43 protein-coding genes and 2 tRNA genes (2 of these 45 cut by a window edge) are annotated in these 57,671 nt (G+C 72.4%); 27 read left to right on the top strand and 18 right to left on the bottom strand.

Features of this window, described 5'->3' with window-relative positions:
• Positions 1–886, top strand: the 3' portion of a protein-coding gene (locus HNR21_RS02190) for an ArnT family glycosyltransferase (protein ID WP_220500009.1). Its footprint begins 1,205 nt before the window's first position; the window shows 886 of its 2,091 coding nt (coding positions 1,206–2,091); its start codon lies beyond the left edge, outside the window; its stop codon occupies positions 884–886.
• 130 nt (positions 887–1,016) lie between these two features.
• Here HNR21_RS02190 and HNR21_RS02185 read toward each other — a convergent pair whose 3' ends face one another.
• Positions 1,017–1,856 (bottom strand): poly(ethylene terephthalate) hydrolase family protein, encoded by an 840-nt coding sequence (locus HNR21_RS02185; RefSeq protein WP_182703816.1) that lies wholly within the window; start codon positions 1,854–1,856, stop codon positions 1,017–1,019.
• Between the two features lie 358 nt (positions 1,857–2,214).
• On the opposite strand from HNR21_RS02185, the gene HNR21_RS02180 reads away from it, so the two are divergent.
• A complete protein-coding gene (locus tag HNR21_RS02180; RefSeq protein WP_182703815.1) occupies positions 2,215–3,138 on the top strand; it encodes a PaaX family transcriptional regulator in 924 nt (307 codons plus the stop codon).
• Positions 3,139–3,147: 9 nt separating this feature from the next.
• Here the strand turns inward: HNR21_RS02180 and HNR21_RS02175 are convergent, their stop codons facing one another.
• From HNR21_RS02175 to HNR21_RS02165, 3 genes are all read right to left on the bottom strand, one after another.
• Positions 3,148–4,665 (bottom strand): AAA family ATPase, encoded by a 1,518-nt coding sequence (locus HNR21_RS02175; RefSeq protein ID WP_182703814.1) that lies wholly within the window; start codon positions 4,663–4,665, stop codon positions 3,148–3,150.
• A gap of 11 nt (positions 4,666–4,676) precedes the next feature.
• The gene (locus HNR21_RS36270; protein ID WP_220500008.1) at positions 4,677–8,984 is read right to left on the bottom strand and encodes an AAA family ATPase; all 4,308 of its coding nucleotides are present in this window, start codon (positions 8,982–8,984) and stop codon (positions 4,677–4,679) included.
• 195 nt (positions 8,985–9,179) lie between these two features.
• The gene (locus tag HNR21_RS02165; RefSeq protein ID WP_182703813.1) at positions 9,180–9,947 is read right to left on the bottom strand and encodes a tetratricopeptide repeat protein; all 768 of its coding nucleotides are present in this window, start codon (positions 9,945–9,947) and stop codon (positions 9,180–9,182) included.
• A gap of 125 nt (positions 9,948–10,072) precedes the next feature.
• On the opposite strand from HNR21_RS02165, the gene HNR21_RS02160 reads away from it, so the two are divergent.
• Complete coding sequence (locus tag HNR21_RS02160) at positions 10,073–11,224, top strand: acyl-CoA dehydrogenase family protein (RefSeq protein ID WP_182703812.1); 1,152 nt, start codon at positions 10,073–10,075, stop codon at positions 11,222–11,224.
• 46 nt (positions 11,225–11,270) lie between these two features.
• On the opposite strand, the gene HNR21_RS02155 is transcribed toward HNR21_RS02160, so the two are convergent.
• Complete coding sequence (locus HNR21_RS02155) at positions 11,271–12,212, bottom strand: DUF5996 family protein (protein WP_182703811.1); 942 nt, start codon at positions 12,210–12,212, stop codon at positions 11,271–11,273.
• 191 nt (positions 12,213–12,403) lie between these two features.
• On the opposite strand from HNR21_RS02155, the gene HNR21_RS02150 reads away from it, so the two are divergent.
• The gene (locus HNR21_RS02150) at positions 12,404–13,810 is read left to right on the top strand and encodes a tetratricopeptide repeat protein (protein ID WP_182703810.1); all 1,407 of its coding nucleotides are present in this window, start codon (positions 12,404–12,406) and stop codon (positions 13,808–13,810) included.
• A gap of 9 nt (positions 13,811–13,819) precedes the next feature.
• Positions 13,820–14,713, top strand: coding sequence for a DUF72 domain-containing protein (locus tag HNR21_RS02145; RefSeq protein WP_182703809.1), 894 nt, complete (start codon positions 13,820–13,822; stop codon positions 14,711–14,713).
• Between the two features lie 121 nt (positions 14,714–14,834).
• Here the strand turns inward: HNR21_RS02145 and HNR21_RS02140 are convergent, their stop codons facing one another.
• From HNR21_RS02140 to HNR21_RS02115, 6 genes are all read right to left on the bottom strand, one after another.
• Positions 14,835–17,639, bottom strand: coding sequence for a DUF5682 family protein (locus HNR21_RS02140; RefSeq protein WP_182703808.1), 2,805 nt, complete (start codon positions 17,637–17,639; stop codon positions 14,835–14,837).
• Positions 17,636–18,748: an ATP-binding protein gene (locus HNR21_RS02135; protein WP_182703807.1), complete on the bottom strand. Its 1,113-nt coding sequence runs from the start codon at positions 18,746–18,748 to the stop codon at positions 17,636–17,638. The genes HNR21_RS02140 and HNR21_RS02135 overlap by 4 nt, the downstream gene beginning before the upstream one ends.
• A 36-nt stretch (positions 18,749–18,784) precedes the next feature.
• Entirely contained in the window at positions 18,785–20,212 is a 1,428-nt protein-coding gene (locus HNR21_RS02130; protein WP_182703806.1) for a VWA domain-containing protein, read from the bottom strand.
• The gene (locus HNR21_RS02125; RefSeq protein WP_182703805.1) at positions 20,209–21,612 is read right to left on the bottom strand and encodes a hypothetical protein; all 1,404 of its coding nucleotides are present in this window, start codon (positions 21,610–21,612) and stop codon (positions 20,209–20,211) included. Before HNR21_RS02125 ends, HNR21_RS02130 begins: the two co-directional genes overlap by 4 nt.
• Positions 21,612–22,106: a hypothetical protein gene (locus HNR21_RS02120; protein WP_182703804.1), complete on the bottom strand. Its 495-nt coding sequence runs from the start codon at positions 22,104–22,106 to the stop codon at positions 21,612–21,614. Before HNR21_RS02120 ends, HNR21_RS02125 begins: the two co-directional genes overlap by 1 nt.
• Before the next feature lie 204 nt (positions 22,107–22,310).
• Positions 22,311–23,348: a saccharopine dehydrogenase family protein gene (locus HNR21_RS02115; RefSeq protein WP_182703803.1), complete on the bottom strand. Its 1,038-nt coding sequence runs from the start codon at positions 23,346–23,348 to the stop codon at positions 22,311–22,313.
• 72 nt (positions 23,349–23,420) lie between these two features.
• Between HNR21_RS02115 and HNR21_RS02110 the strand changes: the two genes are divergently transcribed.
• Positions 23,421–24,362: a GlxA family transcriptional regulator gene (locus HNR21_RS02110; RefSeq protein WP_182703802.1), complete on the top strand. Its 942-nt coding sequence runs from the start codon at positions 23,421–23,423 to the stop codon at positions 24,360–24,362.
• A gap of 141 nt (positions 24,363–24,503) precedes the next feature.
• On the opposite strand, the gene HNR21_RS02105 is transcribed toward HNR21_RS02110, so the two are convergent.
• Positions 24,504–25,496, bottom strand: a complete 993-nt coding sequence (locus tag HNR21_RS02105; RefSeq protein ID WP_182703801.1) for an acyl-CoA desaturase — start codon at positions 25,494–25,496, stop codon at positions 24,504–24,506.
• A 714-nt stretch (positions 25,497–26,210) separates the two neighbouring features.
• On the opposite strand from HNR21_RS02105, the gene HNR21_RS02100 reads away from it, so the two are divergent.
• Both HNR21_RS02100 and HNR21_RS02095 read left to right on the top strand, forming a co-directional pair.
• Entirely contained in the window at positions 26,211–26,462 is a 252-nt protein-coding gene (locus HNR21_RS02100; protein WP_182703800.1) for a hypothetical protein, read from the top strand.
• 60 nt (positions 26,463–26,522) lie between these two features.
• The gene (locus HNR21_RS02095) at positions 26,523–27,077 is read left to right on the top strand and encodes a DUF5994 family protein (protein ID WP_182703799.1); all 555 of its coding nucleotides are present in this window, start codon (positions 26,523–26,525) and stop codon (positions 27,075–27,077) included.
• Between the two features lie 380 nt (positions 27,078–27,457).
• On the opposite strand, the gene HNR21_RS02090 is transcribed toward HNR21_RS02095, so the two are convergent.
• Positions 27,458–27,543: transfer RNA gene (locus HNR21_RS02090), tRNA-Leu, on the bottom strand.
• Positions 27,544–27,663: 120 nt separating this feature from the next.
• Here HNR21_RS02090 and HNR21_RS02085 point away from each other — a divergent pair.
• The 3 genes from HNR21_RS02085 (at position 27,664) to HNR21_RS02075 (ending at position 31,373) form a co-directional block, all read left to right on the top strand.
• Complete coding sequence (locus HNR21_RS02085) at positions 27,664–28,974, top strand: M20/M25/M40 family metallo-hydrolase (RefSeq protein WP_182703798.1); 1,311 nt, start codon at positions 27,664–27,666, stop codon at positions 28,972–28,974.
• 110 nt (positions 28,975–29,084) lie between these two features.
• Positions 29,085–29,864 (top strand): hypothetical protein, encoded by a 780-nt coding sequence (locus HNR21_RS02080; protein ID WP_182703797.1) that lies wholly within the window; start codon positions 29,085–29,087, stop codon positions 29,862–29,864.
• A gap of 231 nt (positions 29,865–30,095) precedes the next feature.
• Complete coding sequence (locus HNR21_RS02075; RefSeq protein ID WP_182703796.1) at positions 30,096–31,373, top strand: hypothetical protein; 1,278 nt, start codon at positions 30,096–30,098, stop codon at positions 31,371–31,373.
• A 136-nt stretch (positions 31,374–31,509) separates the two neighbouring features.
• Here the strand turns inward: HNR21_RS02075 and HNR21_RS02070 are convergent, their stop codons facing one another.
• Positions 31,510–31,695: a DUF5703 family protein gene (locus HNR21_RS02070; protein WP_119728175.1), complete on the bottom strand. Its 186-nt coding sequence runs from the start codon at positions 31,693–31,695 to the stop codon at positions 31,510–31,512.
• A gap of 287 nt (positions 31,696–31,982) precedes the next feature.
• Here HNR21_RS02070 and topA point away from each other — a divergent pair, with 287 nt between their 5' ends.
• From topA to HNR21_RS02035, 7 genes are all read left to right on the top strand, one after another.
• Complete coding sequence (gene topA, locus HNR21_RS02065; protein ID WP_182703795.1) at positions 31,983–34,769, top strand: type I DNA topoisomerase; 2,787 nt, start codon at positions 31,983–31,985, stop codon at positions 34,767–34,769.
• 53 nt (positions 34,770–34,822) lie between these two features.
• Positions 34,823–36,844: a dTMP kinase gene (gene tmk, locus HNR21_RS02060; protein WP_182703794.1), complete on the top strand. Its 2,022-nt coding sequence runs from the start codon at positions 34,823–34,825 to the stop codon at positions 36,842–36,844.
• A 230-nt stretch (positions 36,845–37,074) separates the two neighbouring features.
• Complete coding sequence (locus HNR21_RS02055; RefSeq protein ID WP_182703793.1) at positions 37,075–38,247, top strand: DNA polymerase III subunit delta'; 1,173 nt, start codon at positions 37,075–37,077, stop codon at positions 38,245–38,247.
• A gap of 27 nt (positions 38,248–38,274) precedes the next feature.
• Positions 38,275–38,754, top strand: coding sequence for a low molecular weight protein-tyrosine-phosphatase (locus HNR21_RS02050; protein WP_182703792.1), 480 nt, complete (start codon positions 38,275–38,277; stop codon positions 38,752–38,754).
• 3 nt (positions 38,755–38,757) lie between these two features.
• Positions 38,758–39,597, top strand: a complete 840-nt coding sequence (locus HNR21_RS02045) for a fructosamine kinase family protein (RefSeq protein WP_182703791.1) — start codon at positions 38,758–38,760, stop codon at positions 39,595–39,597.
• A gap of 83 nt (positions 39,598–39,680) precedes the next feature.
• On the top strand, positions 39,681–40,865 hold the full coding sequence (locus tag HNR21_RS02040; RefSeq protein WP_182703790.1) for a TolB-like translocation protein: 1,185 nt from the start codon (positions 39,681–39,683) through the stop codon (positions 40,863–40,865).
• Between the two features lie 72 nt (positions 40,866–40,937).
• The gene (locus tag HNR21_RS02035) at positions 40,938–41,786 is read left to right on the top strand and encodes a PSP1 domain-containing protein (protein ID WP_220500007.1); all 849 of its coding nucleotides are present in this window, start codon (positions 40,938–40,940) and stop codon (positions 41,784–41,786) included.
• Positions 41,787–41,802: 16 nt separating this feature from the next.
• Here HNR21_RS02035 and HNR21_RS02030 read toward each other — a convergent pair whose 3' ends face one another.
• Positions 41,803–42,552: a DUF427 domain-containing protein gene (locus HNR21_RS02030; protein WP_182703789.1), complete on the bottom strand. Its 750-nt coding sequence runs from the start codon at positions 42,550–42,552 to the stop codon at positions 41,803–41,805.
• Positions 42,553–42,881: 329 nt separating this feature from the next.
• Between HNR21_RS02030 and HNR21_RS02025 the strand changes: the two genes are divergently transcribed.
• The 5 genes from HNR21_RS02025 (at position 42,882) to HNR21_RS02005 (ending at position 48,905) form a co-directional block, all read left to right on the top strand.
• The gene (locus HNR21_RS02025) at positions 42,882–44,405 is read left to right on the top strand and encodes an alpha/beta hydrolase (RefSeq protein WP_246441921.1); all 1,524 of its coding nucleotides are present in this window, start codon (positions 42,882–42,884) and stop codon (positions 44,403–44,405) included.
• 53 nt (positions 44,406–44,458) lie between these two features.
• Positions 44,459–44,534 (top strand) — tRNA-Thr (locus tag HNR21_RS02020).
• 468 nt (positions 44,535–45,002) lie between these two features.
• Positions 45,003–45,425 carry a gamma-glutamylcyclotransferase family protein gene (locus tag HNR21_RS02015; RefSeq protein ID WP_312880781.1) on the top strand — a complete coding sequence of 141 codons (423 nt, stop codon included), beginning with the start codon at positions 45,003–45,005 and terminating at the stop codon, positions 45,423–45,425.
• Positions 45,426–46,134: 709 nt separating this feature from the next.
• A complete protein-coding gene (locus HNR21_RS02010) occupies positions 46,135–46,758 on the top strand; it encodes an NYN domain-containing protein (protein WP_220500006.1) in 624 nt (207 codons plus the stop codon).
• 1,247 nt (positions 46,759–48,005) lie between these two features.
• Positions 48,006–48,905, top strand: a complete 900-nt coding sequence (locus tag HNR21_RS02005) for a transposase (RefSeq protein WP_182703785.1) — start codon at positions 48,006–48,008, stop codon at positions 48,903–48,905.
• A gap of 30 nt (positions 48,906–48,935) precedes the next feature.
• Here the strand turns inward: HNR21_RS02005 and HNR21_RS02000 are convergent, their stop codons facing one another.
• Together HNR21_RS02000 and HNR21_RS34880 are read right to left on the bottom strand one after the other, a co-directional pair.
• Positions 48,936–51,449, bottom strand: a complete 2,514-nt coding sequence (locus tag HNR21_RS02000) for a VIT domain-containing protein (protein ID WP_182703784.1) — start codon at positions 51,447–51,449, stop codon at positions 48,936–48,938.
• Positions 51,446–52,291 (bottom strand): MerR family transcriptional regulator, encoded by an 846-nt coding sequence (locus HNR21_RS34880; protein WP_246441919.1) that lies wholly within the window; start codon positions 52,289–52,291, stop codon positions 51,446–51,448. Before HNR21_RS34880 ends, HNR21_RS02000 begins: the two co-directional genes overlap by 4 nt.
• Positions 52,292–52,415: 124 nt before the next feature.
• Between HNR21_RS34880 and HNR21_RS34875 the strand changes: the two genes are divergently transcribed.
• The 3 genes from HNR21_RS34875 to HNR21_RS01980 all read left to right on the top strand — a co-directional run bounded on the left by HNR21_RS34875 (position 52,416) and on the right by HNR21_RS01980 (position 56,338).
• Positions 52,416–53,189 carry a nuclease-related domain-containing protein gene (locus HNR21_RS34875; protein ID WP_182703783.1) on the top strand — a complete coding sequence of 258 codons (774 nt, stop codon included), beginning with the start codon at positions 52,416–52,418 and terminating at the stop codon, positions 53,187–53,189.
• A 185-nt stretch (positions 53,190–53,374) separates the two neighbouring features.
• Entirely contained in the window at positions 53,375–55,024 is a 1,650-nt protein-coding gene (locus HNR21_RS01985) for an RNA polymerase sigma factor (RefSeq protein ID WP_182703782.1), read from the top strand.
• A gap of 165 nt (positions 55,025–55,189) precedes the next feature.
• Positions 55,190–56,338: an NlpC/P60 family protein gene (locus HNR21_RS01980; protein ID WP_246441917.1), complete on the top strand. Its 1,149-nt coding sequence runs from the start codon at positions 55,190–55,192 to the stop codon at positions 56,336–56,338.
• Between the two features lie 67 nt (positions 56,339–56,405).
• Here HNR21_RS01980 and HNR21_RS01975 read toward each other — a convergent pair whose 3' ends face one another.
• Positions 56,406–56,936, bottom strand: coding sequence for an inorganic diphosphatase (locus HNR21_RS01975; RefSeq protein ID WP_182703781.1), 531 nt, complete (start codon positions 56,934–56,936; stop codon positions 56,406–56,408).
• A 143-nt stretch (positions 56,937–57,079) separates the two neighbouring features.
• On the opposite strand from HNR21_RS01975, the gene dacB reads away from it, so the two are divergent.
• Positions 57,080–57,671: the 5' end (the start) of a D-alanyl-D-alanine carboxypeptidase/D-alanyl-D-alanine endopeptidase gene (gene dacB, locus HNR21_RS01970; RefSeq protein WP_182703780.1), read on the top strand. Its footprint extends 770 nt past the window's final position; only the first 592 of its 1,362 coding nucleotides appear in the window; its start codon is at positions 57,080–57,082; its stop codon lies beyond the right edge, outside the window.

Here is a 57,671-nt window from a genome sequence, read left to right as displayed (position 1 = left end):
GGCGCCCTGGGCCGGGGCGTTCGCGGTGGCCGTGACCGCCGGGTGGGCCGTCGTGGTGATCCGGCGCGTTCCGGACTGGCACGGGTGGCTGGTGTGGCCGGTGCTGGGGCTGGGGGCCGTGGCGGTGGCGCTGCTGGTCGCCGGGTTCTGGCGGCCGGGCCGGTTGCTGCGGGTAGGGGCCGTGGTGGGCCTGGCGGCGGTGCTGACGGCACCGGGCACCTGGTCGGTCCTGGAGTCGGCGAGTTCTGAGGGCGCCGGGGGCGCGGCCATCCCCACCGCCGGCCCCTCGGAAGGCGGTGGCGGACCGGTGATCCGGCGCCTGCCCGGCAACGGCGTTCCGGGAGGCATGCGTCAGGGGCCTGTGAGGGTGATCCGGCCCGGTGGACCTGCGCCCCAGGGGGCGAACGGCGGTGCTCCCCAGCCCGGGGCGCCCCCGCGGATCCGCGTCGGAGGTCCCGGCGGCGACGGCGGTGCGCTGTCCGCCGAGTCCCGCAGGATCCTCGACTACGCGGTGCGCAACTCCGGCTCGGCGCGGATCAAGCTCGCCGTCGAGGGCGGTGCGCGGGGGGTCTCGTCGTTCATCCTGAACACCGACCACACCGTGATCGGCATGGGCGGTTTCTCGGGCGGCGACGACGCGCCGTCCGTTCGGCAGCTCCGGCAGTGGGTCGCCGACGGCGAGCTGCGCTACGTCCTCGGAGGCGGGATGGGCGTGATGCGGGGGCCGTTCGATGACGGTGACAACCCCGCCGCCCAGCGTTCCGCCTGGATCAGGCAGAACTGCAAGCAGGTCCCCGCCTCCGCCTACGGCGGCACGGCCGCGCAGTCGGACGCGGACGGCCCCGGGGGCGCCGGGACGCTGTACGACTGCCGCGGCGGAGCGTGACGGAGTCCGGCACGAGGCCCGCCCCCGATGGGCCTCCGCGCCGGGCCCGCGAACCGGCGCAAAGGGAAAGGGTGGGGCGGGCACAGGCCCGCCCCACCGCTTCCCCCTGGTGCGCCAGGTCATCGGTGCGTCAGGACAGGTTCTTCTGCCGGACGTCCCACTCGGTGCCGCACAGGCCGCAGTTCGATCCGACGAACAGCTGCCCGGCGGCGGTGTCGCCCTTGAGCCGCCACTTCAGCCAGGCGGAGCCGACCCGGCCGAACTCGCCGCCGTTCGGCTGGCTGAACGTCCCGAAGTGGCCGACGTCCAGGTTGCCCATGAAGGCGGGCAGACCGGAGGGCAGCCGGTTCCAGTCGTCCATCGCGTTCTCGTAGGCGATGTCCGTCGGGCCGCCGATGAAGTACGCGATCGGGGCGTGCAGCCGGGACAGCCGCCAGTTCTCCGCGTCGCTCAGCATGCCGCTGTTGTAGAGGACGGTGGTGGTCACCCGCGGGTCCGCGGACGCCTCGTAGGCCTCGATCCCGCCGCAGGACTGGCCCATCACCGCGATCTTGGTGGTGTCGATCCTGCCGCGGTACTTGCTGCCGATCCGGGTGTTCTCGGCGATCGCCCAGTCGATGGCGTCGGTCAGCATCTCGGCGTCGGTCTGCCCGGTGCCGCCCGGCCGGCCGTTGGCGATCACCAGGAAGCCGTGCGAGGCGAACTCCTTGAGGATGTTCTCGAACCACGTCCCGTCGGCCCGGCACGCGCCGTTGCCCCAGGCCACGATCGGCATCCGGATGTTGGTCGGAATGTTCTCGGGCCGGTAGACGGTGTGGTTCCGCAGCCGGAGGGTGGTCTCGTAGTCGGCCGGGTAGGGACCGGAGCCGCCGGGGGCGGCGTACGCCGCCGGGGCGTTCAGCAGCGTGCCGATCAGCGTGAACGCGGCGGCCACCGTGATCACGCGCCGGACGAACCGTCCGAGGTTCATGCGGGGGACCTCCTCGATGTCGGGATGGGGACCGGCCCGGGCTCGGGGACCACAGGGGGGCGCCGGTCCCGTCGCCCGCCGGCGCGGCCGTCTGACATATGACATCTGCCGTGACGATCGCTGAGTGAACTGTCACCCAATGGCGGGGGCGGGGCAACGGTTCGCCCGCAGGACTGGTGAAACGAACAGCGCCGTTCCGGGCGGCCTGTGGGGCGCGCACAGATCCCCGCGCACGGCTCTGCGGGCACGGGTCTGCGGGCCGTGGGGAGCGCCCGGCCGGTGCGGCGTCGCGGCGTCACGGTGTACGCTGCGCGCCCATCGAGGAGGGCGCACGGGGCGTGCGCGAGCTGGGGTGAGCATGACGAGCGGGCAGACCGGCCGGGCCGGTCAGGAGATCACGCTTCCGCGCAGGCGGCACGGCCTGCAGCCGCAGCGGCTGCTGATCACCCTGTTCGGCGACTACTGGTTCGGCCGGACCGAGCACCTGCCGTCGGCCGCCCTGGTCGAACTGCTCGGCGAGTTCGGCGTCACCCCGGCGGCCGCCCGCGCCGCCCTCAGCAGGCTCGCCCGCCGAGGTGTGCTGGAGTCCTCCAGGAACGGCCGCCGCACCGGCTACGGCATCAGCGCCGAGGCCTTCGCCACGCCCACCCTCCGCCGGGGCGCCAAGCGCATCCTGTCGTTCGCCACCGGCCCCCGCCCCTGGGACGGCCTGTGGCGGATGGTGATCTTCTCCGTTCCCGAGGAGCAGCGCGACGCCCGGCACGCCGCCCGCGCCAGGCTCCGCTGGCTGGGCTTCGCCCCCCTGTACGACGGCGTGTGGATCTGCCCCCACGACAAGGCCGCCGACGCCGCCCAGTCCCTCACCGAGCTCGGCATCCGCGCCCACACCGTCATGACCGCCCGGACGGTGCCGGACATCCCCCAGGGAGTCCCCCCGATCAACGCCTGGAACCTGGACGACCTGAGGGCCCGCTACGACGCCTTCATCGGCGCCTGGGAACCCGTCCTCCGCCAGGCCCGCGACGGCGCCGTCCCCGCCGACGAGGCCCTCCGCGCCCGCACCGAGCTCATGTACGCCTGGCTGCACTTCCCCAGCCTCGACCCGGAGCTCCCCGCCGAGCTCCTGCCGCCCGACTGGCCCCGCGCCCGCGCGTACGAGATCTTCGCCGAGCTCTACGACTCCCTGGGCCCCCCGGCCGAGACCCGGGTCCGCCGGATCGTGGCCGCCCACGCCCCCGAACTGGCCCCCCTGGTCCGCCACCACGCCCACCGCGGACCCTGACCGGCCCGATCAGGGGGAGGCGGCGCCCAGGACCTCCCGGATCTCGTCGCAGTAGAGCTGGAACTTGCGCTGCTCCATGGGGGTGACCACCGACATCCTGTTGTGCACCATGGGGTTGCGGACCTTGGCCAGCAGCGAGAACCGCTCGTTCCAGTAGTTGCGGTCCCTCTTGAGGACCCGGCCGAAGATGTCCCAGTGCGAGGCCATCAGGTCGTACAGGTCGCGCGGGTAGGTGAAGTCCAGCAGGCGGGTCGAGGCGCGTGAGCCGAACGAGTTCGTCTCGCGGGCCATCTTCTCCTCGCACTGGTCCAGCATCGTGACGAGCTTGGGACGCGTCCGGCGCAACTCCTGCGGCCAGTCGGGGCCGTAGCGGTCCTCGAAGCCCCGCTCGATCAGGTCGCGCAGGCCGCGTTCCACGGTCATCCAGTTGTCCCAGTCGGCCACGTCCCGGCTCAGCAGGGCGAGGTACTCGTGGAAGTGGTCGGAGAAGGCCCGGTAGGAGTCGTCCCGCACCCGGAGCAGGCCGCGTTGCAGCAGGTGCAGCGCGTCGTTGGGGGTCACCGTCAGCTGGGGGCCGAGGACGATCTCCAGCAGGGCGCGCAGCCGGCCGTCCGCGCGCAGCAGTTCCTCCAGGTCGCGGTAGTAGTACTGGAACTCCGGGGGCATCGGGCCGGTCAGCGTCTCGATCTCCTCCGGCGGAGGGGGGACGCCGTCCCGGCAGGTCGCGCAGATCCGCTCCAGCAGCACGCTCGCCAGGTAGGGGTGGCCGCCGGTGAGCTCGCCCAGCCTGCCGGCCAGCGTCTCGTGCGGCCCGTCCGCCGGCAGCCGGTCGATCAGCGCCGCCAGCTCGGCGGAGTCGAAGCAGGTCAGGAAGATGGAGCGGAAGATGCCGGGGAAGGTCGACTCGGCCGGGTCGGCCATGTCCACGATCTCGCGCAGCTCCCGGCGGGAGGTGGTGACCAGGCCGATGTTGCAGTCCACGTTGTAGGCGATCTCGCGGAGCGCCTGGAAGGCGCCGGGCTGCGACTTGAAGGCCTCGCGCGCGGCGTCGAACTCGTCGAGCACCAGCACGACCCGCCAGTCCCGCCGCCGCACCAGCCGCAGGAACTCCTGGGCCTCGCCCTGCAACTCGGCCCAGTCCAGGTCCGCGGCGACCGCCCGTTCGTAGGCCCGGCCGAGCCGCGCGTCGACCTCGGGCGAACGTTCGCACAGCAGGTCCCAGACGTCCTCGACCAGCTGGCGGAACAGCCGGTGCGCCGAGCCCCGGACCCGGACGTTGATCCAGACGGGCAGCAGCCGGGGATGGTCCCGGCGGGTCTCGGGCCGCATGAACAGGTGGTAGGCCAGGCTGGACTTGCCGATCCGCGGCGGCCCGATGATGGCGGTGGCCCCGGCGGTCTGCTGCGCCAGCACCCGCTCCCGCAGCACCTCCAGCGGCCCGGTCCGGCCGACGTGCGCCTCGCCGTGCACGATGTGACCGACCGTGGCGAACGGGTTCCGCACGGGCGTGGACTGGGTGTCGGTCATGCCTGCTCCCGTCACGCCTTGCGGTGCCACAGCCACTCGGCGAACAACCCGACCTTGATCCGGTAGCGGTCCTCGGCCTCCCGCACGATCACGTTGCGGCGCATCAGGTCCTCCAGGACCCGGGGCCCGTCGGGCAGGTCGCGCGCCTTGCGGCCGTCCAGGTGCAGGTCGCGGCGGCGGCCGGTCAGGCAGACGTTCAGCACCTCCAGCACGGTGCCCGCGGGCAGGTCGCTGACGTCGGCGTCGCCGGGGGTGAGCAGGTTGTCGAACTGCTCCAGCGGGAGCGCCTGGTCGCCGCTGACCAGCGCGGTGGCGACCCTGTCGACGTCGGCCGGGCCGATCAGCATCTGCCGCTCGGCGTTCATGTGCTGGATGAGCCGGTTGCAGAACAGCTGGATGTAGTACGGGCTGCGGGCGGTCAGCTCCAGGATGCGCTGCACCGAGTCGCCCCGGTGGCGGTTCTCCCCGTTGTCCAGCCGCACCGGCACGGTGATCAGCTCCTCGGCCGGGCCGGGGTCCAGGTAGGACACCGGTTCCTGGCGGGCCACCTGGAACTCGTTCGGGAACGCCTTCAGGAAGCGGGGCATCAGGTCGTTGCCGGCGACTACGCTGCTGAACAGCTCGCTCTCCAGCATCGCCTTCCACGCCTTCATGAACTCGCGGGGCAGGTCGCCGCGCTCGATGACCGAGTACAGCACGGTGAACTCGTCCAGCAGCAGCACCAGCCGCCAGTTCCGGTAGTCCTGGCTGCGCCTCATCTGCCGCAGCATCCCGTGCATGTAGTCGTCGAAGAAGATCTGCGCGTCGCCGCTGTCCCGGAAGTCGCGGAGCGCGGGGCGCGGCAGGTCCAGGGCGGGCCAGCCCTCCTCCTCCAGGTCCTCCAGCTTCCGGAAGAACGCCCCGGCGATCATGTACAGCAGCCGGGCGTGGTCGAGGTTGGTGGCCAGCTTGCCCAGGTTGAGCTCGGCGGCGAGCACCGGCGGCTTGAGGGCCCGCCGCAGGTGGTGCAGCACCGACGACTTGCCCACCCGCTTCTGGCCGTAGATCACCACGCACTTGGCGTCGGGCCGCTCCAGCGCGTCCACCAGGGTCTGCAGCAGCTCCCCCCGGCCGTAGAACATGTTCTCGTCCTTGACCGGGGCGCCCTCGGAGTAGGGGTTGGGGATGGGCTTCCAGTCCTGCAGGTCGTCCAGCCGCAGGGACAGCGTGTCCGGCTCGGTGACGATGCGCTCGTCGGAGCGGACGGTGAACTCCAGCCGGTAGCGCAGCGTCACCAGCCGCTCCGCGATCGCGTGCGGCGTCACCACCAGCGGCACCGTGCAGCTCTCGCTCTGCTCGTCGCGCAGGCTGTGCGCGACCTGGATGGGCTCGGGCACCGGCCGGTAGTCGTCGGAGTTGTCCAGCACGCGCAGCATCACGTCCACGGCCGGGCTGCGCCGGGGCGGGTTCTTGACGCTGAGCTGCACCTGGATCGCCGAGGAGGCGTCGGGGACGTAGCTGGGCAGCACCTCGGTGACCTCCAGCCCGCTGGGCTCGGCCGCCCGCTGCACCTCGCCGAAGTGCGCGGTGATCGCCGCGTCCAGCTTGGCCAGCAGCGGCACCAGGTACTCCAGCGAGAGCCGGGTCGGATACCCCTCGATCTCCGTCACCAGCTGCCGCACCGCCGTGCGGATCTTGGACTCCAGCCGCTCCTGCTCCAGGTAGGAGGTCTGCTCCAGATAGCCGCGGACCTCGCCCAGGATCGTGGCCACGGCCTTGAGCCGGTCGATGTCGAGCTGCGTGGTGGGGGCGAGCTGGCGGGCCTGCTCCAGTTGCTGCTGGTCCTCGGCGAGCGTGCCGAGCGGGTCGCTGCGGTTCAGCGGCAGTTGCAGCGACTTGCGCTGCTCGTCCAGCTCCTGGCGCAGCCTGTGCAGCGCCTCCTGCCAGAAGGCGACGTACACGTCCTGGGTGCAGGCCGGGTTGGGCCGGCCGAGGTAGCCGCACAGCTCGTCGAACAGCAGGTTGCGGATCTCGGCGACCCGGAACGTGCGCGACACCAGCTCCTTGCGCACCGGGTCGGACTCGCTGGCCAGGTTCAGCAGCCCGAACAGCAGCGGCCGGCGCAGGCTCTCGATCTCCAGCACCCATTCCAGGCACTTCTCGAACGGCGGCTTGTCCTGCGGCTGCTGCCAGTTCGGGTCCAGGTAGGACAGCACGAACTGCTTGACCTTCAGCTCGCCCATCTCGTCCCAGGGGCCGAGGGCCACGGCCTGGGTGTAGTAGGTGCGCGTCACGTCGCCGTGCCGCCGTTCGGCGGCGCACAGGTCGCCCATGGCCGCGCCGAAGGCGCGCAGCGACCGGCGGAACAGGTCGTCGTCGGTCTGGTTGAGGTCGCGCAGGATGCGGGCCACCGAGAGGTTGTAGGCCGCCCGGTCGGCCGAGCGGCGCGCGCCCAGCTTGCGGATCAGCGCCTCCAGCTCCTGGACGTCCTTCTCGCTGAGCGTGCCCTCCTGCACCCGCAGCGGGTTCACCCCGGCGTACTCGCACCGGTCCAGGTGCAGCAGCAGCACGGGGCTGATCGAGCCCGGCTGCTCGGGGCTCCAGTCGGTCTTGGCCAGCAGCTTGTCGATGTTGTCCCAGATGCCGGTGCGCTCGGCCTTCTCCAGCTCCGCCCAGATGTCGCGGAACTCGGGGTTGCGCGGCCCGTGCCGCAGCAGCCGCTCGGCCGCGTTCCGGGCGCTGCGCGCGTCCCGCAGCTTGCGGTACGCCACGATCAGCCGTTTGAGCAGCCCGGTCCGCACCTGGCGGGAGTGGTCCTCCTCCAGCATCTGCTCCAGCAGCGCGGCCGCCTCCTCCCAGCGGCCCAGCGACCCGACGATCGTGATGATCATGTTCCGGTGCTGCAGCGTCTCCTTGACCTCGACGTTCGGGTCGCGCAGCAGCTCCAGCGCCTCCTCGCTGCGCTTGCGGCGGTGCAGCAGCCAGGCCAGGCTGCGCACCGCGCGCTCGATGTCGCCGCCCCGGGCGATCGTCTGGCGGTAGAGCTCCTCGGCCTTGTCCAGGTCCTTCTCCTGGGTCTCGGCCCGCTGCGCCTGCGCGTACAGGGACGCCCGGTTCTGGCCGGCCGGGGCTTTGACCGGGCGGCGCGGCGCGGGGGAGGAGCCGCCGGCCGGAGCCTTCTCCCGGCGCGCGACCTCGACGATCTCCAGCAGCTCGGGATGGCCCGGATGGTCGGCGAGCGCCCGCTGCGCGATCTTCAGCGCGTCGTCGAACCGGCCGAGATTGAGCTTGTTGCGCGCGGCGAGCACGTGCAGCCGGGGGTCGCCGGGACTGATCGTCTCGGCCGCCGGGCCCGGCGGGGCGGCCGCGGGAGCGGGCCGGGCCTGCGGCACGGCGGCGGGCGCGCCCGGATGGGGGGCCGCGGCGGCGGGCTGCGCCGGAGCGGACGACGTCGCGGCCGGGCGGTGCCGTTCCGCCGCTCCGGGCTCGAGGGCGTCGAGGACCTGGGCGAGGTCGTCCCACCGGGCGGTGGTCAGGGACAGCAGCGGCTCCAGGGCCGGCATCCGCTCGCGGGCCAGTTCCGCCACCAGGTACAGCCCGGCCCGCACCGCCACCGTCCGCTGCACGGCGCCAGCGTGCGCCGCGGCGAGCACCGGGACCGGCAGACGGGTGTCCCCGCTCCGCAGGACGAGGGCGAGGAAGGCGCACAACAGCCGGTCGTCGGTCTGCTCGGCGGGCGTCGTGCGGAGCCCCTCCCCGAGCGTGGCCGCGGCCTTCTCGACCTCGCCCCCGCGCAGGTGCAGCACGGCCAGGTCCCAGGCGTAGCGCCCGCCGTAGGGCGCGGCCCAGGTCATCCATTCGGCGGCCTGCCGCCGGACGGCGGCGGTGTCGCCGTGCTCCAGCAGCAGCAGCGCGGCCAGATGGTACGCAGGGGCGTATCCGCACTCGTCCGCCGCGGCGACCAGGTCGCGGATCGCCTGGCGCGCTCGGGCGGGCTCGCGCAGGGTGTTCGACGCCTCGAGCCGGTTCTTGACCCGGTTGAGGTGCTTTTCGACCTCCTTGGCGGCGGTGTAGGAGAGCCGGATCGCGGGATCCAGGCCGAAGACCGGCGCGGTCGTCTCGACCTGCTCCAGGTCGACCGCGAACTCCTCCCGCAGCCGGTCCCAGGCCGGCGACGGCGCCGCCGGCGCGGGCGGCGGGACCGGCCGGGCGGCCGGCGGGGACTCCGGCGCCTGCGCCGGGGTCCGGGCCGCCTCGATCTGCTCGATCGAGCCGGCCTGCACGATCGCGGGCCCCGTCTCGGTCATCAGGACCAGGCTGTCGGTGTCGGTGTCGATCACCTCCAGCCGGCCCCGTACGGACCGCCCCCCGCTCCGATGAACAATGATGTCCGAGCCGACGGAATACCATCGCCGGACAAGCCCCAGATCCACGGACAAACCCTAACCGGCCGCGAATGAAAGAGCCCGCCTTTTGCGGACACTCCCCTTTGATACCGGCCGAATTGCGAATAAGGGCTGCTTTCGGGCACGCCGTCATCCGGCCGCGGCGAACTGCGAACGGCGGCGCCCGCGACGGCGCCTGCGGCCGCTCGTCCACTCGTCGGCGAGGTACGCGAGCAGTTGACGGATCAGGTCGGCGTTCTCGTCGTGGTCGCCCGGCTCGGCCTCGAACCGCGCCAGGGCGCGGCTGACGATCCAGATCGCGTCGTGCAGACGGCCCAGCCGGCCGTAACACGCCCCCAGTCCGACGGCCGCCATGACCGAAACATTGTGGCGTGGGCTGTAGTTCCGCTCGATCACCGCCAGCAGCCGTTCGTACTCGTAGGCGGCGCGCTCGTGATGTCCCAGCTCCATACAGCGCGTGGCGAAAAGAAAGCAGGCGGGGAGCGTGGAATCCATCGCGGGATCGCACCGGGCCGCGTCGGCGACGAGCCGTTCGAGTTCGGCGAACGCGGGAACGTCCTCGAGCGCCAGCCTGCGGAAACGCACCAGGACGGCCATCGGGTCGCCGGGGTCGGGCGAGCGCTCGATCGCCGTGAGGATCCGGTCGAACAGGACCAGCGCCTTCTCGGCCCGTTCCCGGACGGCCTGCCGGTGGGCGGGAGGCAGGGCCACCGAGGTGCCGTCGCCCAGCGAGGTGAGGATCCCCTCGGCGATCAGAGCGTCGAGGCGTTCGCCGGCCGGCAGCAGGTCTCGCCGGACTCCGATCGGCGACAGCATCGCCAACGTCCGCAGCAGCGGGCCGCCGGCATGCTCGGCCGGCGGCGGCGGTGCGTCCGGCGCCTCCGGCACCTCGATCACCGCGCCGGCGTCGCCGGACGCGAAGCCGCTGGAAGCAGCCCTAGAAGAGTATTCTAGAATCCTGTTCGCCGGGGTCGGCGTCCCGCCGGCCACACCTGCACCCAGCCACAGGAAGGGAGCGCGCCGTGCGCCGGACGCTGTTCAACGAGGACCACGAGGCCTTCCGGGAGACCATCCGGGACTTCATCCAGTCCGAGGTCGTCCCCGTCTACGACGAGTGGGAGGCCGCCGGTCACCCGCCGCGCGACTTCTACTACAAGCTCGGCGAGCTGGGCGTCTTCGGCATCCAGGTGCCCGAGGAGTACGGCGGCGCGGGCGAGACCAGCTTCAAGTACCAGGCGATCATCTCCGAGGAGTGCGCCCGCGCCGCGGTGAGCTTCGGCGGCTACGGCGTGCACGTCAACCTGGTGCTGCCCTACCTGCTCAAGTACGCCAACGAGGAGCAGAAGAAGCGCTGGCTGCCGCCGTTCGTGTCCGGCGAGATGATGACCGCGATCGCGATGACCGAGCCCGGCACCGGCTCGGACCTGGCGGGCATGCAGACCACCGCCCGGCGCGACGGCGACCACTACATCCTCAACGGCGCCAAGACCTTCATCACCGGCGGCGTGCTCGCCGACCGGGTGCTGGTGGTGGCGCGCACCTCCCCGCCCACCCCGGAGAACCGCCGCGCGGGCCTGTCGATCCTGGTCGTGGACACCAAGAGCGAGGGCTACTCGGTGGGCCGCAAGCTGGAGAAGATCGGGCTGCGCAGCTCCGACACCGCCGAGCTGTCGTTCAGCGACGTGCGCGTCCCGGTGGAGGACCTGCTCGGCGAGGAGGGGCGCGGGTTCGAGTACCTCACCCACAACCTGGCCGAGGAGCGCCTGGGCATCGCGGTCGCCTCCTACGCCTCGGCCGCCGCCGCCGTCGAGTTCGCCAAGAAGTACGTCCAGGAGCGCACCGTCTTCGGCAAGACGGTCTCCTCGTTCCAGAACACCAAGTTCGTGCTGGCCGAGTGCGCGACCGAGGTCGAGGCCGCCCGCTCGATGGTGGACCGCGCGATCGAGGCCCTGGACGCCGGTGAGCTCACCCCCGCCGACGCCGCCATGGCCAAGCTGTTCTGCACCGAGGTACAGGCCCGGGTCGTCGACAAGTGCCTGCAGCTGCACGGCGGCTACGGCTACATCCTGGAGTACCCGATCGCCCGCCTGTACACCGACGCCCGCGTCGCCCGGATCTACGGCGGCACCAGCGAGGTGCTCAAGACCATCATCGCCAAGTCGATCGGCGTCTGAGCGCGGACGGCGCCCGGGGCCGCCCCCGCCGCCGAGCCCGCCGGGCTCAGCGGCGGGGGCCGGTCTCCAGCGCCGCGCGGTCCCAGCCGCCCAGTTCGGCGGCCGAGGCATAGGTGGCGTCCAGGAACTCCGCCAGCATCCGATCCGGGTCCGCCGCGTCGGCCACCGCCTCGTACGGGAGCAGGAACTGGCGGTACTCCGGGCTGTAGAACGCCGCGGCCGGACCGGCGGGCCGGTCGGCGTAGCCGTCCGGTTCGGGGTAGGCGTAGGCGTAGAACGCGCCCTCCTCCCCGCCGCCGGGCCAGAATCCGCAACTGGCCACCTCGTGCGAGTAGCTCTCGGTCATCACCCAGTCCGGGCAGTTGGGGAAGCCGCCGGGGTGCGGCGGGGCGGGTCGTCCGGAGAACCGGGTGCAGGCCAGGTCGAAGGAGCCCCAGAAGAAGTGCACCGGGCTGACCTTGCCGACGAAACCCGACCGGAAGCGGCCGAGGACCCGATGGGCCTGCAGGAGCTGGCGCCAGAACAGCCGCGCCGCCTCCGGGTCGTACGAGGCGTGCCGGTGGTCCTCCTCGAAGGGGATGGCCTGCTCCACCTCGTTGGGCCTGGTCCGGATGCGCGTGGGGATCCCCAGCTCCTCCAGCACGGCCATGACCTCGGCATAGAACCGTGCGACCGGTTCGGGCCCCAGCGCCACCCGGCGGACGTCGCCGTCGCTGACGCGGACGCGCAACTGGTGGTCGAGGAAGTCGAACCCGATGTCGAAGGCCCCGTCCCCGTACGGGATCGCCGACGTGGTCAACCCGCGGGGCCCGACGTACAAGGTGACGTGCCACCAGTGGTTGAGCGGCGGGGTGTGGGCCATCCGGATCTTGCCGACGATCTGGGTCCACATGTGCAGCGTGTCGCGGGTCTCGGTCCAGTCCGACACCCGCAACCGCGGCCATGCCGATGCGCCCCGCCCGTTCCGGGACACCTTCTGCTCGGTCATCTCCCCTCCCGCCGCCGTGGCCGGCACCGGTACGGCCCCCTCGTGGCCTTCTGGCCCCTCCTCCGGCCTATGCCCCGTACCGGGAGGCGGAACGCCTTGACGTCACCGCGACGGGGACCGGGACGAGGCGGACCGGATGCGGCGTTCCCCGGCGGGCATCATCTTTGGAAGCGCACCGCGAGGGAGGGTTCATGCCGACCGACCAGCACGGCCTGACGATCGGCTCGGCGAGCGGCGCCGCCGTTCGGCACTACGACAACGCGATCCACGAGCTGCTGCACTTCCGCCCGGAGGTCGTCGCCGAGGCGCGCGCCGCCCTGGAGGAGGACCCCGGGTTCGTCCTGGGGCACGTGCTGTCGGCGTACCTCGGGGTGCTGAGTACCGAGGCGGACAATGCCCGGGCGGCGCGGGAACGGTTCGCGGGGTTCCGCGCCGGGGTGGACGCGTCCGGCCTGTCGCCGCGGGAACGGGCCCATCTCGAGGCGGTCGAGCACCTGCTGGACGGGGACTTCGGGACATGCGGGGCCCTGCTCGCGCGCATCACCGAAGAGCACCCCAGGGACGCCCTGGCGCTGATCGCGGGACACCAGATCGACTTCTTCACCGGTGACGCCCGTTCGCTGCGCGACCGGATCGGGAAAGCCCTGCCGGCCTGGCACGAGGACGACCGGCACTTCGGCCAGATCCTGGGCATGTACGCGTTCGGGCTGGAGGAGACCGGTGACTACGACCGGTCGGAGGAGGCGGGCCTGCGCGCGGTGGAGCTCGACCCCAAGGACGTGTGGGGCATCCACGCCGTGGCGCACACCTACGAGATGCAGGGCCGCTTCCGGAAGGGGATCGACTACCTCGACGCGAGGCTGGCCGACTGGTCGACCGGCACGTTCTTCAACGTGCACACCTGGTGGCACTACACGCTGTACGCGCTGGAGGCCGGGGACACGGCACGGGCACTGGACGTCTACGACGCCGTGCTGCACGGGCCGGAGGCCGCCGAGACCGCGTTGCAGCTGGTGGACGCGTCGGCGCTGCTGTGGCGTCTGCTGCTGGAGGGCGACGACCAGACCGCGCGGTGGAAGGCGCTGGCCGACGCGTGGACGCCGAAGATGGACGAGCCGTTCTACGCGTTCAACGACGTGCACGCGGTGATGGCCTTCGTCGGTGCCGGGCGGTTCACCGAGGCCGACAGGCTGATCGCCTCCAGGGAGTCCGCTGCGGCCTCCGGTCGTCTCGGTGTCAGCAACCATGCGATGACCGTCCGGGTCGGCCTCCCCGTGTGCCGGGCGCTGGTCGCCTACGGACGAGGCGACCACGACGGCGCGGTGGAGGCGCTGTATCCGATCAGGCACCGTCTGAACGAGTTCGGCGGCAGCCACGCCCAGCGCGACGCCGTGCAGAAGACGCTGCTGGAGGCGGCGCTCAGAGGCGGGCGCCTCGACCTGGCCCGGACGCTGGTGGGCGAACGGATCGACCTCCGGCCGAGCAGCCCGTTCAACTGGCTCAAGCACGCCGCGGTCGCCGAGAGGCTGGGGGACCGTGCCGCCGCTGCCGCCGCCCGGTCCCGCGCGGCCGGACTCCGGGCCGCCACGGATCTCTAGGCTGCGGGCATGGGAGAGATCCTGGTCGGCACCTCGTCATGGACGGACAAGACCCTGCTCGACTCGGGCTGGTACCCGCCGGAGGCCAGGACCGCCGAGGACCGGCTGCGGTTCTACGCCTCCAGGTTCCGGCTGGTCGAGGTGGACTCGACCTACTACGGCCCGCCCGCCGAACGAACGGTCGCCCTGTGGCGGGACCGCACGCCGGAGCGCTTCACGTTCAATGTCAAGGCGTTCTCGCTGCTCACCGGGCACCCGACCCGGCCGGGCGCCATGTACCGGGATCTGCGGGACCGGCTCCCCGACAAGAAGACCCTGTATCTGAAGGACGTTCCCGAGGACGTCGTCGAGGCGGTGTGGCAGCGCTTCCTCGGCGCGCTGCGCCCCCTGCACGAGGCCGGCAAGCTGGGCGCGATCCTCTTCCAGTTCCCCGGCTGGTTCCCGTTCGGCGAACGCGGCCGCAGCTACATCCTCCAGGTCAAGGAACGCTGCGCGCCGATGCGGATCTGCGTGGAGTTCCGCAACGCCACCTGGATGACCGCGGAGAACCGGCCCGCCACCCTGGACTTCCTGACCGAGCACGACCTGGCGTACGTGAGCGTGGACATGCCCCAGGGGCACACGACATCGATCCCCCCGGTGCTCGCGGCCACCAGCGACCTGGCCGTCGTACGCTTCCACGGCCACAGCGAACGCTGGACCAGCGGCGACATCCGCGAACGGTTCGCCTACCTCTACAGCCCGGACGAACTGCGCACCTGGGCGTCCCGCCTGAAGACCCTCGCCGAACGCACTAAGACCACGCACGTCCTGTTCAACAACTGCTGCGCCGACCACTCCCAGCAGAACGCCGCCCAACTGGCCGCCCTCCTCACCGAGGACCCCGTCCCCCCATCACCGTGACCGGCACGCCCTCGTTCACGTCCGCGGTCAGTCCCGTGCGGCTGGGACAGGGCTTTTGGGTCAAGCGTGCAGGGATCGCCGGGCGGCGGCCCTGGGGTGGGCCGCCGCCCGGACGGGGTGTTCAGCTCAGGAGCGCGGCCAGTGCGTCGGCGGTGGCGGGGTGCTCGGTCAGCAGTGCGCTCACCTCCGGTGCTGCTCCCGGTGTCGTCGTCGCCGTGGCCGGCCAGTCGGGCGCAAGGCCCAGGAGAGCGGCCACCGCGTCGCATGCGGCGGGGTGGGCGGCCAGGAGCTCTCCGGCCGGGCCGCCGTCGGGGACGGCGGCGGACGGCGCGGGGGCCTCGGGGGCCGACCAGGGCGGCACCCACGAGTCCAGCGCCGCCAAGGTGGCCGGGAACGTCCGGCCGGCCTCCCTGACCAGGACCGGGACCATCTCCGCGGCATGGTCCTTCAACGTGGTGATCAGCTTCGGCAGCCACGGCAGCAGGACCGCGTCGGGGAGCCGGGCGAACGCCTTCGACAGGACCTCCACCACCAGCGACGCCAGCGCCGGGGCGGGCTCCAGGGCCTGGACGAAGCCGCTCAGGTAGAGCGGGAACGACGGCACCACCAGCGGGTTGTCCAGCAGTTCGTCGCACCGCCGCCGCAGCTCCGACAGCGGCAGCAGGCCGAGCTGCGTCTGCGCCGCCCACAGCAGGGCGACCTTGGCGGGGGTCTCCGGATGCGACTGCTGGACGGCCAGCTCCAGCTGGGTGTGGTCGCAGCCGAGGGACAGCGCCAGGCTCTCCATCCCGAGCAGGAACCCGAGCATCGCCGCGACCTGCCGCACCCCGGTGTCGTCGTCGGTGAACGCGGTCGGCAGCAGCGTGCAGTAGTGCGCGTACCCGGCGGTGACGAACGCCTGGCACCAGGCCGGCAGTTCCGGCTCGGTCGCCTGGTAGTGGGTGAGCAGCCGCCGGATGCGGCGCAGCACCTCGGGCGCGTCGTCCACCGTGCGCTCGGCGGCCAGCAGCTCGACCGCGCGGGCTCCCAGCTCGTCGGTGAAGCGCCTGCTCCCCAGATAGAGGATGGAGTCCTCCACGGCGGCGAGGGCGCCGGCGGCGGTCGCCTGCGGCGCGTGCACGCTCTTGCGGAGCCGCTGCTCGAGCACCTGCTCGACGGTGACGCCCTCGTACCCCAGCTCGACGATCGAGCGCATGTTCCGGCCGATCGCCAGGTCCCAGCTCTCCTGGATGGAACGTTCGCCCAGGCGGCGCGAGCCCATGATGGGCTGGACGGCGCCGTGCGGCAGCAGGCGGCGCAGGATCCACAGCAGGTCCGAGCACGGCCGCAGATGCGGATCGGCGTCCAGGTCGAGCAGCGCCCGCTGGATCGTGCGCTTCTCCAGGTCGAGGCCGAGCGGCGCGAGCCGGTCGAGCACGTCGCGGGCCAGCGGCGGCAGCGCGTCGTAGCCGACCGAGCCCACCCGGTCGCCGCCGAGCAGGATCTCGCACAGCCGGGCGATGTCGCGGCGGCCCGGCACGGCGTCCTTCTCGATGCAGGTGATCGCCGCGTCCTGGAAGTCGTACGGCGTCGGCCGCCGCCGCCCGCGGATCCCGGCCAGCAGGATCGAGGTCTCGTACACCGCGATGGCGTCGGCGGTGCTGGAGGCGTAGCCGTTCTTGCGGGCCAGCCGGACGATGTCCACGCACCAGCCGAGCAGCTCCTGCTCGTCGAGGCCGTCCGAAGCGGGCGCGGCGGTCAGGAAGCCCGAGAGCCGGTCGGTCACGGGCGCGGGCGGTGCGGGCGGCTGCGCGGCCTTGGCGGGCTTGGCGGGCTTCTTCTTCACCGCCTGCGCACCGCCCAGCCGGAACGGTTTGAGGCCGCCGCGGCGCAGCGCCTTGCTCCAGGTCGCGGCGGCGATCGACACCGAACCGGGCGCCAGCCCGAACTGCGCCTCGATCGCCGAGTGGCTGGAGGGGATGAGCCCGTACTGCCAGCGCGTGGCCGTGCGCGGACTGATCTCGAACGAGCCGGTCGCCCCGTGCAGCCCGAACTCCGCGACCCGGCTGGCCGCGTGGAAGGCGCCGCACACGTACAGGCAGTCGGCGGGATCGGCGCCCGAGGACGCCAGATGCTCGCGGATCCGCGTCCACATGTAGCGCTCGCGGTCCTCGTCCACGGTGGTACGGGCCGACCCCTCCGGCCGCAGCCGCCGGAACAGGCTGCCGATCAGCACCATCACCTGCCGGTAGGTGTCGTAGTCGGCGTCGACCAGCGGCTGCTCGACGTACTGGTCCCACCACTCCGACCAGTGCCGCACCTTGCCGTGGTGGAGCAGGTGCTCCTCCAGCTCGGCGAAGCGGGGACGCAGGTCGCCGATCTCGACGCCGACCGCGTCGCCGTGCAGCGCCGTCTCCTCGTCCTCGCCCTTGCCGGCGTCGTCGTCGCCGCGCGGCTCCCACTGGAAGACGTGGTCGGTCGAGCGGTCCACCAGCACCAGCTCCACGCCGGGCGTGGTGAGCGCGTACGAGATCGCCTGGTACTCGGCGGACGCCTCGGTGATGGGCGCGATCACGCTGAGCGGCGCCCATTCCGCCGGGAAGCCGTCGATGTCGGTGGCGAACGACTGCAGGGCGACCGGCAGCGTGCAGTTGTGCAGCTCGTCCAGCAACGGCCGCAGGTCCTCGCACAGCTCCAGATAGACGACCTTCGGCCGCTTGTCGCGCAGCCGGCGGATCATCGCCGTCGCCGAGGACGGCGAGTGGTGGCACACCGGGAAGATCTCCAGCGGCTCGCGCAGCGCCCGGTCGACGTCCTCGACCAGCCCGCCCAGGATCTCCGCCACCGGCCCCGAGCCGAACCGCTCCGCCGCGCCCAGCAACTGCTCGCGCAGCTCCCCGAACGGCCCCGCGGCCACCCCGTTCAGATCGGTCACCGGTCCGCTCATGAAAGCTTCGCCAGCGCTTCGCGGCCGCCCTGCAGGAAGCCCTGCCACGGGCCCTCCTCCTTCTTGCTGCGCGGTTCGACGACGCCGTGCCAGAACTTGTTGAGGATGGCCAGGTCCTCCGGGGTGCGGCGGGCCAGCGACCCCACCAGCGAGGACGCCAGCGTCTCGGGGCGCAGCTCGCGGTCGCCGAAGAACTGGCTGTGCAGGATCGCGTCCTCCAGCACGCCGATCTGCTCGGCGGTCGACAGCGCCGACTCCAGCCTCTCGTCGTCGCTGCGGGCGGACGCGGCGGCGGCGCGCAGGTCGGCGAAGCTCTGCAGCAGCACCTCCAGCAGCGACGGCGCGACCTCCAGCTCGATCCGGTGCCGCCGCAGCAGCTCGGTGGTCCGGAACCGGACGATCTCCGACTCGGCCTTCTTGCTGGTCACCACGGGGATGCGGACGAAGTTGAAGCGTCGCTTGAGCGCCGAGGACAGGTCGTTGACGCCCCGGTCGCGGCTGTTGGCGGTGGCGATGATGGAGAAGCCGGGCTGGGCGAACACGGTGTTGTCGGTGCTCAGCTCGGGGATGGAGATGTACTTCTCGGACAGGATCGAGATCAGCGCGTCCTGCACGTCGCTGGTGGCCCGGGTCAGCTCCTCGAACCGGCCGATCACGCCCCGTTCCATCGCGGTCATGATCGGGGAGGGGATCATCGACTCCCGCGACTGCCCCTTGGCGATCACCATGGAGATGTTCCAGGAGTACTTGATGTGGTCCTCGGTGGTGCCGGCGGTGCCCTGCACGACCAGCGTCGAGTTGCGGCTGATCGCCGCCGCCAGCAGCTCGGCCAGCCAGGACTTGCCGGTGCCGGGGTCGCCGATCAGCAGCAGCCCGCGGTCGGAGGCGAGCGTGACGATGGCGCGCTCGACGAAGGTCCGGTCGCCGAACCACTTCTGCGGGATCTCCCGGTCGAGGCCGTCGGAGCGTTCGGACCCCAGGATGAACGTGCGCACCATCCGCGGGCTGAGCCGCCACGAGAACGGCTTGGGCGCGTCGTCGATCGACTCCAGGTAGTCCAGCTCGTCGGCGTACTTGACCTCGGCCGGCGCGCGCAGCATGTCGGACATTCGGGGGGACTCCTCTACAGGTCTGCGGGTCTGGGGCTAGCCCAGGAAGTTCTTGAGCTCGAACACGAGCTTGTCGATGTGGCCGGAGATGACCGGTGTGCCGAGTTCCTTGAAGCGCTGCCGGAACCAGGGCTCCACGTTCTCCTGCCCGGAGCTGTTGACCGAGCCGACCGGGATGAACTTCACCCCGGAGCCGTGCACGGCCTTGATCCCCTCCAGCAGCGGACGGGACCGGTCGAACTCGTAGAAGTCCGAGATCCACACCATGACCGTGTTGCGCGGATCGGTGATCTTCGGACGCGCCATGGCCATCGCGACCGGCCCGTCGTTGCCGCCGCCGAGATTGGTGCGCAGCAGCACCTCGAACGGGTCGTGCACCCACGGGGTGAGGTCGATCGCCCGGGTGTCGTAGGCGATCAGGTGCACGTCCACCTTGGGGAGCCCGGCGAAGATGGACGCCAGGATGGTGCAGTTGACCATCGAGTCCACCATCGACCCGGACTGGTCGACCACCACGATCATCCGGGCGGGCGTGCTGCGCCTGGCGGTGTGCTTGTAGAAGAGCCGGTCGACGTAGAGCCGTTCGTCGTCGGGGTTGTAGTTGACCAGGTTCTTCCAGATCGTGCGGTCGAGGTCGAGGTTGCGGAACACCCGCTTGGGCGGCACGCTGCGGTCGATCTTCCCGGCGCCGGCGTGCTCGACCCGGGTCCGCAGCACCTCGGCGACCTCGTCCACGTAGCGCCGGATCAGGCTCTTGGCGTTGGCGAGCGCCACGCCGGAGAGGTTGTGCTTGTCCCGCAGCAGCTGCTCGACCAGGGACATGCTCGGGGTGAGCTGCCGGGCCAGCGCCGGATCGGCCAGCACCTCGCGCAGCCGCATCCGGGAGACCAGGTCGCCCTCCAGCTCGCCCAGGATCCGCTTGAGCTCGTCCTCGTTGAGGTCGAAGCCCTGCCCGGGGCCGCCGCCCTCGCCGCGCCCCGGATCGGGCCGTCGCCGCCCGGTCGCCGGCCGCCCGTCGCTCGCGCCCTCGCCGCCGTCCGCCCGGCCGGAACCCTCGCCGTCCTGGCCCGGGCGGCCCTGCCCGGGGCCGCTCGCGCACGCGCCGAGCGCGCGGCGCAGCCACTCGGCGTCGCGCTGCCAGGCGGCCAGCCGCTGCGCCGACACGTCGCCGGAGCCGGTGTTGAACGCGTTGAGCAGCAGTTTCGACACCAGGGCCGTACGCCGCACCCGGTCGCCGTCGTCGCCGTCGGCCAGCGGGTCGGCGAACTCCGCCGCCAGCTCGGGGAACCGCTGCACGACGGTGTCGACCGTGACCCCGGGGTCGAGCAGCGCCGCGGGCAGCCCGCGTTCCTGGACCACGGCCAGGCTCGCCGCCTCCAGAGCGGGCTGCTCCTCGGCGTCGAACACCCGCCCCAGCAGCCGCCACAGCAGCACCTGCCGGCGGACGTCGTCGCTGTCGCTCATTTCCGCAGCAGCCTTCCCGCGCGTTCGGACAGGACGGCCACGGCGTCGCCGGAGCGGGCCAGGGCCTTGGAGACCTTCGGGTCGGTGGGGCCCATCGCCCAGTCGCCGTTGTGCGCCTCGACCGGCTGCTTCTTCACCAGGGCCTGCACGGCCAGCGGCTGCAGCGTCCACTGCCCGGCGTCCCAGCGGAGCAGGCCGATGCACGCCGTCGACGCCTTGACCAGTTGCGGGGTGAGCGGGCCGCTGGACGGCAGCCGGTCCAGGTCGACGGCCAGGCTCTCACCGTTCAGATCGAACGTGCCGTCGCGTCCCGCCCTGTAGCCCTCGACCAGCACCGGCTCGGCGATGCGCACCGGGTGGCGGTCCAGCGGCGCGACGGCCGGGGCCTGCGCGCCGGGAAGCCGGACGCGGGCGGTCGCGAACGGATCGGCGGGCTCGCCGGCCTCGGCGCGTTCCTCGTCCCACTGCAGGTCGCCGCCGGAGGTCAGGCTCATCTCGGTGACCTCGACGGCGCGGCGCTCGGCCAGGGCCGTCAGCAGCGTCGGATACGCCGCCAGCAGCCTCCACACCAGAGGGCCGACGATCGTGTCGACCTTGGCGGCGGCGACGGCGACGCGCACCAGCCGCACCGGCCCCTCGCCGGCGGGCTCCAGCACCGCGTGCAGTTGCACCTGAACGGCCGTCCCGTGCTCGTGGACGTCGACGCCCAGCGGCAGCAGCCGCCCGGAGACGGTCGTCGCGCCGCCCGTCCAGCTCCCCGCGTGCGACAGCAGCACCGCACGCGTCCACAGGTCGGCCCAGCGGCGCTCGGGGATCCGTTCCATCGTCGCGACCGGGCACGAGGCGCGCAGCTCGGCGGCCAGACCGTCGGCCAGCACGGCCAGGCGGCGCAGCCGCGGCTCGGGCTCGGCCCACAGCGCGTCGAGCGCCTGGTCGGCGGCCGACACCAGCGCGTCGTCGACGCCCCGCCAGCCCGCGATGGCCAGCTCCTGCAACCAGGACCGGGCGGCGGCGAGCAGGCCGGCGGGCACCGGCTCCCGCTCCGGATCGGCGGGCGGCTCCTCCCACACCGAACGGGACCGGCCGAGCGCGCCGTCGAGCCGGTCGAGCAGCGCGTCGTGCACCGCGCCGAGCAGCGCGGCACGGGCCCCGGCCACCGCCGCCAACTCCGCGACGCCGATGGAACCGGCGGCGATCTTGCCGGACGCCTCCGCCAGCGCGGCGCCGAGCGGAGAGCCGCCCACCGCGCCGGCCAGCGCCTCAAGGGCCTCGGTGTGCCGCGGACCGAGCCGGGCCAGGCCGTCGGCCAGCGCGGCGTCGAACCCCGCGACCACCTCCAGCGCCTCCCCGACGCCCGGCGGGACCTGCCCGGTCAGCTCGGCGAGCTGCAGTGCCTGCATCAGCGCACCGCCCCCAACGCCGGGAACCAGTGCATCTCGGTGAGGGGCTCCGGGCTCGCCGGAACCTCCAGATAGGTCAGGTGCCGCAGGAACCGGCTGAACACCGCGGCGGCCGGAGCCCTCTCCAGGGCGCCCTGGAGCAGGGAACGCAGGTCGTCCCCCTCCTTGGCCTCGACCTTCAGGTAGCGCGCGACGCGTGCCAGGCCGTACTGCTTGACCGCCTCATCGATCAGCGCGTCGAGGTGCTTGCAGCGGTAGCCGCCTCCCACCCCGCCGCACGGCCGGTTGTTGTTGGTGCTGCAACTGAAGTCGTGCGTCTCGGCCGCGATCGACGAGACGTACACCCGGGCGATGTCCGAACCGCTCGACACCACCCCCTGCAGCCGCCCCTCCGCCAATTCGACGAACGGCACCTTGGCCAGTTTGCGCGGCTGAACGGGCGGCACCACGCGCACCGCGCTCCGTTCCTCCCACCCGGCCTCGCCGGAATCCATGCCTTCGACCTCCACCCTCGCGGCCCGTCGGATGCCGACAGTTGTACTGCCCTCCACCGACAAAACCCCGCGAGTCCGGACCAGGAGGTGCCGACCGCCCTGACCCACCTCGAAACGCGACGGCGGGAAACCCGGCCGAAGGCACCGAGAAACCGCTTTGACCAGGCCCGATGTCCAGATCGCGACATCGCCGCCCGCTGCCTGTCATCTCCTTTGGACCAGCAGGGTTCCGGGGGAGAGGGCGTCGAGGAAGTCGGCTGCGTCGAACGCCTCGCCGGGGGCGGCCACGCCGGTGCGGCCCGACCGGCCGTCCAGGAGCCGGGTGACGGCCTCGCAGACCAGTGGGGCCGTCACCGCGTAGATGTCGCGTCCCGCGGCCGACATCCGGCGCAGGCTCGTGCCCTTGCGGACGGCGACGTCGACCACGAACCGCTGGGAGGAACGGCCGGACTCGTCGGCCGCCTCCGACGGAGGCGTGCCGGGATCGCGGATGTCCCGCATGGGGGCGAGGTTGATGTAGGAGTGGATCTCGGCCGCCCGCAGATGCCGGGCCATCGTGATGATCTCGGAGAACGGGACGCCGACGACGTCCTGGGTGCCGAACTCGCCCGGGAACTCCCAGGAGCGCTCCGGCGGCGGGTCGGGGAGCGGCGCCAGCCGGCCACCGGTCACGACGAGACGCCGCGCCGTGTTGCGCCGGCCGGTCGTGCGGGTTCCCTCCGTCGGCCACCATCGGTCGAGGCCGAAGGCCACGGAGATCTCGTCCGCAGAGGCCCAGTCGCCCAGGGCGGCCGTGGCGAGCAGGTCGGCCAGCCCCCCGTAGAACGCCATCGCCGGCACGACCGCGACGCCGGCGGCCCGGGCGCTGTCGGCGTGTTCGTCGTACGTGGCCCGGACCGCGGGCTGCTCGGCGGTGACGTCGAGGTAGTGGGCGCCTGCGCGGACGGCCGCGGCCGCCACCTCACGCGCGGTGTCGAGGAAGGGACCGGCGCAGTTGATCACCGCCGCCACGCCGGTCATGGCGTTCTGCAGTGATGCCGTGTCCTCGACGGCGGCGGCCCGCGTCTCGAGGCCGGGATGGGCGGCGCCGAGCGCGGCGAGCCGCGCGGGGTCGCGACCGGACAGGAGGGGCTCGTGGCCGCGCCGGAGCAGTTCGGCGATGACGAACCGCCCGGTGTGACCGTACGCGCCGTAGACGAGCACCCGGCCCGGTGTGCGGGTGCCTTGCTGACCGTGATCCATGCCGATGATCCTCGTCGGCCCGCCGTCCTGGTCGCCACCGTCCGATCCGACGCGACCCGTACAGTTTCCGACATGCACCGGATCGCGTTCGCCGTCCATGAGCACACCATGCTGTTCGAGGCGGCCATCGCCGCGGAGGTCTTCGGCGTCGACCGCTCCGACCTCTCGCCGACCGGGGACTGGTACGACCTGACCGTGGCCACTCCGGACGGCTCCCCGCCCGGCTGGCTGCCGCAGGCGGCGGCGCACGGATACGAGGTCCTGCCCGACATGGACACCGTGATCGTTCCCGCCACCGCCGACCCCGCCGCGCCGTCCAGTCCCGCGCTGCTGACCGCGCTGGTCAGGGCGTACGAGGCGGGCGTCCGGATCGCCTCGCTCTGCACGGGGGCGTTCCTGCTGGCGGACGCGGGGCTGCTGGACGGCCGCAGCGCGACGACGCACTGGATGCACGCCGGGGAGTTCGCCGGCCGCCACCCCCGGGTCGACGTCCGCGCGGACGTCCTCTACGTCGACGAGGGGCGGGTGCTCACGTCGGCGGGCAAGACGGCCGCGCTCGACCTGTGCCTGCACATGGTGCGCACCGACTACGGCGCGGCGGCCGCCAACGAACTCGCCCGCCGGCTGGTGGCACCGGCGCACCGGCCCGGCGGTCAGGCCCAGTTCATCGCGGCGCCGAACGCCTCCGTCAGCCCCGACGGCCTGGAGGCGGCGCTGGAGTGGGCGCGGGCCCGGCTCGACCAGCCCCTCACGGTCGAGGAACTCGCCCGGAAAGCGGGACTGAGCAGCCGCCACCTCGCCCGCCGCATGCGCGATGCCACCGGCCTCTCCCCGCTCGGCTGGCTCCAGCGGCAACGCCTCGCCCTGGCCCAGGAACTCCTCGAACGCACCGACGCGACGGTCGAGCAGATCGCCTCCCGCTGCGGCATGGGCACCGCCACCACCCTCCGCCGCCACTTCCAGCGAGTCCTCGGCGTCAGCCCCACCGCCTACCGCAACACGTTCCACCGATGACGGATGACCTGTCTCCCCGCAGAAACGACCGGATCGTTCCGGAGCCTCCACGGCCGTGGGGTGGAGGTGCTCATACGGGCGAGCCGGTCCTCGAAGACTCCCGGGTGCCGAGGCCGGACGGGCGTGCGATCGGTGAGGCGGTCAGGCGGACGGGCCGGATCCGGGCGCGGTGGCCGCGGGTTCCTTCAGCCGGGCGGCGACGCGTTCGGGGGTGGGCCAGCGCACGTCGTGGACCCAGCCGAGTCCCTCCAGCAGCCGGATGAACGCGGCGGAGGGGTCGATCTGGCCGGGAAGCATGCCGTGGCGGGCGCTGGTGGGATCGGCGTGATGGCCGTTGTGCCAGCTCTCGCCGAACGACAGGACGGCCAGCGGCCAGAAGTTGGCGGCCCGGTCGTGCGCGCGGGTGGTCAGCGGCCGGTCGCCGAAGACGTGGCAGATCGAGTTGATCGACCAGGTGACGTGGTGCAGCAGCGCGATCCGGACGAGGGTGCCCCAGAAGAACGCGGTCAGCGCCCCCTGCCAGGTCCCGGTGACCAGCAGGCCGGCGGCCGGAGGCGCGAGCAGCGAGACGGCGGCCAGCAGCGGGAAGAGCCGGTCGACGCGGCGGACGGCGGGGTCGGCGAGCAGGTCCTTGGCGAATCTCCGCCGGTTGGTGAAGTCGCGGTTGAACATCCAGCCGACATGCGCGAACAGCAGCCCCTTGGCCAGTCCGCGGACGGTGTGCCCGTACCGCCAGGGCGAGTGCGGGTCGCCGTCGCGGTCGGCGAAGGCGTGGTGGCGGCGGTGGTCGGCCACCCAGCCGATCACCGGCCCCTCGATCGCGAGGGATCCGGCCACCGCCAGGGCGATCCGCAGCCATCGGCCCCTGGTCTTGAACGAGCCGTGGGTGAGGTAGCGGTGGAAACCGACCGTGACGCCGATCCCGCTGATCACGTAGGCGGTGCCGGTGATGGCCACGTCGGTCCAGGTCAGCCCCCATCCCCAGGCCACCGGCACGGCCGCCGCCAGCGCCGCGAACGGCACCAGCACGAACACCCACATCGCCACGGTGGCCGGCATCGACTTGCGCCCCTGAACCAGCGGCGCGGCCGGCCGTGCGCCATCGGTCGTTCGGGGTGGACTCTGAGCAGTCATATGGATCATGCATTCCTTTTGACGAGAGAGTTCGGCGACCTCGGACGTACCCGAGGTCGGCGCCCTCATCCACGCCGGCCTCCGATGATCACCGCCCGGGCGCGCCGAGAGGAAAAGAGGGAACGGGCGCAGACGGCGGTCTGGTGAAAATGTCGGACGGCGGCCTTGGGCCACCGCCGGGGGCGGTTCCCCCGCCATTGCCCGCTGCGCGGAAATCGCCATGGTCGCGGAGTCCTGCTCACGCCGATTCCGGTGCCGCCCGGCCGACCTGCGGCCTGAGGAGATCCTGGCGATCTGCGAGATCTCCATCGCGCCGACCACGGCAGGCGGACGACCCGCCGCCGCACCATGACGAAAGGACGACGCTCCGGCCGGCTCCACAACGGCCGCAGGGTCGCCGCCCGGCCCCGCCGCCACGATCGCCGCGCTGCAGGGAGACCTCGACGTCACCACCGCTACCGCCACCGCGCTGCGGAAAGAAGGGAACACCTCCGCCCCCGGGACCGGGCCCCGAAACCCGGGACCGCACGCCCGGTGACCGATCCCGCTCCCTGGGAAGACCGCCGAAAATTCCGGAGACCATTGCTGATGATTGTTTCGGATATTTCAGTTCGTTGGGAGTTCGTGAGGTAGGATGCGAATATCCGGCAACGACGACATCCTCGTCCTGAGGCTGATCCGCCATACCGGCTCACCCCGACGAGGGGGATGTCCATGCCGATCTTGAATCACGGCTACGGACCCGCCCACTGGGTGGCACGGCCCGCGGCCGTTCCGGTCTCGCAGGCGTCCTGGCGGAAGCAGGTCTGGCCCACCGCGATCGTGCCGACCGCGGTGATCGTGTTCGCCGTGTTCCTCATGCAGGCCACGCCGCCGCTGGCGGCGGTCATGGCGCTGGCCGCCCTGGTGGCCGGGATCGCCTGGATCAGCCGGCTCCGCATTCTGGTCATGAGGCTGCGGCACTGACCGATTCCACCATCCATCCCGGGCCGCCCGACCGGCGGACCGGGGAAGGGGGCCACGGCCATGTGGACCACCGCTGAACGCGCAACCACGATCTCTCTGTCACCGCCCTCGGAGCCCCGGCTGTCGCTGCGTCCGCCTCGTCCCGTCGGGGCGGTCCCGACCATGCTGGACGGCGGCTGGTGGCCCCGCTCGGCCGATCCGGTCGCGGAACTGCCCGGGCTGATCCTGGCCCTGCAGGCCCACGACCCCGCAGGCGCCCGCAGTCCCGTCACCCGCGTCCTGCTCGCGGTGGCCGACTGGAGCGACCGGCCCCGCCGGTTGCGCATCGACGGCCCGGCCGAGTCCCAGGTGGTGCGCCTCGGCTGGTTCGACACCCTGCCCGCCGGCCTGCTCACCGCGATCCGCGCCGACGGCCACCGCACCGACCTGCTCACCGTCCCGGCCTCCGCCGGCCGCGCGGCGGCCTGGGCGGCCATGGAGGCCGCCGCCGACCCCGGCAACCGCATCGACACCCCCGGCCTGCTGGCCACGCTCGGCACACCGCCCGGCCCGGCGCGGCAGGCCGAAACCGAAGCGCCCCAGAACGCCCGGGAATCCGAGGGTGGTCGCCTGTGAGGACATCCGGCGGTGTCGTGAACGGAATGCACGCCCCAGGACCGGGAGGTCAAGGAGAACTAGGCCATACGGTGGGCGCCGTGATCGCCGCCGGCGTCGACCCCCGTCGAGGTCACCGGCTGGATCAGCGCCACCGAACAGGAACGCGCCCGCCCGGAGGCCCAACTCCCCGCCGGTCCCCGCAGCCGGGGCGTCTCATGCGACGGCATCACCGAGATGGCCGACCGGGTGGGGAACCTGGCCCGGATGGTCGCCACTGCCGACCCCGCGGACAAGGCCGACCCGTGCAGGCAGCTCGGCCTGCGGCCGACCTGCTTCCCCCAGAAACGACTTGTGGAGGCCCGGGTGATCCCGGAGCCTCCACATGTGCGAATGGTGCGTGTCCGAGGGGGGACTTGAACCCCCATGCCCCGTGAAGGGCACTAGCACCTCAAGCTAGCGCGTCTGCCTATTCCGCCACCCGGACCTGTGCGTGCTGCAGTGCGCAGCGGCGTGCCAACGATACCAAAGGTCCGGAGTCGCGGCGAAGTCGATCGAGCGGGCACGATGGGCTGGGTAGGGGTACGGCGGCGAAGGTGGGAGCGCGGTGGCTGACGGGCTTGGTGCGCAGGATGAGGTCGTGCGGCTCTGCCAGGAGCTGATCCGGATCGACACCAGCAACCCGGGGGACCACTCGGGGCCGGGGGAGCGGGTCGCGGCCGAGTACGTGGCGGAGAAGCTGGACGAGGTGGGGCTGGAGCCCGTCCTGCTGGAGTCGCATCCGGGACGGGCCAGCGTGGTGGCGCGGATCGAGGGGACCGATCCGTCGCGGGACGCGCTGCTGCTGCACGGGCATCTGGACGTGGTGCCGGCGCGGGCCGAGGACTGGACGCGGGACCCGTTCGGCGGGGAGATCGCCGACGGGTGCGTGTGGGGGCGCGGCGCCGTCGACATGAAGGACATGGACGCCATGATCCTGGCGGTCGTCCGGGAACGGCTGCGGCAGGGGCGGCGGCCGCCGCGGGACGTGGTGGTGGCGTTCCTGGCCGACGAGGAGGCCGGCGGCAGGTGGGGCGCCCAGTGGCTGGTGGACGAGCATCCGGAGCTGTTCGAGGGGTGCACCGAGGCGATCGGGGAGGTCGGCGGGTTCAGCCTGACCGTGCCGGGCGACCGGCGGATGTACCTGATCGAGGCCGCGGAGAAGGGCATCGCCTGGATGCACCTGAGCGCCCGCGGGACCGCCGGGCACGGGTCGATGGTGCATCCGGACAACGCGGTGACCGCGGTGGCGGCGGCGGTGGCGCGGCTGGGGGCGCACGAGTTCCCGATCCGGCTGACCAAGACGGTGCGGGCGTTCCTGGAACGGGCCTGCCTGGCGTACGGGGTGGAGTTCGACCCCGACCACCCGGAGCGGTGCCTCGAGGAGATCGGGCCGCTGGCCCGGATGATCGGGGCGACGCTGCGCAACACCCTCAACCCGACCAGGCTGGACGCCGGATACAAGGTGAACGTCATCCCCCAGGAGGCCAGCGCGCAGGTCGACGGGCGGTTCCTGCCGGGGCACGAGGAGGAGTTCTTCGCCACCGTGGACGAGCTGCTCGGGCCGGACGTGACCCGGGAGTTCGTGTACCACGACCGCGCCATCGAGACCGAGTACGAGGGGGCTCTGGTGGCGGCCATGGAGGAGGCCCTGACGTCCGAGGACCCGGGGGCGCTGCCGGTGCCGTACTGCCTGTCGGGCGGGACGGACGCCAAGGCGTTCGCCCGGCTGGGGATGCGCTGTTTCGGGTTCGCGCCGTTGCGGCTGCCGCCGGAGCTGGACTTTTCCGGAATGTTCCACGGGGTGGACGAAAGGGTTCCGGTGGACGGGCTGCGTTTCGGCGTCCGGGTGCTGGACCGGTTCCTGGACCGCGCTTAACGAATTGCGCAAAAACCTGGGATCCGAGCGGTCCGTGGTGCTACGGTCACCTTGCGTCGAGAACGGGTCATCCCGTTCCATACCGGGGTGAGCACGCCGAGGAGGGCTCTGTGGCGCACGGCCTGGCATCAGCACGGACGGTCGCCGTCCGGTCGCTGCGCGCTCTGGCCGCGAGCCGCCGCCTGCACCGGCTGCTGGTCCTCGGCGGGCTGCTGATCGTCGGCTGGCTGCTCGGCGGCCTGTCCGGCACCGCCCACGCCGAGACCGCGCCCCGCCCGGCGGGCGTCGCGTCCCCGCAGGGCGTCGCGTCCCCGCAAGGCGTCGAGTGCGGGCAGGACAGGGCCGTCATGGCGGGCCTGCTGTCCGCCGTTCCGCTCCAGGGACCGATCGACCTGCGGATTCCCGGGCGCGCACCCGACCGGGACCTGTCCCTGCCGGACGACCCGGACGACCGGGACGCCGGGATCCTGCCCGTGCCGGCGGCTCCGCCGGCGCTCCCCGAGGCGGTGCCGCCCGAGCCCGAGCCGCCCGCCGCCGCCGCGCCGCCCGCCGCCGCGTCCACATCCGAACGCGCGGCCGAGAAGACCCGTGACGACGCCGCGACCCACCGTCCGGCCCCGTCCGCCGACCCCGAGGAACCCCGCCTGGAACGGCCGCACCAGCCTCCGGCGCAGGCCGGCGCGCCGTCGCAGCCACCGCCGTCCCAGCCGGACCTGCCGGCGCCCGCATCCGGGGCGTCGTCGGGCGGTGCGCAGAGCGGTGTCCTGGGCGGATACCTGCATCAGGGGCCGTACGTGGACGGTCCCGGAGCGGTGCCGTGGCCGCTCCCCGGCGTGGACGTCACCCCGGTGCGCACGGCCGCCGACGAGCCGTCCGTCGCGCCCGACTGATCCCTGACTTCGGCCTCCGCCCTCCTCGCGGGCGGAGCCGGAACGCGCCCTGCCGAATTGCCGGCGACGGCGCGTGAACCATCCCCTCGGAATCGTCCGTCAGCGGACCTCGCACGCCATTTCCCATGGCCGGCGTCCGCTCGATCGAGCATGCCCTGACGAATGGTGCCCGATCACTTTCCGAGGGATTTCCCCCGATGAATCCCCCTCCTCGTGAATTGGAGCAACCCCATGCGAAAGTGGGCCAAGAACGGCGCCCGCGCCGTCCTGCTCACCGCGGGCTTCGCGGCCCTCGGCGTCGGCCTCGCCTTCCCCGACTCGGCGGGCGCCGACGGCCTCCCCGGCGACCTCGTCTCCCTCACCGAGGGCGTCGGCCTGCCGGCGCACCTCCCGGTCCACCTCGACTTCACCGCTCCCATCGACGGCATGCCGTCGGAGCTGTCGCAGGCGCGCCTGGTGTCGCACCTTCCCCGGGCCCTGCAGCCCCCGGCGAACGTCCAGCCGCCCCACATCCCCGCCGACCCGATGCCCGCGAACCCGGAGGTGTCGCCGCCCGACGTCCCGGACCTCCCGCTGAACGTCCCGGAGACGACCCCGGCCCTGACCGCCGCCGTCCAGGACCCCCAGCCCTCCGCCGTGCCGGACGTGTCGCAGAGCGTCGCCCGCCTCCAGGACCGCGCCCTGGACCCCCACATCCCCCACACGCCGGTGGAGGTTCCCGACATCCCCTCGTCACCCCAGGCGCCCGATGCGGTGGAGGACCCGTCCCTGCCGCAGGACGGCACCACCCCGGCGCTGCCCGAACTCCCGGACGTCGAGCTGGAGATGCCCGAGATCCGGGTCGACGCCGACGTGGCGGAGGCGGCCGGTCACGTGTCCGATGCCCTGCCGGAGATCACGCCGCCGACCAGGGAGGCCGCGAGGGAGGCCACGGCCGCCCTCACCCCGGTCGCGCCCCCGCAGCCGGAACTCCCGGACGTCGAAGGACCGGACGTGCCGCAGCTCCCCGGCATCAGCGACCTGGTCCCGGACGGCGTCCCCGACGTTCCGCCGGTGCTCCCGGAGGCGACCCGGACCCGGGTGGGATCGCTCACGCCCGCCAAGAAGGCCGAGAACGTGGTGGCCATCCCGATGGGGATGCTGTCGCCGCAGCTCCGCGGCGTCGGCGGTCATGCGCGCGGCCTGGTCCGGGACGGCGCTCACGGCGTTCCGCCGCAGACGCCCGGAGTGTCGCTGGTGCCGGCGGGGACGGCCGAGACGGTGGTGGCGATTCCCGTGGCGGTGATGTCCCCGCGGCCGGGACGGCTGGCGGACGTCGACGGGCTTGTGGGAGAGGCGTCCGCGCTCTACCGGATGGTCCCGGAGACGCCGGTCGAGATTCCCGCGCCGGTCCGCGGACAGGGGACGGGGCCGTTCGGCGAGGAGGGCCCCGAGATGACGTTGCCCGCGGGATCGCCGCTCACGGCGGCCGGGGTGGTCGGGCCGCCGGCGAGGTGGCTCCACCTGTGAGGCCCGTGAGCCGGTAGCGGGAGGCCGCTCTGCCCGTCCCGGGGGCGCGGACCGGGGCGGGCAGGGCATTCCGGTCGAGCCGGATCGTCGAAGGGAGACAGGCCGGTACGAACCGTCCGATCGTGCGGGCGCGCCGTCACAGGGTGCGGACCTGGCGGATGATCTTTCGGCGGAGCTGGATACGGCGGCTGCCGTCGGGGTAGAGGCGGAGTCGGTACAGCTCCCACCCGCCGTATTCGGCGTGCTCGGTCATCAGCTGCCGGGCGGCGTCGCGGGTGGTGCCGCGTGGCAGCCGCAGGACGAGGTAGGTGTACTCCGCCATTACTTTCCATTATGACCGGGTGAACGCCCGGTGGGGAGGGCCCGCCCGAGGGTTCCGCCGATCCCGGCCGCGCCCGGTCTGCAGCGCCGGTTGCGACGTGTCATCCTGTCTGGGGTTCGCGGCGCAGGGAACTCGCGGGGACGCCGAGCCGATGGAAAGGTTGCGGCGCCTTCTACGTTGTTCCTCCTCGGGACGGCGGGCGCCTCGAGGGGACGTCCGGCCGCCACGGGGGAACATCCGGAACGTCCTCGTACACGACGGACGAAGACAGTGAGGTTGGAGCGATCGTGCCAGCCAAGAACGGCACAGCACAGCGTGGCCGGGGCCGGGCCACGGGGTCCGGCGGCACCGGCACGCGCCTGGTGATCGTCGAGTCGCCCGCCAAGGCGAAGACGATCGCCGGATATCTGGGCAGCGGGTACGTGGTGGAGTCCAGCATCGGCCACATCCGCGACATCCCACGGCCCGCCGACATGCCCGAGGAGGCCAAGAGCCAGCCGTGGGCCAAGCTCGGCGTGAACGTCGACCGCGACTTCGAGCCCTACTACGCCGTCACCCCCGACAAGAGGGCCCAGGTCGCCAAGCTCCGCAAGGCGCTCAAGGAGGCCGACGAGCTCTACCTCGCCACCGACGAGGACCGGGAGGGCGAGGCCATCGCCTGGCACCTGCGCGAGGTGCTCAAGCCCCGGGTCCCGGTGCACCGGATGGTGTTCAACGAGATCACCCCGGAGGCGATCCGCAACGCCGCCGCCAACCCCCGCGACCTGGACCTCAAGCTGGTCGACGCGCAGGAGACCCGGCGCATCCTGGACCGGCTGTACGGGTTCGAGGTCAGCCCGGTGCTGTGGCGCAAGATCATGCAGGGCCTGTCGGCCGGCCGGGTGCAGTCCGTCGCGACCCGGCTGGTCGTCGAGCGGGAACGGGAGCGGATCGCGTTCGTCCCCGCGCACTACTGGGACATCGAGGCCGACTTCGCCACCCAGGCCGCCGCCGACGACGGGCCGCGGACGTTCACCGCGCACCTGGTCGGGGTGGACGGCCGGCGGGTCGCGCAGGGCCGCGACTTCTCCGCGCGGGGCGAGCTGAAGTCCGCCGCCCTGCTGCACCTGGACGAGGAGGCGGCGCGCGGGCTGGCGCAGCGGCTGGGCGGACGGCCGTTCGCGGTCAGGTCCGTCGAGCGCAAGCCCTACACCCGCAAGCCGTACCCGCCGTTCCGCACCACCACCCTGCAGCAGGAGGCCAGCCGCAAGCTGGGCTTCTCCGCCAAGTACACGATGCAGGTGGCGCAGCGGCTGTACGAGAACGGCTTCATCACCTACATGCGGACCGACAGCACCAACCTGTCGGAGACCGCCATCGCCGCAGCCCGCGCCCAGGCCACCGCCCTGTACGGGGCGCAGTACGTGGCCGACAGGCCGCGCACCTACGCCAAGAAGGTCAAGAACGCCCAGGAGGCGCACGAGGCGATCCGCCCCGCCGGGGAGACCTTCCGCACCCCGGCCGAGACCGGGCTGACCGGCGACCAGTTCCGGCTGTACGAGCTGATCTGGAAGCGGACCATCGCCTCCCAGATGAAGGACGCCACCGGCCAGTCGGTGTCGGTGCGGGTGGTCGGCATGTCCACCGCCGGCGAGGAGGCCGAGTTCGCCGCCACCGGCAAGACGATCACCTTCTACGGCTTCCTCAAGGCGTACGTCGAGGGCGCCGACGACCCCGAGTCCGACGCCGACGACAGCGAGCGGCGGCTGCCGGCCCTGTCCGAGGACGACCCGCTGACCGCCGACCGGCTGGAGGCGCAGGGCCACAGCACCCGCCCGCCGGCCCGCTACACCGAGGCCACCCTGGTCAAGGAGCTGGAGGACCGGGAGATCGGCCGGCCCTCCACCTACGCCTCGATCATGGGCACGATCCTGGACCGCGGATACGTGTTCAAGAAGGGCACGGCGCTGGTCCCGTCGTTCCTGGCGTTCGCGGTGATCAACCTGCTGGAGAAGCACTTCGGGCATCTGGTCGACTACGACTTCACCGCCAAGATGGAGGACAGCCTCGACCTGATCGCCCGCGGCGAGGCCGAGCGGGTGCCGTGGCTGCGCCGGTTCTACTTCGGCGACGGCAACGGCGACGGCGAGGTCGGGCTCAAGGACCTGGTCACCGATCTCGGCGAGATCGACGCCATCGGGGTCAGCTCGTTCCCGATCAAGGGCAGCGACATCGTGGCGCGGGTCGGCCGGTACGGCCCGTACCTGATCCGCACCCGGCCGGACGGCACCGAGGAACGCGTCAACATCCCCGAGGACCTGGCCCCCGACGAGCTGACCGCCGAGAAGGCCGAGGAGCTGTTCGCGCAGCCCAGCGGCGACCGGGAGCTGGGCCGCGACCCGGACACCGGGCACGTGATCGTGGCCAGGTCCGGCCGGTTCGGGCCGTACGTGACCGAGATCCTGCCGGAGGAGCTGACCACCACCGCGTCCGGGCGCCGCAAGAAGGACGCCCCCAAGCCGCGCACCGCGTCGCTGCTGAAGGGGATGAGCCTGGACACCGTCACCCTGGACGACGCGCTCAAGCTGCTGTCGCTGCCGCGGGTGCTCGGCGAGCTGGACGGCGAGCAGGTCACCGTGCAGAACGGCCGGTTCGGCCCGTACGTCAAGAAGGGTTCCGACAGCCGGTCGCTGGCGTCGGAGGAGGAGCTGTTCACCGTCACCCTGGAGCAGGCCAAGGCGCTGTTCGCGCAGCCCAAGCAGCGCGGGCGGGGCCGGGCCGCGGCGGCGGCGCCGCTGCGCGAGCTGGGCGAGGACCCGGCCAGCGGCAGGCCGGTGGTGGTGAAGGAGGGCCGGTTCGGCCCGTACGTCACCGACGGGGAGACCAACGCCAGCCTGCGCAAGGGCGACGACGTCGAGTCGATCACCATCCAGCGGGCGGCGGAGCTGCTGGCCGAACGGCGGGAGAAGGTCGCCGCGGGCGGCGGCAAGAAGGCCCCCGCGCGGCGCGCCCCGGCCAAGAAGAAGGCGTCCACCGGCGGCAAGTCGGCCGGCAAGTCCTCGGGCAAGAAGTCGTCGGCCAAGACCGGTACCTGACCGCAACGCCGAGTCCGCCCCGAGGGGACGGCGGCGTCGATACGCTGACCGACATGACCAGATCGGGCGCGGCTCACCAGCCGGGTGTGCTGTCGATCCGGCCGCTGCGGCGGCTGTGGATCGCCTTGTCCCTGTCCAGCCTCGGCGACTGGCTCGGCCTGCTGGCGCTCACCGCGCCGGCGGTCGCGCTCACCGCCGGGGACGGTTTCGCGATGCAGTCGTACGCGGTCGCCGGGGTGCTCCTGGCGTGGACGCTGCCGCGGGTGCTGCCGGACGCCCCGGCGGCGGCGCCGGCCCGGAGCCTGGACCGGCGCACCGTCCTGCTGGCGGCCGACGCGGTACGGGCCGTGCTGCTGGTGTCGGTGGCGTTGCTGGGGCAGCTCGTGTGGCTGGTCGTGGCGGCGCTGCTGACCTCGTTCCTGGGCGCGGTGTCGCGGGCGGCCGTCGACGCCACCGCGCCGGGGCTGGTCCCGCAGGACCGGGTGGAGGACGCCCGGCGCGCGGTCCGGCGGACCGCGTACGGGGCCGCGCCGGTGGCCTCCGTGCTGTTCGCGCTGCTGGCGCTGCTGGCGGGGGCGGTGCTGTCCGGGGACGCCCGCAGCGACCTGCCGCTGTACGTGACGGCCGCGGTCTTCGTGCTGTCGGCGGTCGCGGCCTTCGGGCTGCGGCCGGGGCCGGTGGCCGGGCCGGAGGCCGCGCCGGCGCGGCAGGGGAAGGTGTCCCGCGCCGTTCCCGCGCTGCGCGGGCTGCTGGTCGGGCTGGCCGGGGCGTTCGCCGCGGGCGGCGCGGTGCTCGGCGTCGCCCGGATCCATGTGGCGACCCTGCACGGCGGGGACGCCGGGTTCGGGGCGGTGTTCGGCGCGGCGTTCCTGGGGATGGCCTTCGGGGTCTTCCAGGGGCCGCGGATGCTGGGGCCGTTCAGCCGGCGGCGGCTGCTGGGCCTGTCGGTGGTCGCGGCGGGCGTGGTGCTGGCCGCCATCGCGCTGATCCACAACCTGGTGGTGGTCGTGGTGCTGACCGCCGTGCTGGGCTGGGCCGCCGGAGTGGCCTGGTCCACCGCCCGCACCGTGGTGCGGGACTCCGCCGAGGAGGACCTGCGCGGGCCGGCACAGGCGTTCCTGCGGTCCGCGGTGCGGGTGGTGCTGCTGGTCGTGACGGTCGCCGCGCCCGCCCTCGCCGGGGTGATCGGACGGCACCGGCTGGAGCTGGGCGCGGACTCTGCGTACCGGTTCGACGGCCCCAACGCGGTGCTGCTGGGCGTCGCGCTGCTGGCGCTGGTCGCCGGCCTGGTCGCGTACCGGCGGCTGGACGACCGGCGCGGCATCCCCCTGGTGCCCGACCTGGGCGCGGCGCTGCGCGGCGAGGTCTACACCCCGCCCGCCGCCGAGCCGCAGACCCGCCGGGACCGCGGCGTGTTCATCGCGTTCGAGGGCGGCGAGGGCGCCGGCAAGACCACCCAGGCCCGGCTGACCGCGATCTGGCTGCGCGACCACGGCTACGACGTGGTCACCACCAGCGAACCCGGCGCCACCAAGATCGGCATGCGGCTGCGCGCCATCCTCCTGGACAAGGAGACCAAGGACCTGTCGTCGCGCGCGGAGACCCTGCTGTACGCCGCCGACCGCGCCAACCACGTCGCCAACGTCATCGAGCCGGCCCTGGCCCGCGGCGCCATCGTCGTCTCCGACCGGTACGTCGACTCCTCCCTGGCCTACCAGGGCTTCGGTCGCGAGCAGTCCGCCGACGAGATCGCCGAGCTCAACCGCTGGGCCACCGGCGGCCTGCTCCCCGACCTCACCGTCCTGCTCGACGTCCCCCCGGAGACCGGCTTCGGCCGCTTCGCCTCCCCGGCCGACCGCATGGAGTCCGAGCCCCTGGAGTTCCACGAACGGGTCCGCCGCGGCTTCCGCCGCCTCGCCGAGGCCGACCCCGACCGCTACCTGGTGATCGACGCCTCCCTCCCCCAGGAGGAGATCACCCGCCTGATCCGCGACCGCCTCCACGAGATCCTCCCCGACCCCGTCCCGGCCGGCACGGAGGACATCACCAGCACCTTCCCCGCGATCGCTGACTGACCCCCGCCGCGCTCCACGCGGCGGGTCAGTCAGCAATCGCTGTGTTCGATTGCGCTCGCTCCGCTCGCGCGGCTCGCGCGCCTTCGGACGCGCGGCCGTTCGTCGTCGCGGGCGCGCTCGCGGTGGCCTTCAGTGTCTTCGGGGGCAGGGTCTGCGGACGGTTCTGTGCCGGCCTGCAAGGACGGAGTAACGAGCGCTGCGAGGTCGGGGGACGGCCTAGCCTTGGCCTCGTGAGCGTTTGGGATGACCTGGTGGGGCAGGAGGCGGTCGTCGAGCAGCTGGGCTCGGCGGCGGTGGCCGGGGCGGCGGTGCTGGCGGGGGACGAGCAGGCCGCTTCGGGGATGACGCATGCCTGGTTGTTCACCGGGCCGCCGGGGTCGGGGCGGTCGGCGGCGGCGCGGGCGTTCGCGGCGGCGTTGCAGTGCCGGGAGGAGCCGCCGGGGTGCGGGCACTGCGCGTCGTGCCACCAGGTGCTGCAGGGGACGCACGCGGACGTCGAGGTGGTGCGGCCCGCGGGGTTGTCGTACGGGGTCAAGGAGACCCGGGAGCTGGTGCTGCGGGCGGCGTCCTCGCCGAGCGGGGGGCGCTGGCAGATCGTGCTGTTCGAGGACGCGGAGCGGGCCACGGAGGCGGCGGCGAACGCGCTGCTGAAGGCGATCGAGGAGCCGCCGCCGCGGACGGTGTGGCTGCTGTGCGCGCCGTCGCCGGACGACCTGGTGATGACGATCCGGTCGCGGTGCCGGCTGGTCACGTTGCGGACCCCGCCCGCGCAGGCGGTGGCGGACGTGCTCGTCCAGCGGGACGGGATCGCGCCGGACGTGGCGCTGGAGGCGGCGCGGGCCGCGCAGGGGGACATCGGGCGGGCGCGGCGGCTGGCCGCGGACCCGGAGGCGCGGCGGCGGCGCGGGGAGGTGCTGTCGCTGCCGGCGCGGCTGACCGGGGTCGGGCCTGCGGTGCAGGCGGCGGCGGTGCTGGTGGCCGCGGCGGAGGCGGACGCCAAGGCGACCACGGAGGAGCTGAACGAGGCCGAGACCGCGGACCTGCGCCGGGCGCTGGGGGAGAGCGAGAAGGGCCGGATGCCGCGCGGCACCGCCGGGGCGCTCAAGGAGCTGGAGGAACGGCAGAAGTCGCGGGCCACCCGGGTCAAGCGGGACTCCCTGGACCGGGCGCTGCTGGACCTGGCCTCGTACTACCGGGACGTGCTGGCGCTGCAGCTCGGCGCCCCGGTGCAGCCGGTGAACGGCGACAGGGCCGCCGAGCTGCGCGCGGCGGCGGCCGCGGGCACCCCGGAGGCGACGCTGCGCAGGCTGGAGGCGATCATGGAGTGCCGGCAGCGGCTGGACGCCAACGTCAACCCGCTGCTGGCGGTGGAGGCCATGACGCTGGCCCTGCGTACCGGCTGACCGTTCACACCGGGCAGGATGGAGGCCATGCCGTACCGAGTCACGTTCGTCTGCACGGGCAACATCTGCCGCTCCCCGATGGCCGAGGCGATCCTGCGCCACCACGTCGCCGAGGAGGGGCTGGACGTCGAGGTGGACAGCTCGGGCATCGACGGCTGGCACGTCGGTGAGGACGCCGACCACCGCACGGTGCTCACGCTGACCCGGAACGGCTACCGGTCGGCGCACCGGGCGCGGCAGTTCGAACGGGCCTGGTTCGCCACCTACGACCTGATCATCGCGCTGGACCGGGGGCATCTGCGGCGGCTGCGGGCGATGGCTCCGGACGAAGAGACACGTGGCCGGGTCCGGTTGCTGCGGGAATTCGACCCGGACGCCGGTGGGGAACTGGACGTGCCCGATCCCTACTACGGGTCCGACGCCGACTTCGAGCACGTACGGGATCTGGTCGAGGCCGCCGTTCCGGGACTGCTGGAGGAGATCCGCACCGCGCTCAAGGACCGCTGACCGGTGGAGCGGCTGGAGGAACTGCTGGGCGTGCCGGTCGAACGGGTCACCACGCTCGGCACCGGCCATGCCTGGACGCTGTCGCGGGCGACGCTGGCGGACGGGCGAGAGGTGTTCGTCAAGGCGGCCGACGACCAGGCGGGGGCGTTCGCCGCCGAGGCCGCGGGGCTGCGCTGGCTGCGGCAGGGCGACGATCCGCCCGTTCCGGAGGTGCTGGCCGCCGACGAGCGGCTGCTGGTGCTGCCGTGGCTGCCCGGGGAGCCCGCGACGCGGGCCGCGGCGGAACGGTTCGGCCGGGAACTGGCGGCGCTGCACGCCACCGGGGCGCCGTCGTTCGGGGCGCCCTGGCAGGGCTACATCGCTCATCTGCCGCTGGACAACACGCCCGGCGACCGGTGGCCCCGCTGGTATGCCGAACGCCGCATCGCCCCGTTCCTCCGTTCGGCCGCCCGCCACCTGGACGCGGCCGAGACACGGCTGGTCGAACGGGTGATGGACGGGATCGAAGCGCTGGCGGGCCCGGACGAGCCGCCCGCACGGATCCATGGTGATCTTTGGTCGGGGAACGTGTTGTGGTCCGGCGGCCGGGGCTGGATGATCGATCCTGCGGCGCACGGCGGCCACCGGGAGACCGACCTGGCGATGCTGGCCCTGTTCGGGGCTCCGCATCTGGACCGGATCCTGGCGGCCTACCGGGAGGCCGGCCCCCTGGCCGACGGCTGGCGGGCGAGGGTCGCGCTGCACCAGCTGCATCCGCTGCTGGTCCATGTGACCCTGTACGGATCGGCCTACCGGGACGCCGCGGTGCGGGCCGCCCGTTCGGCGTTGCGCGCGTCCGGATGAGGCGCGGTCACAGGACACGCTTGTCGCTTACATGAAGGGTCGGTGCGGCGATCACCGTGCACGGTGAACACGAATCCGGAGGCATGTTGCGGCGTGCCGTCACGCTGACGGTCGTCGCGACGGCCGGGGCGCTGGCGGCGGTCGCCGTGCTGGCGCTGCTCGAGGACCGGCGGGGAACGCCCCTCCCGGCCGGCGCCGACCCGGTGGACGAATCACGAGGATCGACGGAGCCCATGGAATCCGCAGAACGTCAGGACCCCCCTTCCAACGGTTCGCGACACGGCGGGCTGGTACGCGACCACGCCGTTCCGGTCATCGTGGCGATCCTGGTGGTGCTGCTACTGGCCGGTGCCATGGACTTCGTCAACGGACGGGCCGAGAAGAAGGACGAGGAGCCCGCAGCCTCGAAGGCGGCGGCCACCAAGACCGCCGCGCAGACCGGGACGCCGCGCTTCGTGGTGGGCGTTCGTCGTTCCGGTGACGCGTTGGTCGTACGGGACGCGCAGACGGGGTCTCAGGTGGGGGCGGGCATAGCCGCACCCGCGGGGCAGCGGTTCCACCAGATCGCGTCCTATGGCGAGGGGGCGTTCGTGGTGTCCGCCTACATGCCGGGGCGGGTGACGTTCCATCGGCTCACGTTGACCCGTGGCGGGCTGCCGCAGTCTCTGACCCCGCTTCCGGGGCTGGTGGTCCAGGGGACGTCCACGAGCCGTTCCGACATGGCCGTGAGCCCTGACGGGCAGCGGATCGCATACGTCGCCTACGGCAGGGGAGTCAGCCGTATCGAAATCGTCTCCGCCAACGGTGCGGACCGGCGCAGGTGGACCACCCGGTCCAACGGCCGGATCACCAACCTGTCGTGGACCGGCGGCACCCTGTCGTTCGTGTGGTCCACCGGGGGCGGCCCGACGGTACGGCGCCAGGTGCGCACCCTCGACACGACCGCGCCTTCCGGGGACCTGCGCACCAGCAGGCCGGTGCTGCCTCTGCCCGCCGGAGCCACCACCGCCGCCCTGGTGCAGGGGAACACCGTCGTCGCAGGAGTCCAGCAGGGGACGAAGCTGGCGCTGCAGGAGTTCTCCCTGCAGACGCGGCAGCCCACCAGGGTGTGGTGGAGCGCCGAGGCCGGCCGGCCCCCCGTGGCTCTGGTGCGCGCATCCAAGAGCGGCGATGTCCTGATGCTGGGCGCGGGCGGCTTGTCCTATGGCGCCCCTGGTCAGAGCGTCCGCACGTTCCCCGTGGAGGAGTACGGCGACGTCGCCTGGTGACACCGCTCACATTGCCGCATCCGGATCCCGCATAGGGTGAAGGGCACGAAAAGCGGCAAAGGGGTGCGGACCATGGGCATGGTGATGGCCGTCAGCTTCACCCGGTACGGGCGGCTGTACTACCTCGACCCGGGCCCCCACTCGCCCAAGGTCGGCGACAAGGTCCTGGTGCCCACCGAGGCCGGTCCCGAGGTCGCCGAATGCGTGTGGGCCCCGCAGTGGGTGTCCGAGGACATCGGGGGCCTCCCCGTATGCGCCGGCCTCGCCACGGAGGAGCACCTGGCCCGGGACGAGAACAACCGCCGGCGTCGCGCGGAGGGCCGCTCCGTCGCCAAGCGGCTGATCCGCAGGCACGGGCTGCCGATGAAGGTCATCGGGGTCGACTACCTGGACGCCGACAACGTCTTCAAGATCTACTTCAGCGCGCCCCACCGGGTGGACTTCCGCGCCCTGGTACGGGACCTGGCCCGCAACATCAAGGCGCGGGTGGAGCTGCGGCAGGTCGGCCCCCGTGACGAGGCCCGCCTCCAGGGCGGCATAGGCCCCTGCGGGCGGGACCTGTGCTGCGCCACGTTCCTCAAGGACTTCGAGCCGGTCTCGGTCCGCATGGCCAAGGAACAGGACATGCCCGTCAACCCGCTGCGCATCGCGGGGGCCTGCGGGCGCCTGATGTGCTGCCTCAAGTACGAGCACCCCCTGTACGTCGAGGCCCACCAGCGCATGCCCAGGCTGGGTCAGCGGGTGGAGACCCCCGAGGGCACCGGTCAGGTCGTGGCGCGGAACGTTCCCGCCGACGAGGTCACCGTAAGGCTGGACGGGGGCCGGCGTTGCTCCTGCCCTTCCGCGTCGGTCTGCTCCCCGCGCCAGCAGCACGAGGCGACGTACGGCCGCGCCGCCCAGGACGGTCCGCGACGCCCCTGAGCCCGCCGGGGCCGAGTCAGGCGAACATGGTCCTGGGCCGTTCCTGCTTGACCCCGTCCACGTACACGTCGACCTTCTCGTCGTAGAACGCGACCAGGCCGGCGATCTTCTGGCTCTCGGGGAGGGGCCGCGGATAGGACCAGACCAGGTCCTCATGGACCTTGTCCCCGATGCGGACCGACCAGTACTCGGCCTGTCCCTTGTAGGGGCACAGCGTGGTCGTGTCGCTGCGCTCCAGCAGATCCATGCGCACGTGCGTCTTGGGCAGGTAGTACCGCACCGGCAGGCTCGTCTCGAACAGCAGCCGGGGACTGGACGACTCCGCCACCGTGACCCCGTCCACCTCGACCCGGACATGCCGCGAGCCGGCCAGGATGTCGACCCGGTGGTACGGGTCCCGTGGATGCGCCATCATCTCCTCGTCCTCCTCGAACCAGGCGTCCATCGCATCCAGCTCGAACCGCACCAGCCCGCGCAGCTCCTCGATGGGCGACTCGGGGTAGCGCAACGCCGCCCCCGGTGCCTCCACCCCGTTCACCCTGACCGTGAACAGCTCCCCGTTCCCGCGGCTGGGGGAGCGCCTGACCTCGCCGTCAGGCGTCAGCCACTCCATCCGCACGTCCTCGACGGGGAAGTAGTAGGTCGGGTAGTAGGGCACCTCCCACACCATCGTCGCCCGGATGGTGTCGGCCACGACCTCACCGCCCAGATACACGCGCACCCGCTTGCTCGACGGTTCGATCCGCATTCCGCGCTCACGTCCCATGTCCGCGCCAACACCCCCTGGACCCCCGCTATTTCCCGTCCAGGCGCGAGTGGTTCCGTTCCCCTGCGCAGCCGGTCTGGAGGGGAACTCGGTCGGGATGCTCGTCCACGAGCGGGCGCACCGGTGGCCGACCTTGGGGCGGCGCGACCGGGTTCCGGGCGATGCGCGGCTGCCGCGCTCGGTGCGGACGTTTGTCCACAGGCTGTGTTTTCCCTGGTGTCGGGGCTGCGGGGGGACGAAGATGGGACGACCGGCCGGGTCCTGCGGCCGGTGGTACGACGGGGGGACACCGGCCCGGGGGCCGGTCGGTGCTGGAACGGGGTGGGAAGTTGAGGGGAACGGGTGGCATTCGCTGGGGGGCCGGGCTGCTGGTCTCGGCTCTGCTGCTGGCCGGGTGCAGCGACACCGGGCGGCCCGCGCGCGTCCAGTCACCGCCGCCGGGTTCCTCGGCCGGCCTGGAGGAGTACTACGGGCAGAAGCCGTCCTGGCGCGACTGCCACCAGGACTACGAGTGCGCCACCGTCAAGGTCCCGCTGGACTACGCACGGCCCCAGGACGGGGAACTGTCCCTGGCGGTGATCCGCCTGCCCGCCCGGGACCGTTCGGAACGCATCGGCTCGCTGGTGACCAACCCCGGCGGTCCCGGCGGGGCGGGCGTCGACTTCGTGCGTCAGGCCGGCCGTCTCTTCGGCCCCGACCTGCGCGACCGCTTCGACATCGTCGGCTTCGACCCGCGCGGCGTCGGCCAGAGCGACCCGGTCCGCTGCCTCGACGGTCCCCGGCTGGACCGCTTCTTCAGCACCGACACCTCGCCCGACTCCGCCGCCGAGTTCACCGACCTGCAGACCCAGGCCCGGGCGTTCGCGAACGGCTGCCGGGCCCGCTCGGCCGCCCTGCTGCCCCATGTCGGCACCGTGGACGCCGCGCGGGACATGGACGTCCTCCGCGCCGCCCTGGGCGACTCCAAGCTGACCTACCTGGGCTTCTCGTACGGGACCTATCTGGGGGCCTTCTACGCCGAGCAGTTCCCCCGCAACGTCCGCGCCCTCGTCCTGGACGGCGCGGTCGACCCCTCCCTGTCGGCCACCGACACCCTGCTGGAGCAGGCCAAGGGCTTCGAGACCGCCCTCCGCGCGTTCGTGGAGAACTGCACCGGCACCCCGGACTGCCCCCTGGGCACCGACCCCGACGCCGCACTGGACCGGATCGCCGACCTGCAGCGCCGCACCGACCGCACCCCTCTCAAGAGCGCCCGAGGCGACAGCCGCACCATCAACGAGACATGGGTGACGACCGGCATGGCGTCCGCCCTCTACAGCAAGAGCCAGTGGCCCGCCCTCCGCCTGGCCCTGGCCCGCGCCATCCGGCAGAACGAGGGCGACCTCCTGCTGACCCTCGCCGACCAGATGCTGCAACGGCGCCCCGACGGCTCCTACACCAACCAGATGGAGGCCAACATGGCCGTCAACTGCGTCGACAAGCCCAACCCGGCCACCGCCACCGCCTACGCCGAGGCCGTCGAGGAGGCCGAGGCCGCCGCCCCCCACTTCGGCTCCTTCGTCATGTGGGGCGGCCTCCCCTGCGTCTACTGGCCCGCCAAGCCCGCCGGCACCCCCGCCCCCGTGACCGCCAAGGGCGCCGCCCCCGTCCTCGTCATCGGCACCACCCGGGACCCCGCCACCCCCTACCGCTGGGCCGAGGCCCTGGCCGCCCAACTGGCCTCCGGCACCCTCCTCACCCTGAACGGCGACGGCCACACCGCCTACCTGGGCGGCTCCCCGTGCATCACCGAGGCCACCGACCGCTACCTGATCACCGCCACACCCCCGCGCGACGGCACGGTCTGCAACTGATGCGCACAACCCGCTCAGACCCGGTAGACTCTCCCCCGGCCACCCAGTGGCACGCCGCCTTAGCTCAGTCGGTAGAGCGATTCACTCGTAATGAATAGGTCGTCGGTTCGATTCCGACAGGCGGCTCCAGCTCAGAGGCCCCTTGCGATCACCGCAAGGGGCCTCTTGCTAACAGTCGTGCTAACAGGGGCTACGCGGCCCCGCTCATGACCTTGGCGAAGACGTCCGCCGCGGCCACCTCCGCCGACCGGATCACGGGCTTGACCGCAAGGGTGCGCCTGGAGCACTACGCCCAGCTCGTACGCGCCGAAGCCCACCAGGCTCTCAACGCCGGAACCCCCGCGATCGACTGCGCCGATCACATGCGTGCCCGCGTCCCCTGGTGGAGCGACACCACCATCGCCGGCTACCTGGTCGACCGAGGCACCGACCCCCAACTACGCACCTACATGTGGGCCTATCCCGCGGGCCTGGACTGGTTCGCCGCTCTCGCCGAGGCCGACGCTAGGGTGATCCGGGAGGTGCTGCATGCCGCGTACCGGGACCCCCTCACCCCAACCGACCTCGCCCGACTCTGGCCGGCCGGACCGCCTATCGGTGGGCCCGGAAGCACTGTTCGTCTACGGAAGCCTCCAGTTCCCTGAGGTCCTGTTCACCCTCATCGACCGAGTCCCCGACCACGAGCCGGCAGCCGCCCAGGGGTGGCGGGTGGTAGCCCTACCCGGCCGCCCCTATCCCGGCCTGGTCCCCGGCACCGGCATCGCCCGCGGCTACCTCCTCACCGGCCTGACCCTCGAGGAGTGGCGCGTCCTGGACGCGTTCGAGGATCCGGTGTACGAACTCAAGCGCCTGAACCTGGTCGACGGCCGTCACGGCTGGGCCTACGTCTGCAACCCCGGCGCCACCGTCGAAGACCACGACTGGTCAGCCGAAGACTTCCAAGCTCGAGACCTGCCCGCCTACATAGACCGCTGCGCAGCCTGGCGCCGCCGCTACGAAGCAGCCCAACAGGCCAGCTAGCCAGGAGCCCCAGTTCAGCCCCGTCCCGGGAGGTGCCGAAGGTGTCCGAGGAACTGCCGAGATGGGCCATCGTCGAGGGTGAAGTGGTCAAGCACATGCCGTACGGGCTACGAGTACGGGTCCCTTCCGGCGAAGTCGGAGTGGTCGACGTCGCGGAGATCGGAACCGGCCATCGCCAGGACTGGCCACAGGCAGGAGAGCGCGTCACGGTGGTCGGCGCCGGCTACACGCGAACGGGACCGCACCTCGAGATCCGCCGCCAGCTCCGCCTGAGCATGCGCCCCGAACATCTCCGCGAAGCCAGGAGGCGTGTCAACTCCACCAGCACTCGGCGAAGTGTCACGCACCTCTTGAGCACGATGTGTCACACAGGTCCTGAGACCCGACAACCCAGGCTCAGCCAGCCGGATGAGACCTCCGATGTGGCTACGTCGTCAAGGGCGGTCCGCTGATGCGGACCGCCGCGGCTCGGGGTCGGCGCGGCGAGCATGCGGCCTCTCCGGTCCGGTCCCGCCGCACCGGATCGGTCGGCCGTAGCACATCGCGCGTCTCATGACCGAGACGAGTCTGTGAACTCGGTTCACTAGAACATGAGTATTGCGTCTTTCGCTTGACAGCGTTCACAGCAGGACATAACTTGTTGGCATTGCTGCCCGCCGTTCTCCGGAACTGGCGGGCATTTGCGTTGCTGATCAGGCAAAGTGGAGCGGTGCCCGACGAACCCTCCGTAGTCGTGCTGATCGACTATCAGAACATCCACCTGACCGCCCGCGACCTCTTCGCACCTCCCGGCACCGACGCCAGGGATACCCTCGTTGATCCGCTGGCGTTCGCTGAGAGACTGGTAGAGGTCAGAGCCGAGCGTCAGCAGCTCCCCGAGCAGAAGAACGCCCGGCTGCAAGCGGTGAAGATCTACCGGGGTGTACCCAGCAACCAGCGCGAGCCCCAGCTCTACAGCGCCAACCAGCGGCAGGCGGCCAACTGGTCGAGGGACCCGCGGGTGGAGATCACCTCCAGGACGCTGCGGTATCCGGCGAACTGGGGCGAGTCCTGGTGCCAGGAGCGCCCACGCGAGAAGGGCATTGACGTTCTTGTCGCCCTGGACCTCGTCGACCTTGCCCAGCAGGGCACCTACGACGTGGTGATCCTCGCATCACATGACACGGACATGGAACCCGCCATCGAGCGAGCGCTGTACAGAGGCCGCTCGAAGGTCGAAACCGGAGGATGGCAGGGAGGCCGCCGGCTGAAGCCCGGACGGCGGAACGTCTGGCACACCGCCCTTGACGGCGCCGACTTCGTCAAGGTCCGCGATCGTCGCAACTACTGGTAGCAGCATGGCAAGACGGTTGATCGAGCTCGAAGCGGGGGCTTCGCAGCCCCCAGCCCCCCGCGCACCGGGGCACTCGTTCGCGCGAAGCTGCCTGTCCCACCGTCTCGCCGTCCGCGCGAACGAGCACCCCGGATCGAACTACAGCGAGCGCAGAGCAACGCCAACCGCAGGTCACGGGGCACGGGATGACGGCAACGACGGCAACCGCCGCCCACCCACGGCCACACGTCAGGAACCGTCTGACCTCAGCAGACGGCAGGACGCAGGGACTCTGGTACTTCTGAAAAGCGGAAGGTCGTCGGGTGTGCCAGCATCTGGTAGGTGATCACCTCCCGAAAGGCCGATGCCGCGTAGACGGCCGGCGGACGTCCGGACCAACGGTGCTGTCTGTACGTCCCACGATCCAGCTCTTCATCACGTGCACGGGGTGCCGGCAAGGGTCTCGGTCGCCGTAGCGGCGGTTGAGCACCGCAAGTTGTCTCCCGGTACCGTCCGCCGAGCGCTACGGGACTGGGAACGCCTCGCCAGGCTGGGGCTCACCAGACCAGCCGACCACTGCGGAGAACCGGCATGCTGCGGGGACTACCCCCGTGACCTCCTTGAGGAGGCCATCACATGTCTGCCTCCATGGGCCAAGAAGCACCTACGCCGCCTTGTCTGGCGCATCGATCGGGTTTATCTCGCTCGAACGTGGCCAGACCCTGATGCCGCAAGCGATCTGCCAGGCTGAGCCGGCATGTCTGCAATGCCAGAAGCTTGCTAACGCCAGTGCTAACAGCGGTCCTGTACGGTCGTGGACGCACCTGGACGAGCCATCCACCCGAAGGCAGGTCAGTGGACATCTGCGGACGGCTGTGGATCTTGCTCGGTTGGCTCGTAATGAATAGGTCGTCGGTTCGATTCCGACAGGCGGCTCCAGCCCAGACCAGGGCGTCCACCCGATGAGGGTGGACGCCCTGAGTCGTCTCCGGCGCGGTTGTCGGCCGGATCACCCGAGACCCCGCACCCGGCAGAGCCCTGCCATCGTGGGCGAGGGGCACCCGGGTACCGCTGAGAACACCGGGCGGTCACCTCGCCCCGACACAGCACATCCGCATATGCCGATCGCCTCGTCGAACGATGCCGGATGCACCGAACGGCGGTCTTCGCTCAACCGGTCGCACCACCAGGGGCACCCAGACCCTAGATCGTTGATGGGGTTTGCTGAACCGGTGGTGGACACGGCGAAGGGCGCCCATGATCAGTGTGTGAAGACAAACCTGGACGCCCTTCTGACCGCACTCTACGTCCATCTGGACGACCATGTCCTGCCATCGGCCGCCCGCCGGCGCAGACGCGGTCCCGAGCGGCTGCTGACCGATGCCGAGCTGGTCTGCGTCGCCGTGGCGCAGGTGCTGCTGGGGTGCGATTCCGAGCGCCGGTGGCTGCGGACGGCGCCGGGCAGGATCGGGCACCTGTTCCCGCGGCTGCCGGGCCAGTCCGAGTACAACCGGCACCTGCGTGATGCGGCCCCGGCCCTGCTGGCCGCGTCGATGTGGCTGGTGCGCCGGGTTCCGTCCTGGCATGAGCGGCTGCGGTTGATGGACGGCACCCCGGTGCGCTGCGGCGCCTCGCGCACCACCGTGCACCGCTCGGGGCTGGGCGAGATCGCCGGCTATGGCATGGACACCTCGCACCACGCCTTCTACTGGGGCGCCAAGCTGATGCTGATCACCACCGCCGAGGGCGCGGTGTGCGCCTTCAGCCTGGCCCACCCCAAGGAGCTGGACGAGCGGGTGCAGGCGGTGCATCTGCTGCAGGTTGCCCCGCCCGCGCCCGGGCCGTGCCCGATCGTGTGCGACAAGGGCTTTGCCGGGGCCGGGGTGGAGAAGGCCGCCGCCGATCTGGGCCATGTGCTGATCCGCCCCGTCCGCGCCGACGAGCCCCGTTCTCAGACGGCGATGTTCCCGGCCTGGCTGCGCCAGCGGATCGAGGCGGTGATCTGGACGTTGAAGAACCAGCTCGGACTGGAACGCCACCAGGCCCGCACCACCGAAGGGCTATGGACACGTCTGTGCCAGCGCATCTGCGCGCTCAACGCCGCAATCTGGCACAACTGGCTGATCGACGCACCGGTCAAGCGATCACTGACCGCCTACGACCACTGAACCTCAGCCCCAACAACCCCCATCAACGATCTAGGAGTGCTTCTTCCAGAAGGGGCGGCGTTCGCGGGACTGGGAGGGGGTGCCGCCCAGGTAGGTGGTGAGGGTCTGGACGGTCAGGGTCCAGAGCTCCTCCAGGCGGGACTGCTGGGTGGGGTCGTCGGTGATCTCCAAGGTCTGGATCAGGGTGAGGAGGGGGGCGGCGGGGAGGCCTTCGGCGCGGGCCGTTTCGGTGATGCCGAGCAGGCGGGTGCGGAGGTCGGACAGGTGCTGCCAGCGCTCGGGGGAGAGGGCGGTGGCGGTGGTGGTCAGGTGCTTGAGCTCCTGGTCGAGCAGTTGGTGGGTCCTGGGACGGGCGGGAGTCGCGCTGTGGTCCTGGGCGGGGGAGCCTCCTGCCGGGCGGCCGGTGCGGCGGAGGAGGGAGCGGCCGCGGGGCATGGAGGGGCCACGGGTGGGCGCGGAGCCGTAGGGCGCGGGGGCCGGTGCGCTGAACGGTGCGGCCGGGGGTGCACCGGCCGGGGGTGCGGCGGGCGCGCTTTCCGCGGATGCGGCGTATCCGCCGGGGGCGGGGGGCGCGCCGAAGGCGGCGGCGGGAGCCGCCGGGGGTGCCTGGCCTGGGGGCGGGGGTGCCGGGTGGCTCATGGGAACGGCTGTGGGGAGCTGCCAGCCGGCGGGCTGCTCCACAGGCTGGACGACATGGTGGGTCGGGTGGCCTTCGGTGACCTTTCGGCTGTCGACGGCCACGAAGGCGGTGAAGCGGCAGAGGACGTTGAAGCGCAGGGAGGTCTCGACGATACGGCGTTCCAGGTCGGGGAGGCCGGTGACGGCGTAGCGGTCCTCCAGATCGCGGAGGTGGGCCCGGGCCCAGATCGGGGTGGCGGCGGTGGAGGGGGTGACGGACGTGGTGGTGTCCTGCTGCCAGGGGGCGCCGTCGGCCGCGACGGCGCGGACGGTGGCACGTGCGTCGGCGAATGCGCGGTGGTAACGGCCCGACACGGTGAGGGGGACGCCGGGGAACAGGGCGCCCAGCCGCCGGGGGGCGATCGAGTCCGGGTCGACGTCCAGGCCGGTCCAGTCGAGGGAGACGGCGGTGAGCAGCGGGGCGCCGATGCGGTGGTGGATGTGCTCCATCGCCTCGTCCAGCCGGTCCTCGGACTCCACCAGCTCCAGGCGGCCCCGGCCGGCCATGGCGAGCCGGCCCAGGAAACCGGCGTTGACGGCCTGGTCGATGCCCACCGCGTGGATGCGCAGGCCGGACAGGGAGGGGTCGAGCCGGGCGAGGATGTGGTCCTCGTTGCCGACCTGACCGTCGGTGATGAGCACCAGGACCCGGTCGCGGCCGGCGGTGTCGTCGCCGTTCAGCAGGGCGGTGGCCTGCAGGAGCGGGGTCAGCATCTCGGTGCCCCCGTGGGCCTGGAGGCCGGCCAGGAACTCCACGGCGCGGAACCTGTTGCGGTCGGTGGCCCGGACCAGCCCGGGGCCCAGCGCGGTCGGGGTGGAGACGGTGTGGTCGAACGCGATGACCGCGAACCGGTCCTGGTCGGTGAGGGTGTCCACGATGCGGGCGGCCGCCCGGCGGGCCGCCACCATGCTCCAGCCGCCCATGCTGCCGGAACGGTCGAGGAGCAGCACCACGTCGCGGGGGCGGGGCGCCGCCCGCCCGGCCGGGGGCAGCACGGTGAGCGTGAACGTGCCGGGGCCCTCCGGCTCGCCGGGACCGTCGGGTGACAGTGTCAGCGCCGCCGCGGTGGTGCCGGCGTGCGCGTAGCCCAGGCGCAGGACGAAGTCGCGGTCCAGCCGCTCGCCGGGCTGCAGGCGCACGGCGGTGCGGCCGGAGTCGCCGCCCTCCTGGGCGACCACGTGCAGGCTGGACCGGATCTCGCCGAGCGGCAGGCCCCCGGGATCGATGCCGGCCGACAGTGACAGCCGCACCGGGTTGGGGAAGCCGGGCAGCAGGACGGGCGGGCTGATGCGGGAGGCGTCGGGCACCAGGTCGGTGTCGGCGGCGGTCCCGTCGCCGGCCTGCTCGTCGGGCAGGGGAGTGCCGGGGATGTAGCGCGGGGCCACGACCAGCGGGAACCGGAAGGTGGCGGCGTCGTCCTCGTACGGCAGGGGCTGGTGCAGGGTGAGCCGCACGGTCACGTGCTCGCCGGGGAGGATGTTGCCGACCCGCATGGTGAAGACGTCGGGCCGGTCCTCCTCGGCGATCGCGGCGCGCTGCCCGGCGGCCAGGGCCGCGTCGTAGTCGGCCCTGGCCTGTGCGCGTTCCTTGAGGGTCCCCTCCACCACGCGGTCGGCGGCCTCCATCCGCATCCGGGTGACGGCCGCGCGGTCCGGCAGCGGGAAGATGTAGGTCGCCTCCACCGGGACGTCGAAGGGGTTGCGGAAGCCCTGGGCGATCTCGACGCCGGCGACCAGGGCGCTGATGTCGGCACGGATGTCCACGCTGTCCAGCGGGAGGTTCCCCCGCTCGGTGGCCAGGGCGCCCAGACCGGCGTCGGGCACCGAGGGCGCCACGTCGGGCAGGGGCAGGATGGGCACGGTCATGGAAGCCTCCCGTTGGGGTCGCTGGGTGAGGCGGGGGCGCTGAAGGACGGGGCGTCGGACGTGAGCCCGCGGCGGCGCAGCTCGGCCAGCAGTGGCTCGGCCGCCTCGCCGATGGCCCGCACGTCCTCGTGGGTGAGGCCGGCGATGTCGATGATCAGGCTGACGCCGGGAGCGAGCCGGACCCCCGACACCGGTGCGAGGTCCGCCGTGGACACGGACGGCGTGGGAGCTCCCGGAGAAGAGGACCCGGCAGGGGCGCTCTGCGCCCAGAACCGCCCGCGCGCGGGCCGCTCCGCCGCCTCCCGCTGCCAGCGGACGTCCGCTTCGCCGCCCTCGGCGGGGCCGCCCGGCGCGTCGGCCGTGTGCAGCCCGATGCTCTGCTCCGGCGGTGTGCCGGGGCGCGGCCGGGCCGACGACCGTCGGCGCGAGGCGTGCTCTGCCCGCTCGCCCGGGCGGTCCGTCGCCGCGATGCCTGGCTCGTCGGCGGGCTGTCGGCGGCCCGAGTGGTCCGCCGCGGTGGCGGCGGGTGTGCCGGGAAGCCGGGCGATGGCGCGGAGAGTGGTGTTGGTGGCGCCCACGAGTTCGGCTTGGATTTGGGCGATGGTGCGTCCGGCGGCCTGGCGGCGCTTGACGGCGACCAGTTGGAGCAGATGGCGTTCGCCGTACAGGGCGGTGCGGCCGCGGCGGCCGGAGGGGGGATCGAGCAGGCCGATGGTGGTGTACCAGCGGATGAGGCGTTCGTTGGGCAGGTCGCGGACACGGCCGTTGACCCGGGCCGGGGCGTCGCCGAGCGCCGCGGCGGCGGCCGCGGCCAGCTCGGAGATCGTCCAGGTGGGCTCCATGGCGACGATGATGACACTGTCATGATGACAGTGTCAATGTCCCGGCATGGCCGATCGCCGAAATCCTTGCCGGATCACCGTCCGGGACATCACGCTGACCTGTAGCGACGGAGGAGGCTGAACGGTGCCGGGTGGCAGGGCGGGAGGCGGCGGAGCTTCGCGTGCCGGGGCCTCCGCCTGGGCGCGTTACCGGGCGATCGCCGGGGAGCACCGGCGGGAGCGGATCGCGGTCCGGCTGGTGCTGGCCGGGGCCGTCACCGTGGTCGGGCTGGGGGTCGCCGAGTGGCGGGCGGGCGTGGCGGCGGGCGGGACGGTGTTCGTCGCGCATCTGTTCTACGACCGGCATCGTCCGGGGCCGGCGTCCAGCTGGCGGCGCGGGGCGCTGGCCGAACGGCGCACCGGGCGGAGGCTGGCGCGGCTCGGCAGGGGCTACCACGTGCTGCACGACCTGGCGCTGCCCGGAGGCGCCGCGACCAACGTGGACCACCTGGTCATCGGGCGCACCGGGGTGTACGCCGTCATCAGCAGGCAGTGGCGGGCCGGCACGCGGCTGTGGTCGGACGAGCGCCGGCTGTGGGCGGGGGCCGAGCCGGTGGCGACGCTGCCGGTGACGGCGCGGAGGATCGCCCGCATGGTGGGCGAGCTGCTGAGCGACGAGGTGCGGTACGAGATCACGGTGTGCCCGGTGGTGGCCGTGCACGGGGCGCGGGTGGGCCGCGAGGGGCTGCGCCATCGCGGGGTGGAGTTCCAGCGGGCCGCCCGGTTGCCGTATTTCATCACCGAACGCCCCGAAGTGTTCTCCGGCGCCGAGGCGGCGACCATCGCGCTCGCCGCGGAACGGATCCTTCCGCCCATGACGGACGTACTCTCAAAAAGACGGCGCGTGCCGCGCGGATGAGGACTTTGCAACACTTCGAGGCATATCGCGGCAGGTCATCGTCGCCGAAGCGGCGGTCCACAATTCCGGCCTAAGGGATCCGGGGAACATTCTGAACGCCTCGCGCGGACGGTCTCCGGGAAACGCCCATTTCGATTCGTTCAATTGTCGTGTGAAAGGCGATTGCAGCCTTTACCTTCGGGGACATGAACGACCACGCCCTGGTCGGGGCCCTGCGGTCGGGGGATCTGGTGGGCCCGGCCGCGCTGTACGACGCCTACGCCGAACGGCTGTACCGCTACTGCCGGTTCCGGCTGCCCGATGACGCGGCCCGGGCCGCGCTGGTCGACGCGTTCGCCGCGGCCGGGGCGCACGTCCACCGGTTGAAGGACCCGGGCAGGTTCGGCCCCTGGCTCTATGCGATGACCCGGCTGGAATGCCTCCGCCGGGAGGACGCGCAAGGTCACCTCCACCCCGGCGAGGAGTCGGGGCAGCGCCTCACGGCATGGCGGGCGGTGCAGGCAATGCCCCCGATGAGCCGGGAGATCCTCGAACTGAAGGTCAGGCACCAGCTCGCCATTCCGGATCTGGCCGCCGTGCTGGACCTTTCGCAACAGGAGATCCGGCTCGCCCTCACCCGCGCGCACACCGACCTCGAGGAGGCCCTGAGCGCCGAACTGCTGGCCCTGCAGGGCGCCTACGGCTGCCCCCAGCGCGCCGCCATCCTGCGGAGGTGGAACGGGGATCCGCTCACGGCCTCCCTCAGGCGGCGGCTGCTCAAGCACGCCCGCGACTGCACCGCCTGCAGCGCCTACGGCCCGCGCACCGTGGCCCCGGCCAAGGTGTACGCGCTACTGCCGAACCCCCTGCTGCCGCCGTCCCTGCGGGAACGCGTGCTGACCCGACTCCGCAACCCCGATGGCCAGGCCGGTGCGGACATCACGTTCGGTCTCGACGGATTCCCCGTGCAATCGCGCTCGTCCATGGGCCAGACCCGTCCGGACCTTCCCGAGACCTCACGTGAAGGGTCCGGGTGGACCGTCGCCCTGGTGACCGTGGGGACGGTCGCTCTGGTCCTCATGGCGGCCACCCTCGCCTGGCTGGGGCAGGGCAAGGAGGACACCCCGACGACCGCCGCCCCCGAGGGCGCGCTGCCTTCCACGGCAAGCTCGGAACGACCCTGGGCTCTTGACGGCACAGGGCCCTCACCCACCTGGCCGCTGGGGGCGAAGGGTTCCTCCGCTCCGCCGACCGCGCGCCCCACCCCGCCGGTCCCGGCGACGGCCCAGCCCGGCATGCCCGGCGCCTCCAGGTCGCCGGGCCGCCCCGGCCACGTGCCCCTCACAGGGATGCTCGCGGTGGCCCCCCGGTACATCGACCTGGGCGGAGGGTGCGACGGCACCATCGAACTGCTCGCCCAAGGGGGACCGATCGAGTGGAAGGTCCGCACCCCCTCCCGGGTACGGCTCAGCCAGACCTCGGGCAAGCTGGCGAACGGCCAGTACGCCGTCCTGCGATTGCGGGTGAACCGCCGCCCCGGCAGCCGCGGCCAAGAGGTCATCACCTTCCAGCCCGGCGGCGTCCAGGTCGTCGTCACCTGGCGCACGATCCCCCGCGAACGCCCGAACCCACGGCCCACCCGACCGGACCGTCCGACCCGGCCCGCGCCCGGCAGGCCGACCAGCACCGCGCCCACCACCTCGCCGACCCGTCCCGACCAGAGCCAGACGTCCACGTCCACCCCGTCGACGTCCCAGCCCCCGCCCTCCTCGGACCCGCCGCAGCAGGGGTCCGGGCAGCCGACCCCGCCCCCGGCCTCCGGCCCCAGCCCGTCCCCTGAGCAGACACGGCCCTGACGCATCACCATTCCGTAGATGTACCTGTGCAGGTACGTACGTCCTGGTGGGTGTGTCTAGACCCTTGCTTGGACGGCCGTCGAGCAGGCCCCGGGTACGAACCCCGCTGGGATTCGTGGGGTCACTGAGGCCCATGCAACGCCAGAGGGCCGAGGGGTGGGGTCGTTGGGTCATTCCAAAGGGGCGGGATTACTGGCCGGGACCGCGGTGGTGGTGTGCACGGCGATGGCCATGTCGGGCGCCGCCGTCGCCGAGCCGGCGCCGGCACGGGACGAGGCCGAGCAACTGGGGCGGGCCAAGGCGCGGCTGGCCATCGCCCACGGGGAGTTGGAGGACCTGGCGATCCGGGCCGAGACGGCCGTGGAGCGCTACCACGGTGAGCTGGTGAAGCTGCAGCGGGCCCGTGAGGACCACCGCGCCGCGCAGCAACGGCTCACGGACGCGGAACGCCGCCACCAGGCGGCCCAGGCCGAACTCGCCAAGTACGCGGCCAACGCCTACCAGGCGCAGACCGGGGGCACGCCATGGGCGGCCGTGATCGCCGGGCGGGACGGCCCTCAGGAGGCGCTGGAACGCGCGGCGCTCATCGAGATGATGAACCGGCACCGTACGGGCGCCGTACAGAAGGTCGAGGCCACGCGTAACGTCGCCCAGGTCTTCCGCGCCAGGGCCACCGCCGCCCTGCGCGCACAGCAGGAGGCCACACGCCGTGCCCAAACGGCCAAGCAGGACGCCGAACGAGCCGTCGCCCGTCAGCGGGCGGTCACCGTACGCCTCAAGGCCGAGAAGGAACGCGCCGAACGGATCCTGGAGGCCGCCCGTAGGGAGGAGGCCGCCCCGCCGCTCAGATCGGCGCCCCTGTCACAGGGGACGGGCCGGGAACTGCCGGCGTTCGTCAAGGGTTCCCGCCGGGGGATCACGGTGGTGAAGGCCGCTCTGCGCTGGCTGGGCACCCCCTACTCATGGGGCGGGGGGAACGCGAAGGGCCCCAGCTACGGCATAGCGCACGGGGCGCACATCAAGGGGTTCGACTGTTCGGGGCTGGCGCTCTACGCGTGGGCCAAGGTCGGCGTGAGGCTGGACCACTGGACGGGCACCCAGTGGACCTCCGGGCCGCACATCCCGCTCGACCAGCTTCGCCCCGGGGACCTGGTGTTCTTCGCACGCAACACCGCCGACCCCGACACCATCCACCATGTCGGCATCTACCTCGCCCGGGGGCAGATGGTGGAGGCCCCCTACACGGGCGCCCGGGTCCGCATCTCCTCGATATGGCGGCACGGCCTGATCGGCGCCACCCGTCCCGCCGGCTGACCGGCGGGACGGGTGGGGGACGGACGGGGAGACCAACACCCCGGCACCGGACCGGGGACGGACCTGCTTACTCGGCGGACTCCGCCGGGTCGGTGTGCGCGTGGTCGGTGTGCGCGTGGGCCTCGACGAAGCGCTTACGGGACCGCTCGATCTCGGCCTCGGCCTCGACCCGGCCCACCCAGCTGGCGCCCTCGACGGACTTGCCGGGCTCCAGGTCCTTGTAGACCTCGAAGAAGTGCTGGATCTCCAGCCGGTCGAACTCCGGCACGTGGTGGATGTCGCGGATGTGCTCCAGCCGGGGGTCGGTCAGCGGCACGCACAGCACCTTGTCGTCGCCGCCCGCCTCGTCGGTCATGCGGAACATGCCGACCGCGCGGCAGCGGATCAGGCAACCGGGGAACGTGGGCTCCTGGAGGAGGACCAGCGCGTCCAGCGGGTCGCCGTCCTCGCCGAGGGTGTCCTCGATGAACCCGTAGTCGGCCGGGTACTGCGTCGAGGTGAACAGCATCCGGTCCAGACGGATACGCCCGGTCTCGTGGTCCATCTCGTACTTGTTCCGCTGCCCCTTCGGAATCTCAATGGTGACGTCGAAATCCAAGGTCTCCTCCGCTCCCCGCGCGGTCGCAGTGATTAGTGTCAGGGGGTGAGCGGGGGCCGCCGTGCCTCCGCTCATAGGTGTTCCCTTATACAAGGATGTCGCACGTCCCCGCGTACCGGGGTGGCGAGACGGGGGTGACCGGGGTGTCCAGGCGTGACCGGACCGTGGCGCTCATCACCCTTTCCCTGCTTCAGGTCTTCACGCTCGCGGCGGCGAGCGCAGTGGTGAACCTCACACCGCCGCAGGCGGACGACCCGAGGCCGCCTTCCGTGGCCGGGCGCGCACTCGTCCAGCCCGCTCCGGCGCTCCCCGCGTTGGGCGACCTGGCCCAGCCGCCGAGTGCGAGCGCCCTCGCGGCCAGGCTCGCCGACCTGGCCAAGGACGCCAAGCCCAGGATCAGCGCGGTGGTCGTGGACGTCGACACCGGCCGGGTGCTGTTCGACCGGGACGCGCAGCGGCCCTCCATCCCGGCATCCACCACCAAGCTCGTCACCTCGGTCGCGGCCCTGTCGGCCCTGGGCCCCGGCCACCGGATCACCACCAAGGTCGTCCAGGGCGGTGACGGCGGCATCGTCCTTGTAGGCGGCGGCGACCCCACGTTGACCGCGCGCACCTCCGCCTACGGCGCCTACCCTCGCTACGCCTCGCTGGACGACCTGGCCCGCCAGACCGCCGCCGCCTTGACCAAGGCCGGTGTACGGCAGGTGCGCGTGGACTACGACACCTCTCTATACG

This window comes from Thermomonospora cellulosilytica, from assembly GCF_014138835.1.
In the GTDB taxonomy this organism is placed as follows: domain Bacteria; phylum Actinomycetota; class Actinomycetes; order Streptosporangiales; family Streptosporangiaceae; genus Thermomonospora; species Thermomonospora amylolytica.
The sequence above is the reverse complement of the archived record's forward strand: the minus strand, read 5'-3'. Positions and strand labels throughout refer to the sequence as shown.

Excerpts from the sequence above, each read along its gene's own strand:
- HNR21_RS02115 (WP_182703803.1), bottom strand. The coding sequence starts at position 23,348 with ATGGATCACGGTCAGCAAGGCACCCGCACACCGGGCCGGGTGCTCGTC.
- HNR21_RS34880 (WP_246441919.1), bottom strand. The coding sequence starts at position 52,291 with ATGGAGCCCACCTGGACGATCTCCGAGCTGGCCGCGGCCGCCGCCGCG.
- HNR21_RS02110 (WP_182703802.1), top strand. The coding sequence starts at position 23,421 with ATGCACCGGATCGCGTTCGCCGTCCATGAGCACACCATGCTGTTCGAG.
- HNR21_RS02135 (WP_182703807.1), bottom strand. The coding sequence starts at position 18,748 with ATGTCCGACATGCTGCGCGCGCCGGCCGAGGTCAAGTACGCCGACGAG.
- HNR21_RS02140 (WP_182703808.1), bottom strand. The coding sequence starts at position 17,639 with ATGAGCGGACCGGTGACCGATCTGAACGGGGTGGCCGCGGGGCCGTTC.
- HNR21_RS02050 (WP_182703792.1), top strand. The coding sequence starts at position 38,275 with ATGCCGTACCGAGTCACGTTCGTCTGCACGGGCAACATCTGCCGCTCC.
- tmk (WP_182703794.1), top strand. The coding sequence starts at position 34,823 with ATGACCAGATCGGGCGCGGCTCACCAGCCGGGTGTGCTGTCGATCCGG.
- HNR21_RS02150 (WP_182703810.1), top strand. The coding sequence starts at position 12,404 with ATGCCGACCGACCAGCACGGCCTGACGATCGGCTCGGCGAGCGGCGCC.
- HNR21_RS02070 (WP_119728175.1), bottom strand. The coding sequence starts at position 31,695 with ATGGCGGAGTACACCTACCTCGTCCTGCGGCTGCCACGCGGCACCACC.
- HNR21_RS02100 (WP_182703800.1), top strand. The coding sequence starts at position 26,211 with ATGCCGATCTTGAATCACGGCTACGGACCCGCCCACTGGGTGGCACGG.
- HNR21_RS02095 (WP_182703799.1), top strand. The coding sequence starts at position 26,523 with ATGTGGACCACCGCTGAACGCGCAACCACGATCTCTCTGTCACCGCCC.
- HNR21_RS02105 (WP_182703801.1), bottom strand. The coding sequence starts at position 25,496 with ATGACTGCTCAGAGTCCACCCCGAACGACCGATGGCGCACGGCCGGCC.
- HNR21_RS02120 (WP_182703804.1), bottom strand. The coding sequence starts at position 22,106 with ATGGATTCCGGCGAGGCCGGGTGGGAGGAACGGAGCGCGGTGCGCGTG.
- HNR21_RS02130 (WP_182703806.1), bottom strand. The coding sequence starts at position 20,212 with ATGAGCGACAGCGACGACGTCCGCCGGCAGGTGCTGCTGTGGCGGCTG.
- HNR21_RS02035 (WP_220500007.1), top strand. The coding sequence starts at position 40,938 with ATGGGCATGGTGATGGCCGTCAGCTTCACCCGGTACGGGCGGCTGTAC.
- HNR21_RS02185 (WP_182703816.1), bottom strand. The coding sequence starts at position 1,856 with ATGAACCTCGGACGGTTCGTCCGGCGCGTGATCACGGTGGCCGCCGCG.
- HNR21_RS01985 (WP_182703782.1), top strand. The coding sequence starts at position 53,375 with ATGAACGACCACGCCCTGGTCGGGGCCCTGCGGTCGGGGGATCTGGTG.
- HNR21_RS02075 (WP_182703796.1), top strand. The coding sequence starts at position 30,096 with ATGCGAAAGTGGGCCAAGAACGGCGCCCGCGCCGTCCTGCTCACCGCG.
- HNR21_RS02145 (WP_182703809.1), top strand. The coding sequence starts at position 13,820 with ATGGGAGAGATCCTGGTCGGCACCTCGTCATGGACGGACAAGACCCTG.
- HNR21_RS02180 (WP_182703815.1), top strand. The coding sequence starts at position 2,215 with ATGACGAGCGGGCAGACCGGCCGGGCCGGTCAGGAGATCACGCTTCCG.
- HNR21_RS02155 (WP_182703811.1), bottom strand. The coding sequence starts at position 12,212 with ATGACCGAGCAGAAGGTGTCCCGGAACGGGCGGGGCGCATCGGCATGG.
- HNR21_RS02040 (WP_182703790.1), top strand. The coding sequence starts at position 39,681 with ATGTTGCGGCGTGCCGTCACGCTGACGGTCGTCGCGACGGCCGGGGCG.
- HNR21_RS02000 (WP_182703784.1), bottom strand. The coding sequence starts at position 51,449 with ATGACCGTGCCCATCCTGCCCCTGCCCGACGTGGCGCCCTCGGTGCCC.
- HNR21_RS02030 (WP_182703789.1), bottom strand. The coding sequence starts at position 42,552 with ATGGGACGTGAGCGCGGAATGCGGATCGAACCGTCGAGCAAGCGGGTG.
- HNR21_RS02175 (WP_182703814.1), bottom strand. The coding sequence starts at position 4,665 with ATGACCGACACCCAGTCCACGCCCGTGCGGAACCCGTTCGCCACGGTC.
- HNR21_RS02125 (WP_182703805.1), bottom strand. The coding sequence starts at position 21,612 with ATGCAGGCACTGCAGCTCGCCGAGCTGACCGGGCAGGTCCCGCCGGGC.